Source organism: Sphingobium limneticum, assembly GCF_008710155.1.
In the GTDB taxonomy this organism is placed as follows: Bacteria; Pseudomonadota; Alphaproteobacteria; order Sphingomonadales; family Sphingomonadaceae; genus Sphingobium; species Sphingobium limneticum.
This window is the reverse complement of the sequence record NZ_VYPZ01000002.1, coordinates 225314-280820: the sequence shown is the minus strand read 5'-3', so window position 1 is coordinate 280820 and position 55507 is coordinate 225314. Positions and strand designations below refer to the sequence as shown.

Sequence of the window (55507 nt, the reverse complement as noted above, 5' to 3'; positions counted from 1 at the left end):
TCTTTCATGGGATGCCAGAAAAAGATCGTCTCGGCGGTGGCCCAATTGTACAGTTTCCGGAGCGCCTTGTGGGCTGCGATCCCAGCGGAGGGGCTTCGCTCGACAAGCTTGGCAAGCGCGATGCGTATCTCTTCGCGCTTCAGCTCGTCGACACGACGATTGTTGAACAACCGACCGATGTCGCGCAGCGCCCTTGCGGTTCCTTCCCAACTGCGCGGCTGGTGCGGTTTCGCATATTCCTCGATAAATCGCTCTGAGAACGAATTGTAGGCCCGATCGTTTGCGATGTTCCTAGCGATGGCGGCATCATCATGGGCCTGTTGCTCCGCCATCCGGCGCCGGGCACGTTCCTCGAATGGGTCTATGCCCTTGCGGCGCATCCGAAGGATTTCAGCCGCCTCTTCGCGCGCCGCTTTTGGTTGCCACTCTGGGCCATGCCTTCCAATTGTGACCCGTCTCGTTTTGGCGCTACCACCTGGACGATACTGGACTATATATGACTTCACCCCGCCGCCTCGGACGCCGGGTGGAGTTACGGTGACACCGAAGCCAGCGAGCTCGGTATCCCAAACGGTGAGGCGCTTCTTGGGGTCTGGATCGGGCTCCAGCCGATCAACGAATTCCTTGGTCAACTTCGCTTTCATCACACCTTCCAGATAAGCACTGGATAAGCACGCCATGGCCTATACCGTCATTTCCGTTCCAACCATAAGCGGCGAAGGCATGTTAAAACAAACGGATTTCTCAAGTTTGTAGAATTATGGACAACTATGCGCGGGGAATATTCCAAACCTTCCAAGCTTGTGATGCGGGTTCGATCCCCGCTACCCGCTCCAGCCTTAACCGACATCCCCCGCAGGCGGTCCCGAACTCCCCCGCTCGACCAGCGTGAACAGGAATTCCGGTGCGTCGCTCGGGCCGTTGGCCAGCGCGTCGATGACGGATCGGCCCATATCCTCCAACGGTTGGCGTACGGTGGTCAGCGGCGGCCAGGATGTCAGGCTCGCCGTCGTGTCGTCGAAACCCGTCACCGACAGATCCTCCGGCACGCGCAGGCCGACGCGATGCGCCAGCGTCAGCACGCCCAGCGCCATTTCGTCATTGGTGGCAAAGACTGCACTGGGCGGCCGGGGCAGGGCCAGCAACGCTTCGCCCGCCTCGATGCCCGACGCGAAATCGAACCGCCCCTCCACGAACAGGCTCTCATCCACCGCGATGCCCGCCGCCGCCAGCCCGTCGCGAAATCCCTCGACCCGGCGCAGCGCGGCGCGGTGGCTGGGGGGCGGGGTGATGACGCCGATGCGGCGATGGCCCAGGCCAATCAGATGGTCGGCCACCATCCGCCCCGCCGCGCGCTCGGGCGTGTGGATGGTGAAGCTGGCCGCTGTCACCGACCCCGCGATCCGGGCGCATGGCAGCTTCATCTCCGCCAGTCGCGCCAGCAGCCCCTCATCGTCCGACAGCGGCGGGACCAGCAGCACGCCGTCCGGACGCAGCGCCCCGACCAGCCGCTCCAGCACCTCATAGCGCTCCTCGCCACCGATCGAGATCGGCTCCACCACCAGATGATAGCCCAGCTCGCGGCAGCGCCAGGCCGCGCCGATCTGGATGCGGCTGACATAGCCGGGGGCGGGGTTGTTGTAGAGGAAGGCGATCATGAACGATTTGCCCCCGGCCAGCCGCCGCGCCGACTGGTTGGGGCGATAGCCCAGTTGCGCGATCGCCGCGTCCACCCGTTCCTGCAAGGCGGGGCTGACATTGGGCGCCTTGTTGACGACGCGCGATACCGTCTTGATCGAAACCTGGGCGAGCGCGGCGACGTCGTGAATGCTGGTCATGGATAAACCATGGCGACAGCCGATGGCGGTTGGCAAGAGGCGGGGCGGAAGTTTATGGTCGCGCCGCGATGGCCAAGGGATGGCACGCGACGAAGGACCAGCCATGACCAACATCGTCAACCTCCGCCAGGCGCGCAAGGCCAAGGCGCGTGTGGACAAGGCGAAGACCGCCGAGGAAAATCGCGCCCGCTTCGGCCGGACCAAGGCGCAGCGGCAGGCGGACAGCGCGGATGAACAACGACGCGCAGCTTTACTGGATGGCCTAAAGCTGGATCGAGACGGTGCTAAGTAAATATCCATCTATAGTATATGGGCGCAAAGTCATGATGCATGTCGTTCTGTAAATATGCCGTTCATATTGAAATGAACATCTGTTCATATGGATCGTCCTGACGCTGAACTATAACAATTCATCGCGATTCCGTTGGATGTCTTGTGTTGAATCGCGTGGTCGGTCGTTGACCTCCTGCTATGACTGGAAATATTCGCACCACCCGCCCCGCCAGGGCCGCGATTGCCGCTGTTCTGGCTTTGACTGCCACCCCGTTGCTGGCTCAGACCGTCGACATGCCTGCCACCCCGCCGGCCGCGCCGCTCGCGGTGCCGGAAGCGGCGCCTGCCGCCGCGCCTGCGATGACGGCGCCCGCCGCACCGGCCGCTGCGCCGGAATTTACGCCTAGCCAGCCGGTCGTGCAGGCTACTCCGCCGATCGACGAGCGCATCGCCGCCGCGACCGCCGCTGTCGAAGCGGAAAAGGCTGCGTCACCTGCCGTTGCGCCCCGCCCCGCACAACGTGCTGCCCCGGCCCGCGCCGTCGAACGCCAGGCTGCTGCCGCGCCGGCTACGCCAGCACCTGCCGTTACGCCTGAGCCAACTCCCGCGACGCCGCCAGTGACGCCGATGGCGCAGCAAGAGCCGCAGGCCACGCCGGCGCCGGCGGTTGCCCCGGCTGAGCCGACCACCGCGCGCACCGATCAGGCGCTGCTTTGGGCGCTCGGTGGCGGCGCGCTGCTCCTTCTGGGGCTGGGCGGTGCCGCGCTGGTCCGCCGTCGTCGCCCGGATGAGGAAGACGCGATCGCGCCGACCTATGCGCCGGAGCCTGTTCCCGTAGCCCCGATGCCGGCCACGGTCGCACCGGTCGCTTCGCGTCCCGCCATGGCCAGCCCGCGTCTTGCCGAAGACGCCACGCTGGAAGCGATGGTCGCTGCTGCGCCCAGTGCGGAAAACCCCTTCCGCACCCGCACCAAGCGTCTGCGTCGTGCGCAATATCTGATCGCGCAGCGTGAAGCCGCTTCGGTCACCGCGCCCGCGCCGCAGACGACGCACGCGGAACCCACGCCGGTTGCGGCTGCCGATCGCAGCCAGACGGTCTATCGTTTCGGCGGCCAGCAGGCCTCTTCGGGCTTCCTGCGTCCGCGCCCCGCCAAGTAAGGCATACCCCTATCTGAAAAAAGGGACGGAGGACCAATCGGTCTTCCGTCCCTTTTCCTGTGCGGCTTATGTTGCGCTTTTGGCGATCGGCTGTTACCGGCGCGCCGGTCTTTACCGCGCCTTTTTAACGGAAGAATCGCCAGCCCATGTCCGACAAGATCAACCGCATCGTCCTCGCCTTTTCCGGTGGTCTCGACACCAGCGTGATCCTGAAATGGCTGCAACAAACCTATCAGTGCGAAGTCGTCACCTTCACCGCCGACCTCGGCCAGGGCGAAGAGCTGGAACCGGCCCGCGCCAAGGCCCGCCTGATGGGCGTCAAGGAAGAGCATATCTTCATCGACGATCTGCGCGAGGAATTCGTGAAGGACTATGTCTTCCCGATGATGCGCTCCAACGCGCTCTATGAAGGCCTCTACCTGCTCGGCACCTCGATCGCCCGTCCGCTGATCGCAAAGCGCCAGATCGAAATCGCCAAGCAGCTTGGCGCCGACGCCGTCAGCCATGGCGCGACCGGCAAGGGCAACGACCAGGTCCGCTTCGAACTGGGCTATTATGGCCTGGCCCCCGACATCAAGGTGATCGCCCCCTGGCGCGAATGGGATCTGACCAGCCGCACCAAGCTGATCGAATTCGCCGAAAAGCATCAGATCCCGATCCCGCGCGACAAGCGTGGTGAAAGCCCCTTCTCGACCGACGCGAACATGCTGCACACCTCGTCGGAAGGTAAGGTTCTGGAAGATCCGTGGGAAGAAACCCCGGACTATGTCTATTCGCGCACGGTCAATCCGGAAGACGCGCCCGATGCGCCCGAATATATCACCATCGATTTCGAACGGGGCGACGGTGTCGCGATCAACGGCGTGGGCATGTCGCCCGCGACCCTGCTCGAAACGCTCAATGAATATGGCCGCAAGCATGGCATCGGCCGTCTCGACCTGGTCGAAAACCGCTTCGTCGGCATGAAGTCGCGCGGCATGTACGAAACGCCGGGCGGCACCATCTATCACCTCGCCCATCGCGGCATCGAGCAGCTGACGCTCGACCGTGGCGCCGCGCATCTGAAGGATGAACTTGCGCCCAAATATGCCGAGCTGATCTATAACGGCTTCTGGTTCTCGCCTGAGCGCGAAATGCTGCAGGCCGCAATCGACTACAGCCAGGAAAAGGTGACGGGCACCGTCCGCCTCAAGCTCTACAAGGGCGGCGTCTATGTCGTGGGCCGCAAGTCGCCTTATTCGCTCTACAGCGAAAAGGTCGTGACGTTCGAGGATGATGCGGGCGCCTATGACCAGCGCGACGCGGCCGGCTTCATCAAGCTGAACGCCCTGCGTTTGCGTCTGCTGGGTCGCCGCGACCGCTGATTGCTATCGGCGTTGCTGGCCATTGGGTTAGCAACGCCTTAACCTTTGCACGGCATATGGTTCAGAATGGAGATATGCTGTGCACGGGCTTGATCTTGAAGCCGCTTCTGTCTGGCGCGCGATCGATCGCTCGACGGCGATCATAACCTTCGATCGCGATTGCCGGGTCACTGGTGCCAACGACAATTTTCTCGCACTGTTCGGCTATCGCTTCGATCAGGTGGAGGGGCGGCATCACAGCATCTTCTGCGATGCCGACTATGCCCGGTCGCGCGACTATGCGCTCTTCTGGCAGCATCTTCTGTCCGGCCATTTCGACACCGGCGCCTATTGCCGCCTCGATGCGCGCGGCCAGCATGTCTGGATTCGTGGTAGCTACAACCCCATCATCGGCCCGGACGGCACCCAGACCGGCGTCATCAAATTCGCCAACGACATCAGCGCCGAACATCGCGCCATCGCCGCACGCGAAGAGGCGGAACAGCGGATGCGCCAGCAGGAAAGCGATCGCCGCAGCGTGGTCGAACATGTGCTGGGCGAAGTCAGCAGCATCGTCGATGCGATCGACGGCATCGCCCGCCAGACCAATCTTCTCGCCCTCAACGCCTCGATCGAGGCGGCCCGCGCCGGTGACGCAGGCCGTGGCTTCTCCGTCGTCGCGTCGGAAGTGAAGAAACTCGCGGTCGATACCCAGGCCGCAACCGGCCGTGCCCGCGCGATTATCGCGGGCTAAAACGATACAAATTGCGACACTTCACCCGCTGACCTGACATATCTTCGGGACAACTGGCCTTCATAAACGGTTTCAAGGACGGCGAACCGCCGTTCAGCAAGACCCTTTAAGAAGGAAGACACAGATGCTTCGCAAATTCTTCACCACGGTCGCGGTCGGATCGCTGTTCGTCGGCGGCCTTGCGGCTACCCATGTCGTCTACGCCCAGCCCGGTGCCGATGGTGGCCCCGGTCCGCGCGGCGGCCTGATGGCGATGGCCGACACCAACAAGGACGGCAAAATCAGCAAGGCGGAACTGACCGCCGCGCTCGAAGCCCGCTTCGCGAAAATGGACGTCGACCGTGACGGCCAGCTGACGCAGAAGGATCGCGATCTGCGCCGCCAGCAGCGTACGGACGAACGCTTCGCCGCGCTCGACACCGACAAGAATGGCCAGATCAGCAAGGCCGAATTTACCGCCGGTCATCAGGCCCGCGCCGACAAGCGGGAAGATCGCCGTGAGCAAGCCGGCAAGCCCGACGGACGCGGCTGGGGCAAGGGCGGGCATCGCGGCCCGGGCCGTCGCGGTCCGCACGGCTTTGGCCCCGGTGGCCCCGGCTTCGGCGACGCGAACAAGGACGGCACCGTAACCAAGGCGGAATTCATGGCTGGCCCGCTCGCCATGTTCGACAAGGCTGACACTAACAAGGACGGCTTCGTCACCGCCGACGAACTGAAGGCAGCCCGTCCGCAGATGCGCGGTCCCATGGGGCACCGTGGTCCGGGTCAGGGTGGTCCGGGTCATGACGCCCCGCCGCCGCCGCCGGCCAACTGACATGCTGCATATCGGTACGGCGTTCCTCCCCTGGCGCCGTGCCGATGACCGGGAAGGGCGGGGGCTTTTTCCCCTGCCTTCGCCCTTCCAACCATCCTCCACCCATGACAGACAGGCAAGATGAGCGAACGACCCCATCTCCTGCTCGTCGATGACGAGCGTTCGATCCGCGAACCGCTGGCGCAATATCTGTCGCGCAACGGCTTTCGCGTCACCGCCGTGGAAAGCGCGTCCGAGGCGCGCGTGCGGCTCAACGCCAACGCCATCGACCTCGTCATCCTCGACATCATGATGCCAGGGGAGGACGGCCTGTCGCTCTGCCGCCATATCCGCGAGACGAGCGAGATCCCCGTCATCCTGCTGACCGCCCGGACCGAAGAGACGGACCGCATCGTCGGCCTGGAAATGGGCGCCGACGATTATGTGCTAAAGCCCTTCTCGCCGCGCGAACTGGTCGCCCGTATCAAGGTGATCTTCCGCCGCGTCGCCACCGGTGGTCAGCGCGTCACCGCGCCCGATGGCGCCAATTACAGCTTCGCCGGCTGGTTGCTGAAAACGCAGGAACGCACGCTGGTCGACAGTGAAGGCGTGTCGCTGCCGCTTTCCACCGCAGAATATAATCTGATGCTGGCTTTCGCCACGCGTCCCAACAGCGTGCTGAGCCGCGACCAGTTGCTCGACATCACCCAGGGCCGCGAAGCCAATGCCTTCGACCGGGCGATCGACAATCAGATCAGCCGCCTGCGCAAGAAGATCGAGCCGGACCCCAAAAACCCTACGCTGATCAAGACCGTATGGGGCGGGGGCTACACCCTCTCGGCGGAGGTCCGCAAACTGTGAAGCGGCTTCGTTTGTGGCCGCAAAGCCTGGTCGGCCAGATCATCATCCTGGTGGCGATCGCGCTGTTCGTGGCGCAGGCGATCAATTTTGGCCTGCTGCTGCGCGAACGCAACCGCGTCGATCTGACCAGCCAGACCGCGCCGGTCGTCTATCGCGTCATCAACGCGCTGGATGTGCGGCCGGATCGTCGCCCCGATCGCCCGGATCTGCCGCCCAACCCGGACCGGCGCGAGGAGGGTCGCGAGCGCCCAGACCGGCGCAACGTCGAATTTTCCACGACCCGCCCCGTGCTGGAGGGCAGACCGCGCCCGGATGTGCAGGCTCGGGCGGAGGCGATGTTCGACGATATCGGCCTTACCGTGCACTCGGTCGTCGCGGCGGAGGACAGCCGCATCATGCCGATGCGCCGTTGGGAACAGATACGCAGCCGCGCCACCGGTGAAACGCCGCGCGACCGGCGCGTCGGCCGGCTGCGCCTGGCGGTCGAATATGAACCTGGCAAATGGGTGACGACCGAAGCGCGCATCGGCAATCGCCCGGCGCGCTTTGGCGGCTGGCTGATCGGCCAGACGCTGATCCTCTACGTCATCGTCCTGCTGCCTCTGCTCTGGATCGGCAGCCGTCTCGCCCGGCCGCTCAAGCAACTCACCGGCTCCGCGCAGCAATTCGCCCGCACCGGCCTCGCCGATGCGGTGGACGAGCGCGGCCCCGGCGACGTGCGCGACCTTACCATGGCGTTCAACGCCATGCGGTCGCGCATCATCGCCATGCTGGATGAAAAGGACCGGATGCTGGGCGCGATCGGCCATGATCTGCGCACGCCGCTGGCATCGTTACGGGTTCGTACCGAGTCGGTGGAGGATGAAGGCGAGCGCGCCCGCATGTCCGAAACGATCGATGAAATGAACCGCATGCTGGAAGATATTCTGTCCCTTGCCCGCGCCGGCCGCAGTACGGAGGCCGCGCAGAAGGTCGATCTTGCCGCACTGGCCGACGCCGTGGTGGAGGATTTCATCGAACTGGGATCGCCCGTCGACATGGCCGACAGCGACCGCGCCGTCGCCTTCGTGCGCCCGCAGCAGATCCGCCGCGCGGTGCGCAACCTCATCGAAAATGCGATCGTCTATGGCGACCGCGCCCATGTGACGGTGATGCACGAAGCAGGCACGATCCGCATCGCCGTCGCCGACGAAGGGCCGGGCATCGCGCAGGACCGCATGGCCGAAATGCTGGAGCCGTTCACCCGTCTTGAAGGATCGCGCAACCGCGAAACCGGCGGCGCCGGCCTCGGCCTCGCCCTCGTCCGCGCGATCATGGCCGAACATCAGGGCGAACTGCGCCTGGAGAACAGGCCGGAAGGCGGTCTGGAAGCAAGTTTGGTGCTGCCGGCCTGAAGGCCGGGTTTCGAACGGAAATGGACTCTCGCTCACGAGCCGCCGTAGGCCAAAATGTTCACGCGGAGACGCAGAGACGCGGAGACTGTGCATGTTTCCTCTGCGTCTCCGTGTCTCCGCGTGAACAAATATAAGCGCCCCCGGCGCGAAACCTGACCGCTCGCTCTCCACTAACCGTGTCCTATCCACCCACCCTCAGTTATGCTTGACCACGCCCATCGTAACATAATGTCCGTCTCACGACCGGAAATTACGGACTCAGCGGGAAAAGTGCGAAGTTAAGGCGGCGATGTCGCCATCGCCGCCTTGGTAGGATCAATGCTTGCCCGGCTTGGTCGACGTCCCCGGCGCAGCGGGGTTGATCAGCGCCGCACCACTGGGCAGGCCGGTGCCGCCCATGTCCAGCTTCTGCGCCTGTTCCTTCGCCACGCGCATCGGATTGTCGCGTTCCTTGATCGCCGCCTGGGTTTCGGGATCCTGCGTGTCGGCATCGTCGTCCTTGCCGCCGCCACGGGTCCACCCCAGGATGATCGACATGCGCCGATTGCGCGGGTCATAGGCATCATTCTTGATGAACGGCTCGCGGTCGGCCACGCCTTCGATCCGGGCGAAGCGGTCGTTGCCGATGCCCGACTGGTTGAGCACCTGACGCGTGGATTCCGCGCGGCTGGACGACAGCATCCAATTGTTCATGGTCCGGCCCGACGCATAGGGCAGGCCATCGGTATGGCCGCGCACGATCACCGGGTTGGGCATGGTCTTCAATACGCTCGCCACTTCGCCGATCAGCGTACGGGCCTGCGGCACCAGCCGGTCGGTCCCCATGGCGAACATCGCAAAATCGGCCTCGTCGATCAGGTCGATGCGCAACCCTTCGCGCGTTTCAGTGAAACGCACATTCTTGCGCAGCTTGCCCAGCCCGTTGCGCATCATGCGCTCTTCCAGGCTCTTCTTGATCGATTCGAATTTCTGCCGGTCCTGCGCGCGCGTCGCCTTGCCGCCCTGATCCTTGGTGCCGCTGGCGTCGCGCGGGATGGTGATGGCCAGATTGCCCTGACCACCGGTGGTCGGGTAATTTTCCTTCGCCATCATGCTGTCGCCGCCGAACAGGCCGTTCGATCCGGCCGAATTTTCCTTCATCTGTACCAAAGTCGGCGTGAAATAGTCGGCCAGCCCCTTGCGCTGCTTTTCGGTGGTCGCACCCAGCAGCCACATCAGCAGGAAGAAGGCCATCATCGCCGTCACGAAGTCGGCATAGGCCACTTTCCAGGCGCCGCCATGATGGCCGCCATGTCCTTCGACGATGATTTTCTTGACGATGATTGGCCGGGGTTCCGGCTCGTTCGCCCCGCGCTTCTTTTCCGCCATGGCTTATTTGCCCCGCATACCGTCGAACACCTCGGCAAAGCCGGGCTGGTTGGCATGGGTCAGGCCCGAACGGGCGGCTTCGATCACCAGCGGCTGGGGATGACCATGGAGCGATGCGATGATGATCTGCTTGACGACATGGTAAATGGCGCCGTCCGCTTCGATCACGCTGCGGCAGCGGTTGGCGAACGGATTGACCATGCCATAGGCGAGCAAAATACCCAGGAACGTGCCGACCAGCGCCGAACCGATCATCGCACCCAGGATGGCGGGCGGCTGGTCGATCGAACCCATGGTCTTCACGACGCCCAGAACCGCCGCGACGATGCCGAGCGCCGGCAGGGCGTCGGCCAGACCTTGCAGATTGTCGGCAGGCTTGATCGCTTCATGATGATGGGTCTTGAGCGCGTTGTCCATCACGTCCTCGACCGCATGGGGGTCGAGCGTGCCGGACGAGATGACGACCAGACGCAGCGTGTCGCTGATCAGGTGGACCAGCGCCTTGTCCTTCATCAACTTGGGATATTCGGTGAAGATGGTGGAACTGGACGGATCTTCGATATGCGGTTCCAGCGCGACAGGCCCTTCGACGCGCAGCGTCTTCATCAGCTTGCTGACCAGGAAGATGCAGTCGAGAAAATCCTGCTTCTTGTATTTGGCGCCCTTGAACACCTTGGCCAGACCGCCGCCCAGCGCTTTCAAATCCGCGCCGCTATTGCCGATGACGAGCGCGCCGACGGCCGCGCCGCCGATGATCAGCATTTCGTGGGGCAGGGCATGAAGCACCGGGCCAAGGTCGCCACCGGTGAAGGCGAATCCGCCGAACACCATGACGAGCAGAATGACAAGGCCGATGGCTGCGAACATGATTATCCCCGATTGAAACGCCCCACAGGCGGTCGTCCGATGGCGCCTTTGGTGGTGACGCCGTTCTTAAGGTTAATACGGACTGGTTATCATCCGGTTTAGGACCATCGCGCCTTTTTGCGGCGGATCACTTGATCAGGTCGAACAGCGTCTGCTGGTTGATCCGCGCAAAGGTCGTTTGCGCCGCATCGAGCTGCAACAGGCCTGCCTTCACCCTGGCGATGACATCCTCCAATTTGGTCGATTCCAGGTTGGTACGCTTCTCGGTGAGGCTCAGATCCACGTCGGTCAGGCGCGTGCCCACCACTTCCAATCGGTCGCTGCGCACACCCTGTTTGGCTTGCTCGACCGTGATATGGCCTTGCGCGGACTGAACGGCCGTGACCGAAGACGCCATGGCCGTATCGTCGCCGCTCTGCACGGCGGCGATACCCTGCGCCAATATGTCGTCGATCGACATGGACGTGCCACCGACATTGACCGTCGATACGTCCTGCCTCGTCCCCACCACCTCCAGATTGAGGCCACGGCTGACGGGCACCAGCACGCTCTGCCCATCGTCGAAGACGGATATGCCCTGATAATCCTTCTGGTTCAGCAGTTCACTGATGGTGGTGCGGATGGTCGACATCTGCTCCACGATCGCGGTGCGGTTAGTTTCGCTCAGCGATCCGTTCCGGGCCGACGTCACCAATTCCTGCGCCCGCGTCAGCAGATTGTCGATTTCCGACAGATTGGCTTCGGCGCTGCCGGAACGGGCCGTGCCATAGCTGACATTGGTTTTCCAGGCGGCTTGCTGCGCCTGTGCGCGGCCGACGTCCGATACCTGTACCCAGGCCAGCGCGTCGTCCGACGGCTTGTTCAGCGTGATTCCGGTGGAGATCGCAGTTTGCCCGTCGACCAGTTCCTGGGACAGTTTCTGTTGCCGGCGGACCTCGGCCAGCATGATTTTGTTGGTGATGCCTACCATGACTCAGTCCTTCCGCGTCAGATGATGTTCATGATGGAATCGAGCGTTTCCTTGGCGACCTGCAAAATCTTCGCGGACGCCGAATAGGCTTGCTGGATGCGCAACAGGTCGGCAGCTTCCAGGTCCAGGTCGACGCCGCTAACCGCTTCGCGCGCGGCGACCGCCTGGTCGTTGCGGCTGGTGGCGGTGTCGAACTCGGCCTTGGTGGACGACAGCAATGTCGCCTGCTGCGCGATGATCGACGTCCAATTCTGTTCGACGCTGCCATTGCCGCGCAGGACGGAACTGACCGTCAACAGATTGCCGTTGAGCGTGCCGTCCGAAGATCGGGTTGCCAATTGTGCCGGATCGGTCACCAGCGCGGCCAGGCTGGCCGCCGTCGTGCCGGACAACAATGCCGTGCCGGCGGTGCCGCCATCGGTCACGCCCTGCGCATGCCAGGCATTGACGTCGGTGGTGAATTGTGCGGCCAGCGTGTCCAGGCTGGTGCGCCGCTGCGTCACGGTGTTCGCGGCGGAAAATAATCCGCCCAGCGTCCCGTTCGCCGGCGCGCCCAGCGCCGTACCATCGGCCAGCCCGAAAGAGAGCGTGCCATTGCTGTTGGCGGTCAGCGCCACATTGGTCGCCGCGTTGCCGCTCACCAGCGTCTGGTCGCCGAAGCTGACGATGGCGCTGTCATTGGCGCCAAAGCTGACGGTGATGTTCATATTCTGCGACAGCGTCTGCAACGCGGAATCGCGGCTGTCGAGCAGCTGTGCATAAGCGGACGTGCCCGGCTGCGCACGCAGCAGGCTATTGTTGATGTCGGCCAGCGCGTCGAGCGACTGGTTGATGGTCGCGACCGATGCCTTGGCTTCGGTGGCGATCCCTTCGGACACGGTCTTGAGGTCGGTGGCGGTCTGGTTGAACGCCTGCGCAACCCGGCTGATGCTGTCCAGCGTGGTGACGCGCAGCGACGTGTCGGTCGGGCTGGCCGCCAGCTTTTCCATATTCTGGAACATGCCGATCATCAGCTGGCCGACGCCGGTGCTGCTGTCGTTCATGGCATTTTCGGCATCGGACAGCCAGCGCAGCCGCGATGTCGCGCTGCCCAGCGCCATGCCGGTATTGCGGACCGATGCGTCCAGATAGGGATCGGATGCGCGATTGACGCCGGCCACCTGCGTGCCGCCGAAATTGGCGCGTGAAATATAGAGCGACATGGTCGCGGTCGATGCGCCGGATTCGATGGTCGTCACCGACCGACGGGCATAGCCTTCGGTACTGGCGTTGGAGATATTTTCCGCGATCGCGGCCATCGCCGACCGATAGGCACGGGTGCCCGATGCGCCGATGATGAACAGATCGCTCATGCGCCGGTCGCCTTGCCGGCGGCCGTTGCATCAGGCGCGACCGGGGTATCGCTTACGCGGGCGCCAAATTGCTTCATCAGCAATTCGGCGATGCCCATCGCGCCTTTGCCCGCCATCGCGTCTGCGGTGCGGGCATCGGCCATGTCCTGAAACTGCTGGGTCGCGCTGGAATCGCTGATGCCCTCGGCCAGGCTGGCCGATCGCATCGCGCCGATCATCTGGCGCAGGAAAACCGCCTCGAACTGCTGGGCAGCCTTTTGCAGCTGCGCCTTTTGCGAAGGTGTTGCGCCGGTCGCGGCGGTACTGTTCGTCGTCGTTACCTGCATCACAGCACCACCAGTTCCGCTTTCATCGCGCCCGCCTGTTTCAAGGCTTCGAGGATCGCGACCATATCCGCCGGGGAAGCCCCGATCGCATTGACCGCCTTCACTATATCGGCCAGCGACGCTCCACCTTTAAAATTAATCATCGGTTTCTTTTCCTGGTCGATGCTGATGCTGCTCGATTGCTCGACCGCGGTCTGGCCCTGGCTGAAGGGCGCGGGCTGCGAAATGCGGGGGCTTTCATTGACGCTGACGGTCAATTTGCCATGCGCCACGGCGGCCGGATGGATCTTCACCGCGCCGTTGATGACGACCGTGCCGGTGCGGGCGTTGACGATCACCTTGGCCGGCGCATCGGCAGGCGAAATCTCGATATTCTCGATCATGCCCATCATCAGGATGCGGTCTTCGGCGCCCGGCGTGGCGTCGATCGACACCGACACGGCATCGGTCGCGCGGGCGCGGCGATCGCCAAAGGCATGGTTGATGCCGTCCGCCACGCGCAGCGCCGTGGTCAGGTCGGCTTCGGCCAGGTTGAACGTCAGGGAAGGCGCGGTGTCGAACCCGGTCGCGACCGCTCGTTCCACCGTCGCACCGCCGGGAATGCGGCCGGCCGACGGTACGTTGACCGACACCTGGCTGCCATCCGCGCCGGTCACGCCCAGGCCGCCGACGGCCAGATTGCCCTGCGCCATGCCGTAAATTTCGTTATCCGCACCACGCAGGGGCGTCATGATCAGTGTGCCGCCGCGCAGCGACTTGGCCTTGCCCAGCGCGGACACGGTCACGTCCAGCCGCTGGCCGGGCTTGGCGAAAGCGGGCAGGTCGGCAGTCACCAGCACGGCCGCCGCATTCTTCAGCGCGGGGTTCACACCCTGCGGCAAAGTCAGGCCAAAGCGCGAGACGACGCCCTTCATGCCCTCGGTCGCATACTGGATGCTGTCGTCGCCGGTGCCGGCCAGACCCACCACGATGCCATATCCGGTCAGCTGGTTGGGACGGACGCCCTGGAACGTGCCCAGATCCTTGATTCGTTCGGCATGGGCCGGCACGGCAAGGAGCGCGAAGATCGGCAGGATCAGGCGAAGCAGGCGGATCATGGCTGTTCCGGTTTCCATCAGAAGGGGCTGATCGCGGAGAAGAAGCGCTGGAACCAGCCCTGACGGCTGGCATTGGCGATCTCGCCCTTGCCCTTGTAAATGATCTTTGCGTCGGCGACGCGGGTCGATGCGATGCGATTGTCCGGCGCGATATCGGCCTGGCGGACGAGGCCGCTGATCTGGATGAACTCGTCGCCGCGATTGAGCGTCAGCGCCTTCTCACCCTTCACCAGCATCGTGCCGTTGGGGTAGACCGCCGCGATCGTCACGGTGATTTCGCCGGTCAGCGCGTTCGACTGGCTGGCATTGCCCTTGCCGGTGAAGGTGTTCTGGCCGCTGGCGCCGATGTCGCTGGGCGAAATCAGCTTGGACAGGATGCCGGTGGTCGGCGGCGTCAGCCCGACATTGCCGTTGCGGGCGGTGTCCGCGCTGGTCGTCTTGCTCGCCTGCGTCCGTTCGACCAGTACGATGGTGATGATGTCGCCCACCGTGGTGGCGCGCGCGCCGCTGGTCAGTGGGGTATAGCCCACCGACGCCTGGAATATGGAGCCGTTCGCCGCCGGTGCGACCGGCTGGGCGATGGTCGGCGTGTAATAGTCGCGCTCGACCTCGCGCTTCTTCTTGGCGGCTTCCAGCGGGGAAGCGGTCAGAGCGATCAGCGAGACGGCTGCGATGGCGGCGTAGGACAGGCGCATCATTCAGCCTTAGATATTCTGGTTGACGTACTGGAGCATCTCGTCGGTCGCCTTGATCATCTTGCTGTTGACCTCATAGGCGCGCTGCGTCTCGATCATGTCGACCAGCTCCTCGACGATGTTGACGTTCGACGTTTCCAGATAGCCCGACCGCATCAGGCCACGGCCTTCAAGGCCCGCAACGCCGACCTGCGGCACGCCGCTGGCGGCGCTTTCGGTCAGCAAATTGCCGCCGATCGACGTCAGGCCCGACGGGTTCATGAAGCTGGCGATTTCGATCTGGCCAAGGTTGCTCGGTTCGCTTTCACCCTGCAACGTGGCGGTGACGGTACCGTCATTGCCGATCGCGACCGACGTCGCGCCCTGTGGCACGGTGATCTGCGGGATCAGGGGCAGGCCGTCGCTGGTGACGACGGTGCCTTCGGCGGTAACGCTGAAATTGCCGGCGCGGGTATAGGCGATGGAACCGTCAGGCTGCTGCACCTGGAAATAGCCCGAACCCTCGATTGCGATGTCCAGCACATTATTGGTCTGGTTCAGCGTGCCCTGGGTGTTGATCTTGCTGGTGCCCTGAAGCGCCACACCGGAGCCGAGGTTCAACCCGTTGGCGAATTTGTTCTCGCTGTCCGAATTGGAACCGGCCTGAATGATCTGCTGATAGGCCAGCGTCTCGAAATCGGCGCGGTCCTTCTTGAAACCGGTCGTGTTGACGTTCGCCAGGTTGTTGGCGATCACGCGCATCTTCGTGTTCTGCGCGTCAAGGCCGGTGCGGGCGACATGAAGGGCTGCGTTCGTCATCGTTGTATCTCCGTGGCGGCATCCCAAAGGATGCTCATGCGTTCATCACAGCAAGATGCGTGCCAATATTAACCAACTATTTTAGCTGTCGAGGCGCATCAGCGAAGCGCCGCCATCGTCCAGCTGTTTGGCGGTATCGATCATCTTCACCTGGGTTTCCCAGGCACGGCTGGCCTCGATCATCTGAATAAGGGCCTGGGTCGCATTCACGTTGGACCCTTCCAGCGCGCCCGATGTCACGCTCGCCAGCGGATCGCCGGGCAGGGTGCCGCCATTCACTTCGCGGAACAGCCCGTCGGTGCCCTTGGCGATGCTGGATCCGGCGGCATTGACCAGTTTCAGCTTGTCGACCTGCGCCGGGTTGGCGGGATCGCCGCCCTGCGGCACGCCCCAGATGCTGCCATCCTTGGCGATCGACACGCTGTCCATCTGGGGCAGGGTGATCGGACCGCCTTCTCCCATGACGGCCAGGCCGTCGCCGGTGGTCAGCAGGCCGCTGTCCGTGACTTTCAGGTCGCCGCGGCGCGTATAGGCCTCACTACCGTCCGCGGCCTGAACGGCGAGCAAGGCATCGCCGTTCATGGCCACGTCCAGGTTGTTGCCGGTTTCGGTCATCGCGCCTTGCGCCATGTCGGCGGCGACGACCTGTTCCGACGCCTGGGCACGGGTGTCGAACGTGTCGCCCTTGATCCAGCGTGTCTCGGCATTGGCGATTTCGGCACGAAAGCCGACGGTGTTGACGTTCGCGAGGTTGTTCGCGACCGACGCCTGCCGCGCCATCGCGCCGCGCATCGCCGTAAGTGCCGTGTTGACGAGCCGATCCATGGGCTAAACCTTCTATCCCGTGCCTTTAAGCGTCTTAGGTGCGCAGGTTGACGATGGTGGTGGTCAGCGTGTTCGCCGCCTCGATCGCCTTGCTGTTCGCCTGGAAGTTGCGCTGCGCCGCGATCAGGTTGACCAGCTCGTCGGTGATGTCGACGTTGGAGCGTTCCAGAAAGCCCGAGTTGACGGCGCCGAACAGGCCCTGATTGGCGGTGCCCAGCGTGGGCTGGCCGCTGGCGACGGTCGACGTCCAGTGGGCATCGCCCTCCTGACGCAGGCCTTCCTGGCTGTTGAACGAAGCCATGGCGACCTGACCCAGATAGACGGTGGTGCCATCGGCATAGACGGCCGAAACCAGGCCTTCCTTCGACACGCCGACGCTGTTGAGCTGCGCGCCGTTGGCGTCGCCGTTCAGGGTCGTGGGGATTTGCAGGTCGCTCAGGTCGGCCGGGGTGGCATTGGCGGTCGCACCCGTGCGATTGCCGGTCTGGGGATCGACGGCGAACACCTGGATGCGCGATCCGGTGGTGTCGACGGCAAAGCGGTCCTCATTGACCGAGAAAGCGCCGTTGCGGGTATAGCTGACGGTGCCGTCCTCGCCCTTCACGGTGAAGAAGCCTTCGCCGGTGATGGCAAGGTCCAGCGTCTTGTCGGTGCCTTCGATCGTGCCCTGCGTGAACTGCTGGGCCACGTCCTGCACGCGCACGCCCTGGCCGGCGACCTGGTTGGTGGTCTGCATCGGCGCGGCGGCGAAGATGTCGCCAAATTGCGCCTTGCTCTTCTTGAACGCGGTCGAGCTGACGTTTGCGACGTTGTTGGACGTGGTGGCGAGGTCGATCTGGGCCGCTTTCAGGCCCGACAGGGAGATGTAGAAGGACATGGCGTTGCTCCTTGGGTGAAAAGGATGTGGGGAGTGAGGGTGAGAAAGATTACATCAGGCTGATCGCGTCCGACGGGCTGTAGCTGCCGAGCGCGGTGATGAGTTTGGAGGATGATCCGTCGGCGGGCGATTGAACGGCGGCGATGGTGGCCCAGGTCGCGACCTTGCTGGTGGTCGCGCCGCTGACCTTCACCTGAAGGGCGGAGGTGGACACCGTCTCGCCCGCGTCATTCTTGCCGTCCCAATAGAAGGTCAGGTCGCCGGCCGGCTGCGCGCCGGTTTCGATCGTCTTGACCACATTGCCGGCGGAATCGACCAGATTGATGGTGGCGCCTTCGGTGGCGGCGGACAGGGTGACCTGCCCCGCATAGGTGCCGGTCGCGTCGGGCGCGGCGATATTGCTCTGCACCAGCATCGACTTGCCGATCCAGCTGGCCGCATCGCCCAGCCGCGTGCCGGTCAGCTCGCTCGCCAGATTTTTCAGCGTCTGGTTCATTTCGGCAATGCCGGACGAATTGGTGATGGTCGCCATCTGCGACACCATCTGCGCGTTATCGACCGGTTCGAACGGATCCTGATACTGCATCTGCGCGGTCAGCAGCGTCAGAAAGCTGGCCTGACCCATCTCCGCGCTGCCGGTGCCGACATTCTTGGTCGGGTTATAGACCGAAAGGCCCGCGCTATCGGTGACCGTGGATGTGGTCGTCATTTGCCGATCCTTATGGTTTCCATCATCAGGGACTTGGCCGTGTTCAAGACCTGGACGTTGTTCTGATACATGCGGGCCGTCTCGATCATGTCGATCAGCTCGGCGTTGCCGTCCACGGCGGCTTCCCACACATCGCCATTGGCATCGGCCAGCGGATGATTGGGATCGTGGCGCTTGGTCGGCTCCGCATTGGTGGTGACGACATTCTTGACCTTCACCGTCGACACGCCGGGCGTATCGGTGACGCTTTCGAACACCGGCTTGATCGCGCGATACGCTTCGCCCGCGCTGCCGGTGACGTTGCCGGCATTGGCCATGTTGGACGCGGTGGCGTTCAGGCGCACCAGCTGGGCGCTCATGGCGCGGCCGGCAATGTCGAAGATGTTCATGGGCGCATTGTTGCTCATGCTCATTCTCCCTTCAGGGCGCGGTTGATGGTGTTGATGCGGCCCTCAAGGAAGGAGAGGGTCGTGCGATATTTCACCGCATTTTCGGCGAACAGCGTCTGTTCGGTGCTCAGTTCGACCGTATTGCCGTCCAGGCTGGGTTGCAGCGGGACGCGATAGCCCATGCTGTCATCGACGGCCTTGGACACGTCGGTCGCGCTGTTGCCGGCCTGCGTCGTGGCTTCCTTCAGCGCGGACTCGAAATCGATGTCGCGCGCCTTGTAACCGGGCGTGGAGGCATTGGCGATGTTGGACGCGAGCAGGGACAGGCGCTGCGAACGAAGCGCCAGCGCCTTTCCGTGTATCCCGAACAGATTGTCATCCACCGACATGGTCAAATTCGCTCTAAAAGTTTTGCGTCTCCCGTCGTTCTGACACCTGATGGCGTCTCCTTACGGGTGATCCTGTCGGAGATCAGCAAGAGCCGTGCCAATTTGCGTGGGTGACGCATCGGCAGCACGATAATCCCCGGCAAACGGGGGACTTGCTGGGGGAGGCGGCAAGGGCGGCAATTTTTTGCCGGCCAGCGGCAGGGCGTTGCCGTTGGTCGATAGGATGATGGGAAGCAGGCGTTCATGATCGCGATAATCAGCCATTTGTTCGATCCGCTGACGCTGGCAGTGATGCTGGTCGGGATCGCGGCGGTGGCGCTGTTTCAAAATGGCGTGAGTGCCATGGGCGGAGCGATGGCGGCGCTGCGGCTGTTGCTGACCGCCGATCCGGCCCGCGACCGGGATGCCGCCCGCGCGGCCATGCTCAAGATCGATCAGGTGGCGCAGCTGCGCGGCCTGTCCTGCACCGACCGGGTCAAGACCGCCAATATCTTCCTGACCGAAGCCGCCCGCAAGCTCGCCAATAGCGAGCGGACCGACATGTTCGAATTGTGGGCGGCGCAGTCGCTTGCCGACCGGGCGCAACGCCATGGCGCGGTGCACAAGGCCTGGCTGTCGATCGCCGACGCCGCGCCGGCACTCGGCATGGCGGGTACGATCATCGGCCTGGTCGGCATGTTCGCCGCCATGGACGATCCGGCAAAGCTTGGCCCGTCCATGGCCTTGGCCCTGCTCACCACCTTCTACGGCGTCGTCATCGCCAACATCATCGCCGCGCCGGTCGCCGCCCGCCTTGCTGACCTGTCGGAGCGGGAACTGGCTTGGCAGCGTGAAGTGGCCGACCGGATGCTGGCGATCGCCCGGCGTGAAAATGCGCCGCTGCGCCGCGCCGCGATCCGCGAAGTCGCATGACCGCGCCTTACTCCACGACATCGGCCGCCACGGCATCGGCCTCCTCCGCCCGGCGCAATCGCTGGGCGGTCAGCTTTGCCGATCTGCTGCTCCTTCTGCTTGCCTTCTTCGTGCTGTTGCAGGCCAGCGGGTCGCGCCGCGACGCCCTGCTTTCGCAGGTCAGCCAGCAATTTGGCGGTCGGGCGATGCAGCAGGGCGTTGAACTGCGCGCTGCCGACCTTTTTCAGCCTGGCGAAGCGCTGCTCAGCGATGCTGGCCGCGCCCGCCTGTCCGCCGTGGCGAAGCGTTTCGAGCATAAGCCTGGCGGGCTGGAAATCCGCAGCGACGGGTCCGATCGGGGCCGTCAGCGTTTCGACGACTGGGATCTGGCGGCGGCCCGTTTGGGCGCCGTCGCCCGCGCCCTGCGGATGGACGGCATTGCGCAGGATCGCCTGCTGATCCGTGGACTGGATCAGGGCGACGGCAAAGGCGGGAAGGGGCAGGTCATCCACATCGCGCCGGGCCGTTAATCATATTTGGCACGGAAATTGCTGAAATCCTGACAAGACCGTTCTTCCGTCAGGAGACATGCCGTGTTTCGATTTTCCGCCCTTCTTGCCGCCGCCGCGCTGACCAGCATATTGCCCGCGTTGGCCCAGGCCCAAGGGAATCAGGCACAGGGAAACCAGAAATTCGAAAATCTCGATCGTATCGACGGGTTGGTGGCGATGACCGTCGGCGCCAATCTGGGTGAGCCGGGCGGCCCTGCCGCGCCGGTCGATCGCCGTTTGCGTTTGGCCGCCTGTCCCACCACACCCAGCGTCGAAGGTCCGATCTTCGGGGCCGCGATGGTGAAGTGCGAAGCTCTGGGCTGGCGCATTCGCGTGCCGCTGATGACCGGATCGGCCGCTGCCGCTTCGGGGCCGCTGCCGCGCACCGCATCGGCCTATGGCGCCGCCAATCGCTATGTTCGCCCGGCACCCGCCGCCGCGAAGGAGGCGGTTGTGCGCAAAGGCGATCCGGTGCAATTGATGGCCGGCAACTCGGTTTTCAGCGTATCGCGCATGATGGTCGCGGATGAAGATGGCGCCATGGGTGAAACGATCCGTGTGCGCGAAGACAAGAAAAGCGCACCGATTTTCGCCCAAGTCGTAGAAATGGGCGTAGTGCGCATTCCTGGATTTAATAATTTTTGAACTTGTCCGTTATAGTCAGTAGGGACGAGTGAAGGATTTTCCAATGATCAAGTCAGTGGGCCAGAATATCAGCGCCGCCATTGAGGCCTCCCGCCTGCGGGAAGGGGCCAAGACGCGCGCGACGGCCACCGCCGGATCGACCACGGCCGCCAGCGCCGCCACGTCGAGCAGCCCTGCCGCGCGCATGGCCGCCGAAGGTGCGCCGGTCGACATGGACCGAATCGCCGCCATCAAATCGGCCATCGCATCGGGCAATTACCCGGTGAACCCGTCCGCCATTGCCGAACGCATGATCGCGCTCGACCTGTCGGCCGCCTGATAGAGGATTGACGTCATGCCGCTGGGTCTTGCCGCGCTGGATGATCTGTTCGACGCGTTCGAGGATCTTCGTGCTGTGCTTGACGGCAATGATGCCGCCGCGATCGAACTCGCCAGCAATCGTGTCAGCCGCGCGGCCTCGTCCGTCCGCGCGATCGGCGCCTGGCGATCCGACCCCGCGGTGGTGGAACGGCTGAGCATCATGATGCCGCTGCTCGACAGCGCCCGGATCCGGGTGAAGCTGCTCGCCGATCACGCGCAACAGCGCCTTGCCATCCTGGCTGCCCATGGCGCGCAGACGGCCCCGCTCACCTACGGCCGCTGAAAGACTTCGTAAAAAATATTTCGACTTTCGACTAAAGCGGCGCCTTCGGGCGCCGTTTTTCGTTGTACGGCGCGAAATCCTTACCCGCGTTAACCAAATCTTGGCACAAACATTGCTCTAATGTCCTCGCTAGCTAGTGAGGATTTTAGTCGTGTCCGCTTTCGCAGACATATCAGCAACGGGGACTTCGACGGGTAATCGCGTGACCAACGCGATTGCCATGGCGAGCCGCCGTACTGGTGTCGACTTCTCCTACCTGCTGGGTCAGGCCAAGATCGAATCGAGCCTGAACCCCACGGCCCGCGCGGCGACATCGTCTGCCACTGGCCTCTATCAATTCATCGACCAGAGCTGGCTCGCCGTCATCGACAAGCATGGCAGCGAATATGGGCTGGGTTGGGCGTCGAACGCGATCCAGCAAAGCGGCGGCCGCTATTATGTGGCGGACCCCCAACTGCGCCAGCAGATCCTCGACCTGCGCAAGCATCCCGAAACCGCTTCGGTCATGGCGGCGGAACATGCCGCCGACAACAAGGCCTTTCTGGAATCGAAGCTGGGCCGCGAAGCCGAGCCGGTCGATCTCTACCTCGCCCATTTCCTGGGCGTCGGCGGGGCTTCCAAATTCCTGTCGGTTCACGATCGCGCGCCCGATGCGAGCGCCGCGTCGCTCTTCCCGTCCGCTGCGCGCGCGAACCGCTCGATCTTCTACGACAAGCAGGGCAATGCCCGCAGCTTCGCCGAAATCCGGGATCGCTTCGTGTCCAAGCTGCAAAAGGGCGTCGATAGCCTGGGCGGCGACATCCAATATGCCTCCGCCGCGCTGCCCACCGGCGCGAAGACGGTGCAGCCCGCCGATTATGTGCGGATCGAAACCCAGCGCCTGAGCGAACAGCCTGACATCATGGTCAAGCCGCAACCGCAGACGGCGCGCCTCGCCTATCTCATGCTTGCCACCCTCGGAAGGTAATCGGCCGCAATGTCCCCTGCCCAAGTCAAAGCGAAGATCTGGATGAGCGCTGCCAAGGGAGCCGTGCTTCCCTTTGCCACGCTGATGGTCGTGCTGTTCATGATGGTGCCGGTTCCGGCGGTCATGCTGGACATCGGCTTCATCACCAACATCATGATCAGCCTTGCCGTGCTGATGGTGGCATTGAACGCCGCCAAGCCGCTCGATTTCTCCAGCTTCCCGACCGTGCTGCTGTTCGCCACGCTGCTGCGCCTTGCGCTCAACGTCGCGTCGACCCGCGTTGTGCTGGTGTCGGGCCATGAAGGATCGGACGCGGCAGGCCAGGTGATCGAGGCTTTCGGTCACTTCCTGATCGGTGGCGACTATGTCGTGGGCATCTTCGTCTTCGCCATCCTGATGATCATCAACCTGGTCGTCATCACCAAGGGTGCGGGCCGCGTGTCCGAAGTGTCGGCCCGCTTCACCTTGGACGCCTTGCCGGGCAAGCAGATGGCGATCGACGCCGATTTGAACGCCGGCCTGATGACGCCCGAAGAAGCCAAGATCCGCCGCGCCGAAGTCGCGACAGAGGCCGACTTCTACGGTTCGATGGACGGTGCCAGCAAGTTCGTGAAGGGTGACGCGGTTGCGGGCATCCTGATCCTGGTCATCAACATCGTCGGCGGCATCATCCTGGGCGTCGTCAGCCACAAGCTGGCGATCGGCGAAGCCGCGCAAACCTATATCATCCTGGCCATCGGCGACGCGCTGGTCGCACAGATCCCCGCGCTGCTGCTCTCGATCGCCGCCGCCTCCATCGTGACCCGCGTGAAGAGCGAGCAGGATCTGGGCAGCCAGGTCGCCGGCCAGTTCGGTTCGGGCAAGTCCTGGGTGCCGGTCGCCGCGATCCTGGGTTTCCTCGGCATCCTGCCCGGCATGCCGCACATCATCATCCTGACCGCTGCGGCGATCGCCGGCGGTATCGCCTGGCAGTTGCGCAAGGCGAGCCAGAAGAAGGCGGCCGAACCTGCGCCGACACCACCCGCGCCCAACCCGGCCGTCATCGAATGGGACGATGTGTCGGATGGCGCGATCCTCGGCCTCGAAATCGGTTATGGCCTCATCGGCCTGGTCGACGAACGCAAGGGCGCGCCGCTCATGGCTCGCATCACCGGCATCCGTCGCCAGCTGTCGAAGGAACTGGGCTTCGTCGTGCCGATGGTCCGTGTGAAGGACAATCTGGCGCTGGAGCCGAACCAATATCGCATCACCATCGCCGGCGTTGTCGTGGGTGAGGATGAAATCTGGCCCGATGACCTGCTGGCGCTCGACAGCGGCGCACTGGAGGGCACAGTGGCCGGTCGCGCGGCGAAAGATCCGACCTTCGGCCTCGACGCCGTGTGGATTCCGCAGGGCAAGCGCAGCGAAGCCGTGGTCGCGGGCTATACCGTGGTCGATCCGCCGACGGTCGTCGCCACCCACCTCAATCAGCTCATCGCGATGAATGCCGCCGAAATGTTCGGCCTCGACGAAGCGCGCAAGCTGCTCGACAATCTGAAGGACGCTGCGCCGCAACTGGTCGATGGCCTGACCCCCGGCACGCTTACCCTCACGCAGATCAGCGCGCTGTGCCGTGCGCTCCTGTCCGAAGGCATCGCGCTCAAGGATTTCCGCCGCATCTGCGAAGCCATGGTCGATGCCGCACGGCCCGACATGAGCCACGAACAACTGGTCGAAGCGGTGCGCCAGCGTATCGGCGCGCTCATCATCCAGGGTCTGGTCCCGGTGAAGATGCCGCTGCCGGTCATCACGCTGGACGGCGATCTGGAAGGGCTGCTGGCCCAGGCCATGCGCGTCGCGGGCGATGCCAAACATCCGATCGAACCGGCGCTGGCCAACCGCATCGTCGAAGCGGTGATCCATGCCGCCCGTCCGCTGATGGGTCAGGCGCGCGCCTTCGCCATCGTCACATCGCCGGTGGCGCGCCGCGCGCTTGCCCGCCTGTTCAAGCCGCATCTGCCCGAAACGCCGGTGCTGTCCTTCCTCGAAATTCCCGACGGCAAGGGTGTCGAGGTGGTCGCCGTCGTCGGCAACGAACCGCGTCCCACGCCCCGCCACGACCCCGCGCCTCAGCGTGAACGGGTCGCCTGAAAGGAGGGTTGAGCCATGTATATGAACAAGATTTCGGCTGGCGCTCATACATATGCCAAGCCCGGTGAAAACAGCCCGGAGCGGCTCGCCCGCCAATATATGCCGCTGGTGCGCAAGATCGCCTGGCATGTCCATGGCCGCGTCTCGACCGCGATCGAGGTGGAGGATCTGCTTCAGATCGGCATGGTCGCGCTGGTGGAGGCCGCCAACAGTTTCGAGGATCGCGGCCTTGGCTTTGCCGCCTATGCCCAGTTGCGCGTACGCGGCGCGATGATCGACCATCTGCGGCGGCAGGCAACAATTTGCCGGTCGGCAATGGCCAAGCGGAAAGAACTTGCCAAGGTACGCAACCGGCTGGAGCAGAAGCTTGGCCGCCTGCCGACCGAAGCGGAAATGTCCACCGACATGGGGCTGGAACCGGCCGCCTATCGCGAGATCGCCGACAGCGTCGAGATGGTCCAGCACACCAGCATGGACGAAGTCTATTCGGACCAGTCCATGTGGTTCGCCGATGTGGAGGACCGTGCCGACGACATCATGGAGCGAGAGTCGCTCAAAAAGGCGCTGGCCGGCTGCATCGGCGAATTGCCCCAGCGTGAGGCGATGGTCCTGCAACTCTATTTCGTCGAGGAAATGAACCTGGAGGAAATCGGTCATACGCTGGACATCGGCGCCGCGCGCGTCTGCCAGATCAAGAAGGCCGCGCTCGACAAGCTGCGTGAGAAACTGCGCGACTGGGACGACTGATCCAACATCTTTCTGTTCCCCGGCGAAGGCCGGGGCCCAGTCCAACCCTATCGATCGAACCGTCCTACGCCGCGAAACGCGATTTTATTCGTCGTTCGCCGGCAGCGGCCCGACCGGCCGGCCATCGGTGGTCGGCCAGCGAAAGCGGAGCGGGCGATAGCTTTGCGTCCGCCACCATGGATCGGCGACTTCGAACAGGCCGCTTTCTTCCGCCCGTCGGCCCAGATCCTTGCGCGCCGTCACCGCCGCCAGCACCGGCGCAGCGAACAGGCCGGCGACCACCGGCGACATCCAGCCCAGGCTGCCGGCCTTCACCGCCATCGCGGTCAGTACCGCGCCCAGCAACAAATGCCATTTGAACAGCCAGATCGCGCTGGTGATGGCCATGCCGTCGCGGTCGCGGGTCTGCCCGTTCCAGCTCGCCTTCTTGCCCATCAATATGCCGAACAGGTTGATCGTCTGGGTCAGCATCGCCACCGGCGCCATCAGGATCGACAGGATGATGTCGACGATCACGCCGCGCGTCATCCGCGCTGCGCCGCCAAAACCGATGCGCCGGGCCGGATCGGCCATGGCCCACAATATCGCCAATATCTTTGGCCCGAATAGCAGCACCACGGTCAGTGCCAGCAACCCGCCCGAAGGCAGCACGGCCGTCGGCGGCCACAGCCCGCTGATCGCGCCACCCAGCACGACCAGCATCAGCAACAGCCATAATGGCGACGTGCAATAGGCCGATGCGCCGACCAGCAGCTGGAATCGGCTGACCGGGTGCAACCCCTTGATCTTCACCAGCAACGGCACATGCTGGATATTGCCCTGGCACCAGCGCCGGTCGCGGGTGAACAGGTCGGGCATGGACGGCGGGAATTCTTCGAAACTGTCGTCGGCCGTGACCATATGCACGTCCCAGCCGCGCCGACGCAGCAGTGCGGCCTCCAGCATATCGTGGCTCAAAATATGCCCGCCAAACGGCGCGCGGCCCGGCAATTCCGGCAGGCCGCAACTCTCGGCAAAGGCGCTCACGCGCACGATGGCATTATGGCCCCAGAACATGCCTTCGGAACCGGCCCACCAGATCATGCCGGCGGCCGATGTCGGGCCGAACAGGCGGCTGGCAAATTGCTGCCAGCGCGCGAACAAAGTGGCCGCGCCCATCACCGTAGGAACTGTCTGGATCAGGCCGACATGCGGATGCCGCTCCATGTCAGCGGCCAGGCGCGCCATCGTCTGGCCGCTGACCACGCTGTCCGCGTCCAGCACGACCATATAATCATAGCCGCCGCCGAAGCGTTGCACCCACTCGGCGATATTGCCGGGCTTGCGGCCGATATTCAGCGCCCGGCGACGATAATGAACCGGTCGGGAGAAGGAGTCGCGCATTTCCTGATAGGCGCGCCGTTCCACTTCGCCGCTTTCCACGTTGGAATCGGACAGGATGAAAAATTCGAACCGCTCGCCGCCCATCACCTGCGCCAAGGACCGTTCCATGATCGACAGCCGGCCCAGCACGCCCAGAAAATCCTCGTTGCACACCGGCAGCAGGATGGCGGTCTTGCCCTTGAGCGGGGTTGCGGGATTGAGCGGGCGCGGCGTGACGCTGCGCCCTTTGCCCACGGTCAGCAACAGGAAGCCGATCATCGCCGTCGCAAAGCCGAAGGCGATCCAGGCGAAGAGGGGGATGAACAGGGCAAGATAGAGGCCCTCCATCCAATCGATGCCGTCCAGACCGATCGACTGGCGCATCTCATGTCCGGCCATCGCGGCGGGGAGCAATGCCAGCAGTACGACCAGCAATCGCCGCGCCCAGATGTCGATATTGAGCGGCCGGCGCATGGTCATCGCCGGCTTCGTGCCGAAATCCTGCTCGGGCATCGCCAGCGGAGTTTCCGCCGGCACATGTTCAAAGGCGCGCGCCAACGGCTCGCCTTCCGCATCGCCGTGCGGCGCTTGAACGCCTCCGTTCCCCGTCATTCAAAAGACCCGTCCCGTTTGACCCAAGGTGATGGAACCGCTGGGCAGGCCGACGGTTCCCTTTACGCACCCATCGGATAATGGACATATTCGCTGAGCGCGCGATCGCCCGATCGCAATTGCAGCCGGACATCGACCGCTTTACCCTGTGGACGCACGACATCAAGCACCGTGCGGAACAGACGATCCTGCCCCAGCACCGGATAGCCCGCCTGCTTGGCGATCGTGCCGCCGCTCACATCGACCCAGATGTCGGGCTTGGGATCGGCAGCCACGCCGGCAAAATCGATCACCAGCTTTTCCGCGCCCTTCTGCTCGCTATGGCCGCGCCACACATTCTGGACGATGGCCAGGCCCGCCGACGCCGGCGCGCGCGCAGCCGACCAGTCTAGATGATAGCTGGCGTCGATCCGGCTGCCCGGCCGCGCCGCGCCGTCCGGCGTCCAATAGGCGCAGACATTGTCGGTATATTCGCTGTCGGTGGGGAAGGCGTAGAGCCGCACCTGCCCCTTGCCCCATGGCGTATTCGGCGTGGCCCAGAGCGAAGGGCGACGATCGTAGAAGACGCCGTCATCCTGATAATGGCTAAAATCGCGATCGCGCTGCAACAGGCCGAACCCCTTGGGGCTGACTTCGGTAAAGGCGCTGAAATGCGGGGCGGACGGGTTCACGATCGGGCGGACATGCGCCGTCCCGTCGGCACCGGCGATCGACAGCATGTCATTGTCATGCACGGCCGGGCGCCAATCGGTGCCCTGCGTCCGGTTCGCCTGATTATACCAGAACATGCTGGTCATCGGCATCAGCCCTAGTTCCTGGATCGGGCGACGGGGGAAGAGCGCGGCGGTGATATCCTGCTTCACCCCGTCCGGCCCCAGGCTGCTGACGAAACGATAGGCGCCGGTGATCGATGCGCCGTCCAGCAGCGCATAGATGGTCACGCTGCTATTGCCGGTGCGCTCCAGCCAGAAATGGGTGAAGGCGGGAAATTCCTCCTTGCCCGGCAGGCTGGTGTTGATCGCGATCCCGCGCGCGGACATGCCGAACTGCTTCTGCGGACTGGGCGCGCGGAAATAGCTGGCGCCCAGGAAGGACAGCCAGTCGCCGTCGCGCTTGGCGTTCATGATGCGGAAACCGGCAAAGCCCGCATCCGGCCCCAGCTTGGCGACGGCATTGTCGGCTGGCATGTCGAACACCGTCGGATCGTAGCGAAGGGGCGTAGCGCGCCCATTCTCGACGGTCGAGATCTGCACCGGCTGGGTCGAATATTGCGACAAGGGAAAGAAGCGTATGCCGGTATCGCCCGGCAGGTCGTTCCACAAGGTGCGCTCGTCGCGGAACCGCGCTTCATGCTGCGCTATATAATCGACCTTCGCCGCACCGGGATGACGCGGCACTTCTTTATAGGGCGTGCGCGACAGGCGCTGTGCCGACGCGATCAGCTTGTCCCAGGAGAAAGCGGCACCTCTGGTCTGCGCCAATAGCGTGTCGGGCAAAAGCAGGGCGGCGGCGGAGGCGGCGATCATCGCGCGCCGGTCGATCTGTGTCATGGCGTTCATCATGGACCCGGAAAACGACCGAGCCAAGACTTGTATCCGGGGTTCGTCTGGAAATGCGCGTGACCGCGCCTTTCGAAGGCGGCACCGGCCCTCTCCCCCACCCGGCCACCCATATGATACTGCCGTTGGGTGGCCGGGTGGGGGAGAGGGCCGGTGCGGTTCTGCGCCGACAGGCGCTATAATGAAGAAGCCTCCGCCCGGGGGGACGGAGGCTTCTAAAAGCTGGTCGTTCGATCGAAGGTGTGACCCCGGCACGGTGGGGACTGTTGATGTGCCGGGGGCACCATGGTCGGCTGGCGGTGACCAATACCTCAGCCGACCAATTTTGTGTCGGGTTTAGCCGATCAGCTTCAGCACGCCCTGCTGGCTCTGGTTGGCCTGGGCCAGCATCGCGGTGGAGGCCTGGCTCAGGATCTGCTGCTTGGCGAGCGCGGTCGTTTCGGCCGAGAAGTCGGCGTCTTCGATGCGGCTGCGGGCGTCCGTCAGGTTGGTGATGTTGTTCGTCAGGTTGCTGACCGCCGATTCCAGGCGGTTCTGGACGGCACCCAGGTCGGCGCGGGTCGTCGAGATGGTGTTCAGCGCGGTGTCGAACTTGGCAAGGTCGGCGTCGGTCGCGGTGGTCACGTCCACGGCGGCGGCGGTGGCGCCGGCGATGGCGGTGATGTCGGCGCTGGCGGACAGGTTGCTCGCCTTGATCGTCACCGAGTCGCCTGCATTGGCGCCGGCCTGGATCTTCGTGTCGGTGGTGCCGACGAACAGTGCCGTACCGTTGAACTTGGTGTTGGCCAGCGTGTCGGTGATCTGCGTGGACAGCTGATCCATTTCCGCCTTGATGTTGGTCTTGGCGTCGGTGTCGTTGGTGCCGTTGATCGCCTGGACGGTCAATTCACGCATACGCTGAACCATGTTGGCGACTTCGCCGAGCGCGCCTTCCGCCGTCTGGGCGAGGCTGATGCCGTCATTGGCGTTGCGGACGCCCTGGGTCATGCCGCGGATCTGGGCGGTCATGCTGGATGCGATGGCCAGGCCAGCGGCGTCGTCCTTGGCGCTGTTGATGCGCTTGCCGGTCGACAGGCGTTCCATTGCGGTGCCCAGAGCCTTGGTGGCGGCGGTCGAAGCGTTGGCGGAGCGCAGCGCTGCGGTGTTGGTTGCGATAACAGTCATGGTGTTCCCTTTCCAATTCAATATCAGGTCGCTGCCATCAGTCAGAGCGCTTGCGGCCTCGAAAGGGGATAACGGCGGGGTGCGGGAAGCTTTTAGTCGCGACGTCGATTTTTTTCGAAACAGGTGCGAATCATGGGGTTCGCAAAGGCCCTTACGCGGGCGCACCGTGCGTGCGACGCGCGCGGATTAGACTAAGGTGGAAAAAATTGCCGCTTTTGCCGGAAAAAACCTGCCGCACTGCGGCAAGCTGCCGTGTCGCGTTAACTATCTGATAACCACAGAACGGGTATTTATTAACCATCGAAGGGGGTTGGGGCGTGCGGGGGCACAAACCGCCCAAAACATGGGGTCTGTTCATGTCTATGCTTGACGTGAGCCGTGGGGTCTGCGCGCTTCTTCCGGGCTTGCAGCACTGGCTTGAGAATGCCTACTACACCGTTCGTATCGTCGACGCCGCCAGCCCCCGTGAACGGGACGACCGGCGCATATTGCTGGCCACCGAAATCGGTCATGCCACGCATCGCGACATACTCATCAATGTCATCGATGGCGCGCCGTCGCTGATCGCTGCCGCCAACGGCCTGCCGGCCCGCGTCGCATTCGGCATCGCGGACATGGGTTTTGCCTTTGCCCTGATCGCTGAACTCGTTCGCCCGGCATCGGTTCCCGCGGTCGGCGACAGCGGCAGCGCGCGTCTGATGACGCTGGCCGGCCGCGTCGCTCGCAGCGATGCGACCGTCCTCATTCAGGGCGACACCGGCACCGGCAAGGAAGGCATGGCGCGCTTCCTCCACGCCCAATCGGGTCGCACCGCTCACGACTTTATCGCCGTCAACTGCGCCGCGCTGCCCGAAACCATGATGGAAGCGATGCTGTTCGGTCATAAGAAGGGCAGCTTCACCGGCGCGTCCAACGCCTCGGAAGGTCTGTTCCTGGCCGCCGACGGCGGTACGCTCTTCCTCGACGAAATCGCCGAACTGCCGCTCTCGCTCCAGTCCAAGCTGCTGCGCGCCCTGCAGGAAGGCGAAGTCCTCCCCGTCGGCGCGACCCATCCGGTGCCGGTCAATGTCCGCATCATCGCGGCCTGCAACCGCGATCTGGCAGGTGAAGTCGCTGCCGGCCGCTTCCGCGAAGACCTCTACTGGCGCCTCAACGTCATGCCGCTGGAACTGCGCCCGCTGGCCGAACGTCCCGGCGACGTCGCCGCGATCGCCGCCGCCATGCTGCTGCGTCATCAGGATATGGGCAAGGCGCCGTTCGTATGGCCGACCGCCGCCGCCATGGACAAGCTCAGCGCCCACAACTGGCGCGGCAACGCCCGCGAACTGGGCAATGTGCTTCAGCGCGCGCTGGTGTTGCGCGACGGCATGATGATCGAGGCGGACGACCTGCACCTGACCGGCGCGCCACAGCCGCTGCGCGTCGTCGCGCCGATCATCGCGCCGGCGTCCATCCCGGTCGAGCCGGTCCGCCTGCGCGACGTCGCCCATCACAGCAAACTCGAAGCCATCCGGATCGCCCTGCGCGAAACCGATGGTCATCGCGCCGCCGCCGCCCGCAAGCTGGGCATTTCCGAACGCACGCTTCGCTATCGGCTCGCCGAAATGCGTGAGCTGGCCGCAGCATAAAGGGAGGGTTGAACCATGGCTATCAACGGCGTTTCCCCGACCGACAGCGTGATGGCGATCCGCAACGCCATCCTGCAGAAAAATGCGGCCCTGCGCGACGTCGCCTCGACCGGCACGGTCGGCGCGCCCGGCGTCGGCGGACCGCAGGGCACCGCGCCCGGCGGCTTTACCGATGCGCTCAACAGCGCGCTGCAACAGGTCAACGGCCTGCAAAATCAGGCGGGTGAGGCAGCGGCCTCGTTCGAGCGTGGCGAAACCACCGACATCGCCGCCGTCATGCTGGCCAAACAGCAGGCGTCGGTCAGCTTCGAAGCGACCCTTCAGGTCCGCAACAAACTCCTGTCCGCCTATAAGGACATTATGAGCATGCCGGTTTAAACCATGAGCGAGAACGCACTCAGCACCAATGTCGGCGCATCCGCGCCTGCTCTCCCCTCCAGCGCCGCCTTCGGGAACGGAGCCAAGGGCATGGACGCGCTCAAGGCGCGCTTCACCGGCTTCATCAAGCAACCCGCCGTGGCAAAGAGCCTGCCGCTGCTCGGCCTGATCGGCACCGTCGCGGTGGCCGGCGCGGCCTGGCTCGCGCTGCGCGAACCGCCGCAGCGCGATCTGTTCCGCGCCCTGCCCGATACCGACAAGTCGGCCGTCGCGCAGGTGCTGGACCAGAATGGCATCAAGTATGACTTCGACAATAGCGGCGGCATGACCGTGGGCGAAGGCGACTATTTCAAGGCGAAGATGATGCTCGCCGCCCAGGGCCTGCCCAAGAGCGCGCCCGACGGTAACAGCATGATCGACAGCCTGCCAATGGGCGCTTCGCGCGCCGTGGAAGGCGAAAAGCTGCGCTCGGCCCGTGAAATGGACCTGGCCCGCACGATCGAGGCGATCGACAGCGTCGAAACCGCCAAGGTGCATCTGGCCGTCGAACCGCCCAGCGTCTTCCTGCGCGAACGGTCCAAGCCCTCGGCCTCGGTCATGCTGCGTCTCGCCAACGGTCGCACGCTCACCGATCAGCAGGTCAGCGCGATCGTCCATCTCGTCGCTTCGTCGATCCCGGAACTCAATCCGGACGATATCTCGGTGGTCGACCAGAATGGCCGGCTCTTGAGCGACAATGACAGCAACGCCGGCGACGATCGCCAACTGGCGGTGCAGGGCAAGATCGAGGATCGCTATCGCCAGTCGGTGATCGCGCTGCTGACCCCAATCCTGGGTCAGGGCAATTTCTCGACCGAAGTTCATGCCGAACTGAACTTCGCGGAGCGTCAGGCCACCCGCGAAACCTATCCGCAGGACGAAGCGCGCCTGCGCAACGAAACCGGCACCTGGGCTTCCGACCCGCGCGGTCAGGGTACGGGCGAAGCATCGGGCATCCCCGGCGCGCTCAGCAACCAGGCGCCGGTCAACCCCACCGTCACCCAGACCAATCCCAATGGTCAGGCCGTGTCGCAGGGGCAGACGGCGCAGGGCGCACAGGCTGGCCAGCCCGGCACGCCGCCCAACCCGCTGATGAAGACCGAGGAAACCTTCAACCGCAGCTTCGAGCTGGGCCGTGAAGTGTCCGTCACCCGCGATGCCATCGGCACCGTCAAGCGTCTGTCGGTCGCTGTCGCGCTCGACACCGCGCCCGACGGAAAGGCGCGCACGCCGCAGGAAATCGCCGCACTGGAAGCATTGGTGAAGGGCGCGGTCGGCTTCGACCAGACCCGTGGCGACGTGGTGGCCTTGTCTTCGCGCAGCTTCCTCAAGACGCAAGACGCGGTCGCCCCCTGGTATGAAGCCGATTGGGTGTCGCCGCTGGTGCGCAACGTGTCGGCTCTGCTGGTCGCGCTGCTGGTCATCTTCGGCATCGGCCGCCCGCTGCTCAAGCGTCGCGCCGCGCCGCAGGACGCTCTGGCCGCGCCGGCCCCCGAGGAAGGTCAGCGCATCGGCCGCGAGATTTCGACCGAAATCACCAAGCAGGCCGCCGTCATCACGCCGGAAGGCGGGGAGCCCAAGGTCACGCTCGACATGATTTCCTCCACCTATGACTATGCCCAGCGCGCCGACCTGATCCGCAACTTCGTGAAGCAGGATCCCGATCGTGCCGCCCTGGTCGTCCGCGACCTGCTGAAGGAGGCTAAGAAGGAAAATGCCTGAGATCGTCCCCGGTCGCCCCGAGGCGCTGAAAGGCAGCGCCGCCGCCGCCGTCCTCCTGATGCTGTTCGATGAGGATGAAGCCGCCCAGATCCTGTCCCGCCTGGAACCCGAAGAAGTACGCCAGCTCGGCTATGCCATGTATGACGTGCAGGATGTCGATCCGGAGGAAGTGAACGAAGCGCTCGACCATTTCGTCACCAAGGCCAAGAAGCGCACCACCATCGGCTATGGCGCCACCCGCCATATCCGCGGCGCGATGACCAAGGCTCTGGGCGAGGAGCGCGCGGAAACCATCCTGGCCCGCATCACCCCGCCGACCCGCTCCACCCAGCTGGAAATGCTGAAGTGGATGGACGCCAAGGAAATCGGCACCCTGATCGAGGCGGAACATCCGCAGATCATGGCGATCGTGCTGGCCCATCTGGAGGCGCCCGTCGCCGCCGACGTGCTGCAATTGCTGCCGGTCGAATATCAGGAAGAGATCGTCTACCGCATCGCCACGCTCGGACCGGTGTCGAACGAGGCGCTGGAGGATCTGGAGCAGTTGCTGCTGCGCGGTCCGGTCAACAAGCAGGGCGCGGCGTCGCAGCGCGGCGGCACGGTCGAAGCGGCCGCGATCATGAACAATGTCCGCAAGGACAATGAACAGCGGATCATGAAGGCCGTCGCCAAGCGCGACAAGATGATCGCCCAGACGATCGAGGAGGAAATGTTCGTCTTCGACAACCTCATCGACATGGACGACAAGAATCTGGGCACGCTGATGCGTACCGTCGACAGCCAGGTGCTGGTCGTGGCGCTCAAGGGTGCGAACGACATGCTCAAGGCCAAGATCTTCAGCTGCATGTCCGCCCGCGCGGCGCAGGCGATCGCCGACGAGATCGAGGAACGCGGTCCGATCCGCCTCGCCGAAGTGATCGACGCGCAGAAACTCATCATCGCCACCGCGCGCCGCATGGCCGACGCTGGCACCATCATGCTCGGCGGGAAGGGCAACGATTTTGTCTAAGATTTGGGGGGCTCAGGCCGTTCAGGACGCTGCGCCCGTCGCGGTCGCGGGCTTCCGCCCCGCAGGCGGCGGCTTCCGCACGCTCTATGCCTCGCCCGAAACCCCGATTGCCGCGACGATGCGCAACGGCGTGTTCGAACCCGAACCGGAAATCGACCTGTTGGAAGAAGCCCGGATGGAGGCCTTTACCCAAGGCTTCGATGAAGGCTGCCGCGTCACCGCCGAAGCCCATGGCGAGGAAGCCGATGCCCGTGCTCGCCTGACCGAAGCGCTGGAGATGCTCGCCCCCGCGCCCAGCGGCATGCTCTCCACCATGTTGTCCGCTACCGTCGTCCGTCTGGTCGAACAGATTGTGGGGGAGGTGGAGATCGACATCGAACGCCTCGTCCAGCGCTGCGACACCGTCGCCGCCTTTATCGAGGATAATGAAGGCAAGAACGCGCTTCACCTTCATCCCGAAGACATCAACCTGTTGGAAGGCGAAGCGATCGGCGTCAAGCTGGTGGGCGACAGGAACATGCACCGTGGGTGCGTACGCCTCGAAACCAGCGAAGGCTGGGTCGAGGATGGCCCGGACGTCCGCCTGTCGCGCCTGCGCGCGCTGATGGACGATATGGAGGGCAAGGCGTGATCCGTGCCCAGATCGCCCAGGCCGAAACCCTGTTCGACCATTTGCAGGTCCAGAACCGTGCGCCCCGTCATGTCGGCCGTCTGGTCAGCCATGATGCGGGCATGCTGGAAGTCACCGGTTTCCGCCGCCCGATCGGATCGGGCGCGCGCGTACTGGCCAGCGACGGTTCGGTCTGTCGCGCCGAAGTCGTCGGCTTTCGCGGCGACCGCGCGCTGCTGGTGCCGCTCGATGCCGACGCGCCGCTGGAAAACGGTATCCGCGTCGAACCGGACAGTCAGGCGAATATGGTGCAGGTGGGCGATGGCCTGATCGGTCGCGTCATCGACGCCATGGGCCAGCCGCTCGACCGCAAGGGGCCGATCATCGCGGGCGGCACATGGCCATTGAACGGCGTGAAGGGCAATGTCCTCGATCGCGGTCGCGTGACCGAAGCCTTCGATCTTGGCGTGCGCGCCGTCAACGCGTTGCTCACCGCCGGGCGCGGCCAGCGTATCGCGATCATCGCCGGCTCGGGCGTCGGTAAATCCGTCCTGATGGGCCAGATGATCGCCGGCGCCGAAGCCGATGTCGTCGTCGTCGGCCTGATCGGCGAGCGCGGTCGCGAAGTCAGCGACTTCCTCGAAACCAAGCTCAAGCACACGATGGGCAAGAGCGTCGTCGTCGCCGTACCGGCTGACCATCCTCCGGTGCTGCGCCTGCGCGCCGCCGCGCGCGCCACCGCCATCGCCGAATATTTCCGTGCCCGCGGCAAGAAGGTGCTGCTGCTGATCGACAGCCTCACGCGCTGCGCCCATGCCCAGCGCGAAATCGGCCTGGCACTGGGCGAACCGCCCGCGATGAAGGGCTATCCGCCCTCGGCCCTCGCCCTCATCCCCCGTCTGGTGGAGCGCGCCGGTGTGGACGCCCGCACCGGCGGCTCGATCACCGCGCTCTACACCGTGCTGGCCGATGGCGACGATACCGACGATCCGATCGTCGACGCCGCTCGTGCTATCGTCGACGGACATTTCGTCCTGTCGCGCCAATTGTCGGAACAGGCGATCTTCCCCGCGATCGACATCGGCAAATCGCTGTCCCGCGTCATGGCGGACGTCGTGTCGGACGAGCATCGCATGGCGGCTGCCGTCTATCGCCGCCTCTGGGCCGCCTATGAGGAAAATCGCGACCTCATCCTGATGGGCGCCTATCGCCCCGGCAACGACCCCGTCATCGACGAAGCCGTCCGCCGCCGGCAGGAAATCCTCGACTTCATCCGTCAGGACCAGAAAAGCCGCATCGACCTCGACACCAGCGCCAACGCGTTGATCACCGGGTTCGGCGCGTGAAGGGGCTGGTCGGCCGCCGCCAACGCGTGCTGCGCGTCCGGCATGTCCAGCATGCCATGGCCGTGGCCGAAACCGCCCGCGCCCGCGATGAAGCCAGTGCTCTGGCCAATAATATCGATCGCCTGAACAAGGTCCGCAGCGAATTGTTCGAGACGGAAGGCATGGCCAGCGGTGCCTCCTTCGCCGCGATGCAGGAACTCGCCACCCGCCTCGAACAGGCCGGTCGTCAGCTCGATGGCGCACTTTATGATGCCAAGCGCAATGTCGAGGCGAAAGAAGGCATGACTCTTGCAGCGAACCGCGAGAAGGAAATCGCCACCCGCCTCAAGGACCGCGCCCGCGCGAACCTCGAGGAGTGGCGAGAGAATAAGCTCGCGGCCTTGCCGCGCTATCGCCGCATGCAGCGGACGGGGGACGTTTGACGATGACGATGCTGACCAGTCTCAAGGCCATGTTGTTTCCGACGCCCGCGCAAACGGGCGTAAAGGGAACGACGGTGTCGGCCGAGGGCGGTGCAGACTTCGCGCAACTGCTCGGCAGCGTCGGCGCAGCGCCGGCCGCCGCGCTGCAGCCGATCGTGCCGGAAGTTGCCGTCGCAAATGACGTCGAAGTTCCAGATATCGATGCCGAACATATTGATGAAGGTGCGTGGCATCCGGCCCTTGCCAATGCGGCTCCCGCTTCGATCCCTGTAGTTCCGGCGGCGCAGGCTGAACAACCGCATTCACCTGTCCAACTCGCTGTATCGTCTCCCGAGCCTGAAGCGGCAATCGCCGCCGCAGACCTGCCCGGCTCGGTCGCGATCGCAGTTGTAAACATATCGGCCGACAGCCCACCCGCCCGCGATGTCGAGGCATTTGCTGACCGCGTTCCGGCGACTGAAGCCGAAACGCCGGCCGCCATCATACCCGTCGCCGATCCCGAAACGCCCCCTGCTGCCGAAACGGCGACCGCCGTACGTCTGCCCGAGCAGACGGACGTGAAGCCTGCGGTGCTGGCGCCGGCGGCCCCCCCGGCCATCGCGACGGCACCGACTGCCCCCGCCGCTGTCGAGCAGGAACCCAAGCCCGTCTCGGTCAAGGCCCATTCTGCCCATTGGCATGATGCTGTGTCGGCGAACATGGTCGCCCCGCAGCTGCCGACCGAATCGGCCGATACGCCAGCGGCAACCGAAGAACCGTTCAGCGACGATGCGACCTCCGTCGCACAGAATGATGGTCAACGCTCGGCAGAGCCGTCCATCACGATCATGGCACCGTCTGTGCAGCAGACCCCGCCCATCGTTACTCAAGCCGAACAGGTTGAGGTCGAACAAGCTCCGCTAGAAGCCGTTGGCGTCCGTCCGGCCGCCGTTGCCGCATCGACAACGCGACCGGCCACATCTGTCCCGGTCGATGGCGCCGGCGTTCCGACCGTGAACGTTCGGGAAGCTGCGACGCCACCAGCCCCCGCTATCATGTCGACTGACACGTCGCCCCTGCCGTCGGGCAAGGCTACGGCCCCGGCTGATCTACCAGTCGTCACGATTGTTCCGGACGCCACGCGCTCTGCCGACCAGCCCGCGCCGGCAATGCCCATACAGCTTGCCAATCCGGCCCCCAGCCCGGCACCGACCCCGGATGCGGCCTCGGCACCGGCCGTTGCAGTCCCAGTCGCCCAAAGCATCCCGACCGCGCAGGCGCTGCCCGCCGAACAGGAAGCTGCCGAAGTCTTGGAGCAACCCTCCGACCTTGCTCAGCCAAGCGCCCACATCGCAGCCGCAAAGCCGCGCGCAGAAGCCGTGTCCCTGCTCCAGCTGGTCCGCGATCATATGACTCTGCACGCGCCACGTCGGACCGAAACCATCGCGCCCGCCCGCGACGCGTCCCCCGACGCTGCGCTGCCGATCGTGCCGGCGGCATTGAACGATAGCGCCCCACCACCAGCCGCGCTCGCCCAGCCGACCGCGCAAACCGTCACCAACATCGCGCCTGCCATCCCGACCGTCGATCTCTCCGCCAGCCTTGGCGCGCAAGTCGTCGACATGGGCGTGTCGGGCCAGTGGATCGACGGGCTGGCCCGTGACATCGCCTCTCTCTCTGCCAACGGCGCGCAGGGCCGTTTCCAGATCAACGCGACGGAATTAGGCCCGGTCGAGGTCAATATTCGCCAGGGCGATGATGGCGCCGCCATCAGCCTGACCGTCGCGACCGAGGCGGCCGAGCAGGCGTTGCGGCAGGATGGCGACCGGCTGAAACTGGACGCCAGCCTGTCGGCCGTGCGCATCAGCGAGGTGAAGATCGAACGGGCGCCCCATGTCGCGGAAGTCACCCGCGCCGAAGGTTCGACCAACCAGAATACAGCGCAACAGCAGTCCGGCGGCAGCCACCAGAATCAGGGTCAGGCGGCCGGCCAGAATATGGGCCAGTCCTCCACCCAGTCGCATATGCAGGGCCGCGGGCAACAGCGAGAAAATATCGCCTTCGGGCATAAAGCAGGGAATGACGGAGCCGTTCTTAACCATATGGACGCCGGCGATACCGCAGGCGGAGCCGTGCGCGCGCGTTACGCGTGACCAGCTTTAATCCCAGGGGACGAGACAGATGAGCGACGAGCCAAAGGCCAAGAAGAAAAAAGGCGGGAGCATGAAAATGATCCTGCTGCTGGTCGTGGGCGTCGTCGTGGGTGGGGCAGGCGCGGCGGGCGGCCTCTATGCCGCCGGCTTCTTCAGCCCCAAGGCCGAAGGGCCGAAGGAAGATCCCAACAAGCCCGTGCTGGTGCTGGCCGGTGAAGATGCGCAGGCGATCGCGACCGCCCATGGCTGGGCGGGCGAGGGCGGCGGCGGCGGCGGTGAAGGCGGCGGACATGCCGGTGGCGGTGGTGGCGAAAGCCATGCCGTCTCGACCGGTCACGCGCCGGGCAAGGGCATCGATTTGCCTTCGCCGACCAATCCGACCGCCTATCAGACCACCTATTTCCAGCTGCAGGCGCCCTTCACGTCCAACATGTCGGACACCGATGCCTTCGCCCAGATCAGCGTCGCTGTGTCGACCTATTATGACTATCGCGTCATCGCGGCGGTCAAGCAGCATGAGACGCCGATCCGCAGCCAGGTGCTGATGATGCTGGCGGAACAGCCGCAGGAAGTGCTCGACACGCCCAAGGGCAAGCAGATGCTCCAGGGCAAGATCAAGGGCATTATCAACGACATATTGAAGCAGAAGACCGGCTATGGCGGCATCGACAATGTCTATTTCACGAACTTCGTGATCCAGTAGAATCGGCTTTGGAAACGTCCTGCGGCTGCGATCGGCGCGAGCGCCGGTCGCAGGCCCATTAACCCCAATTTTACCATTTTCGTTATTAATGGGCCTCGCACCAAAGGATCGGGATGGCCCCTGATCCGCTATGGGGCAGGGGACCAAGATGGACGACGTACAAACCTACGCCTTCGGGCGCGGGGATTCTCAGGCGCCGATCATGCTGTCGGGGCTGGACCGGCTGAGCGAGAAGCTCGGCCGGCGCATGCGCACGCTTATCGAGCCGATCGCGGGCGTGCGCCCCCTTGTCGAGGCGCAGGGGACCCGCGTGCTCGATTTCGGTGCCTGGACGGCCGAAGTCCCTGCCTTTTGCAGCCTTTCCATCTATCGCCTGCTGCCCCTGAAGGGCCAGATGCTGCTGCGCATGGACGCGGCGATGATTTCCACGATGGTGGATTGTTTCTACGGCGGCATCGGCAATCGCCCGCTGCCCGCGCGTGGCGAATTCACGCCCACCGAAGACCGGCTGATCGCTCGCCTTTCCGATGCTATCGTCACCCGGCTTGTCGAAACCTGGGCCGATATCCTGCCGCTCGAGCAGGGGCTGATCCTGCGTGAGAGCGCGGTCGGCTATGCCGCTGCGGCGCAGCCCGCCGACCAGATGGTGTTGCAGCGTTTCAAGATATCCATCACGCGCGAACAGGAATGGCCGATCGACCTGGTCTTTCCGCTATTGGCCCTGCGCGGCGTCGAAGCGCTGATGGGCAGCAACCTGCCCGCCGACGAAGAACATGCCGATCCCGTCTGGCAGACGCGGATCGCGCGGCGGATGCGCGATATCCGCCTGCCCGCGCGTACCGTATTGGCGCGCCCCAATCTCTCGCTGGCCGAGCTGATGCAGCTCAAGGTCGGCGACGTCATCCCCGTGACCATCGGCCGATCGCTGCCGTTGATCGTCGGAAACCGCATCGTCGCGCATGGCACGATCGGCGAACAGGAAGGCCGCGCCGCCTTCCAGATTGAAAAGCTTGCACAGGAACCCGATCAATGAGCGACATGAGCGAAGCCCCCCGCATGGAGCGTGGCGAAGATCCGCTGAGCCGCATGACCAACAATCGCCAGTTCAAGCTGCTGGCCGATATCCCGGTCCGCATGTCGGTGGAGGTCGGCTCCACCTCGCTGCGCCTCGCCGAAGTCATGGATCTGGCCGAAGGTAGTATCGTCGAACTGGACCGCCAGGCCGACGATCTGCTCGACATCATGGTCAATGGCGCGCTGATCGCCAAGGGCGAAGTCGTCACGGTGAACGGCCGCTATGGCATTCGCATCGTGGATATCGCCGCGACCGAAAACCGCCTCGCCGGTATCGAACGGCGCGGCTGATGCGGATCATCTGATTTTGCGCCATCGAATTTAAGCTTGCCTTCCGCCGCGAAACTGCGGATCGCAGGTGTGGTTAACCATAGCTGCGGGCAGGCCATTTCATGTTCTGGTATTTCGTCAAACTGCTGATCCTGCTGCCGCTGGTGGGCGGCATGGCCTTTGCCGCGCTATGGCTGTGGCGCAAATATCAGCCCGGCATGATCACGGGGCAGGGCGACCGCTCGTTGAAGCTGCTCGAAGCGCTGCCCATGGGCGCCTTCGGCAAGCTCGCTGTGGTCGAGTTCGAGGGCAAGAAAATCCTGCTGTCCGTCACCCGCAGCCGGATCGAAAAGATCGCGGAAGGCGATCATGCCCGTCTGCGCTGACTCCAATAGCATCGTCATTCCCGCGAAGGCGGGAATCCACTTGCGGACTGGGCGCCCGCGCAAGGCCTATGGGATGCTCGCGGTCTTCGCGATCCTATTTTTGGCTGCCCTCGTCTTCACCGTGCCGGCCTTCGCACAGGCCGCGCCTGCCGCAGCGCCGCCAGCGGACAATGGTGGCGCGCTAAGCCGCGCCATGGGCCAGATTTCGGGCGACGGCCGCTCGCTCTCGCTCAGCCTCCAGATCCTGGTCCTGATGAGCCTGCTGACGGTCCTGCCGTCGCTCGTACTCATGATGACCAGCTTCACCCGCATCATCATCGTCCTCTCGCTCCTGCGTCAGGCGCTGGGCCTGCAACAGACGCCGCCCAATCAGGTGCTGGTCGGCCTTACCCTGTTCCTGTCCCTGTTCGTGATGCGCCCTGCGATCGACGCGATCAACGCGCAGGCGTTCGATCCTTATGGCAAGGGACAGATCAGCATCGAGGAAGCGGTCGGCCGGTCGGGCAAGGTATTGCACGGCTTCATGGCCAAGCAGACGCGCGAAAGCGACCTCAAGCTGTTCCAGAATCTCGCCAAGGCGCCGGCCTTCAACACGCCGGACGACATTCCCTTCACGATCCTGCTGCCCGCCTTCGTCACCAGCGAATTGAAGACGGCGTTCCAGATCGGCTTCATGATCTTCCTCCCCTTCCTCATCATCGACCTCGTCGTCGCGTCGACGCTGATGGCGCTCGGCATGATGATGCTGTCGCCCACGATCATATCCATGCCGTTCAAGCTGTTGCTGTTCGTGCTTGTCGATGGCTGGGCGCTGACCATGGGGTCGCTCGCGGGGTCGTTCGCGACATGATTCAACCTCTCTGCCCACATCCGTTCAGTTCGAGCATGTCGAGAACCATCCACCAGGCTTCGTTCTCGACAAGCTCGAACCGAACGGAGAAAAGTAACCGATAATATGGAAAACGCCGATTTCTTCATGGGATTGGCCCAACAGGCGCTGTGGATCACGGCGCTTGCCGCCGCGCCCGTGCTGATCCCAGCGCTGATCGCGGGCGTCATCATCGGCATGGTGCAGGCCGCGACGTCGATCAACGAACAGACGCTCAGCTTCATTCCCAAGATCATCGTCGTGGGCGGCATGCTGGCGCTGTTCGGCGGGTCGATCATGGTGTTGATCGCCGACTTCACCCGCGAAATTTTCGAGCGTATCCCGGACCTGCTGCAATGATCGCGCCCGGCTTCACGGGCGTGGAAACGCAGCTGTGGATCTGGCTCATCGCCATGATCCGTCCGGGTGCGGCCTTCATCGCCGCACCGGTCTTTGGCGCGCCCGCGGTCCCGCTGCAACTGCGCCTGATCCTCAGCCTCGCCCTTGGCCTGGCCGCACTCAACAGTGTTACCATCACGCTGCCGCACGATGGCGTCGCCAGTTTCGAAGGCGTGATGATGGTCGCGGGCGAAGTGCTGGCGGGCCTCGCGCTCGGCTTCGCCGTCCAGATCGGCTATGCCGCCGCCTTCGTCGCGGGCGAAACCATCGGCAATGCCATGGGCCTCAACTTCGCGGCGATGATCGATCCGTCTTCGGGTCAGTCGACCCAGGTGCTGGGCACCTTTCTCTCGGTCCTTGCCACCTTCCTGTTACTCGGCATGGACGGCCATCTGCTGCTCGCCAGCTTCGTGGTGCAAAGCTATCAGGCGCTTCCGCCCGGCGCCGGGCTATTGTCCAACGACACGGTCTGGCGGCTCGTGACGTTCGGCGGATCGCTGCTGGGCGCGGGCGTCACGGTGGCGCTGCCCGTCGGCTTCGCGTTGGTGCTGGTTCAGATCATCATGGGCATGCTGGCGCGCGCCGCGCCCTCGCTCAACCTGTTCGCGGTCGGCATGCCGGTGGCGATGATGGCCGGCATCATCCTGCTGGCCATCGCCGCGCCGATCATGGCGGAAGGCATCACCGTATCGCTCAAGGCTGGCCTGGAAGAGGCCCAGTCGATCGCGGAAGGACGCTAGGGCCATGGCGGACAGTCCCGGCGGCGGCGAAAAGACCGAAAAACCGACCCAGAAAAAACTGAGTGACGCCGCCAAGAAGGGTGACATCCTCCAGTCGCGCGAACTGGGCACGGCGCTGGTCGTGATGGCCGGCATCGCCTGGCTGGCGATCACCGGCCCTTCGCTGATCGATGCGCTGTCGGACATGCTGGCCGATGCGCTGCGCTTCCGCAGGGAGGATATCGTCGATTTCTCGCCCGCCGCGCGCGGTGCGGCGCTGCTCGGCGCCATCGCCCTCCCGGCCGCAGGCGTGATGCTGGCCACTTTCATCGCCGCGATCGCCGCGCCGGCCCTGCTCGGATCGCTCGGCTTCCGCCCCGGCGCCTTCGCGCCCAAGGCGTCGCGGATGAACCCGGCCAGCGGCATCAAGAAGATTTTCGGGACGCAGGGCCTGATCGAACTGCTCAAGTCGATCGCCAAGGTCGGCCTGCTCGGCAGCATCGGTGTCTGGCTGATCTGGGATCGACTGACGGAAATCACCGCGCTCGGCAAGATGGGCGTCGCGCCGGCCATGGCGGACCTTGGCAACATCTTCATCCTGACCTGTCTCGTCATGGCGGGGGGGCTGTTCCTGATCGCCGGCATCGACGTGCCGGCGCAGATCATGCAGCGGGCCAAGCGACTGGGCATGAGCAAGCAGGAAGTGAAGGACGAGCATAAGGAGAGCGAAGGCTCGCCCGAACTGAAAGGCCAGATCCGTCGCCGCCAGTTCGAAGTATTGAGCGGTTCCACCCGCCAGGCCGTGGCCGAAGCCAGCGTCATCATCACCAATCCCACGCATTTCGCCGTAGCGCTACGCTATCGACCAGGTGTGGACGCCGCCCCGGTGGTGGTCGCGCGCGGTTGCGACGCCATCGCCGCGTCGATCCGCGAACTGGCGGACCAGAATAGCGTGCCTGTCCTGCAATATCCCGACCTGGCCCGTGCCGTCTATTTCACCTCGCGCGCCGGAGAGATCGTCAATGAAGGGCTCTTCATGGCGGTGGCGACCGTGCTGGCCTTCGTCTTTCGCGTGGAAAACAAGATGGCGACGGAAATGGACCGCCCCTTCATCACCGTCCCCGAAGATATGCGCTTCGACGCGAACGGGCAGAAGCAATAAGGGCGATCGTCCGGGCAATCCGCGCGAAAGTGCGACACCGAGTTGGACAGGGGTTTGCCATGTTCGGATCGAAGAAGGGCGTTGCTTTCCATCGGCCCCGTCCAATGGCGAAGGCATGTTGAATCCGGGCGCGCAGCTGTCTCTTTCGCTGTCTCAAGTCACATCGAAAAAAAATTGCGCCATCCATTAAAGTTTAACTGTGGCTGGTCGTAATAGCTGTTGTGGGGATGCATTCTGGTGGTGCGTCATGAACGACTATGTAACTAGGACCGAACTGCCGCCAGTGGACCGGGCGGTTTCGCGTGCGCCTTCGCCTGTCCAGACGGTCCAGTCTGTGGCAGCCAGTCGTTCCGCCCAGGCTTCCGTTCGCGATACGGCGCAACAGGCTGCGGCAGCGCAGAAGGATCAGGTCGTCGTGGACGATGATCTGGCCAGCGTCGCCGAATATGTGGAGGTTCACGCCCGCATCGCCGATATCCTGGCCGATCTTCAGTCGGGGTCCGGCAGCGTGGACGATGCGGCCGGCGCGATCCAGGCGATGATCCCGCGCCCGATGGTGCTGGTCCCGCTACCGCCCGCCAGCAAGGAGGCGGTCGAACATGCTGCGGTGCTGGCCAAGCGCATCGTGGAGCGGGCATCCTACTCCCATGCCGCCCATGCCCATGTTTCGCGCGGCACGGTAGAGCAGGTGGCGACCTCGGCCATCTGATATCCATCGCCATCAGGTGTTCGGGAAAGGCATGATCCGCCGGTGCGGATCGTGCCTTTCCGCGTTTTGGCGTTGTCGCCCGGCAATATGCCATCCCGAAAATCTTTCCTAAAGGTCTTGGCGCTACCGCCGTTCTATCCCCTTGAAAGGAAAACGGCATGACCGCGGTAGGCAGCAGCATTTTGACGGCACTCAATGCCGGATCGGGGATCGACACCTCGGCGCTGGTTTCCAGCCTGGTGAGCGCGACCCGCGAGCCCAAGCAGGCTGCGATCACCGGTCGTCAGTCGCTCAACAGCTCGCGCATTTCCGCCCTCGCTTCCGCGACCAGCTCGCTCAACACCTTTGCCAACGCCCTGACCGAAGTCCTGTCCGGCGCCGCCTATACCGGCGCGGCATCGTCCAACGACGCCAGCATCGCGTCGGTCACGCTGCTCAGCGGTGGCAGCCCCAGCGGCCTGCCCGCTCAGCTGACCGTCGAACAGCTTGCCAGCGCGCGCGTTTACTCCTCCGCCGCGACCAGTGGCGCAACCGGCAGCACGGTGATCGGCACCGGCAGCTTCACCCTGACCAATGCGGCGGGCGAAGCCACCACCATCACGCTGGATTCCACGAACAATACGTTCGCCGGTCTGGCATCGGCCATCAACGCCGCCAATACCGGCGTCACCGCCCGCGTCGTCACCGACACCCAGGGCACCCGCCTGGTATTCAAGGGCGAAACCGGTGCGGCCAATGATTTCACGATCAGCGCCAATGCCGACGATAGCGGCAGCATACTGGGCGGCATGAGCTTCACCAGCACGTCGAACGCCCAAAATGCCAAGATCACGCTCGACGGGGTTGCCTATGAATATGCCAGCAACACGGTCGACGATGCGATCCCCTATCTGCGGATCGACCTGAACAAGGCATCGCCGGGTACGAACGTGACCCTGTCGATGAGCCAGCCTACGGCCGGCCTGTCGGACCTGCTGAAGGAATTTGTCAGCGCATATAATACGCTGATGGGCGCGCTGAACACGGCGACGGCGACCGGCGCGGATTCGTCCAGCGCGGGTGTCCTGAACGGTGTGTCGGGTGTGCGCGACATGAAGCGGCAGCTGTCCGCCATTACCTCGACCCAATTGGCGTCGACCGGCACCTACAAGACGCTGGCCGACATCGGCGTGTCGACCAATCGCGACGGTACGCTCAAGCTGGACACGGTCCGCCTGGCGGCCGTGATGGAGGCCGATCCGGAAGCCATCACCAACATGGTCAATCCCAAGGTTGCGACTGACGGCAATCCGGGCCTGTCCAAGCTGATGTCGACGGTTCGCGACAATATCGAGAAGGAAGATGGTCCTCTCAAGACGGCGCAGAAGCAATATGACACGCTGGCCAAGGAATTTACCAAGCAGCTCGAAGACCTGGACGAAAAGATGGCCAATTATGAGGACCATCTGACCAAGGTCTACGCAGCGATGGAGACGCGGCTGTCCGCGCTCAAAGCGACACAAAGCTACCTCGAACAGCAGATCGAGGTTTGGAACAATAGCGGCAGCAATTAATCGGGGACGCAACAGACGATGTTTTACAATCAGGGTTATGCAGGCGCCAGCGCAGCACGCCGTTACGCAGCGGTCCATTCGGGCAGCCGTACCGAAGGCGCGACGCCGCACGCATTGGTCAAGATCCTGTTCGATGAGCTGCTGCTCGCGCTTGAAGCGGCGGCGCTGGCCGAACGCAATGGCGACCGGGTGAAGGTGTCGGACAAGCAGGCGCGCGCCATGTCGATCCTCTTTGCGCTCGAATCCAGCCTGGACTTCGACAAGGGCGGTGACATTTCGGTCGGCCTGGCTCAAATCTACCGCGAAGCCCGCCGGCTGTTGCTAGTCGGTGCCCAGGAACACTCGGCCGAGCCGGTCGAGCAGGCCCGCGACATCGTCGCCGAAATTGCCGAAGCCTGGACCCAGATCGGCCGCTGATCTACGGCGCGAGCGCCCGTCCGGGCGGGGTTGCGCCCCCAACATGCCGCTTGTATAGGCGGTGCTCGCGAAGGGCGGCCCGGCGGGGGCCGCCTTTTTGCGTTCTACCTAATGCGCACAGGACGCGCAGCATCACCCAGAAAGGGAAGGCCCATGTCGATTACGCCGCTCATGCCCGTTTACCCCCGGTGCGATGTTCGTCCGGTGCGAGGCGAGGGCTGCTATCTGATCGGGGAGCGCGGTGAGCGCTATCTCGACTTCGCCAGCGGCATCGCGGTCAATCTGCTTGGCCATGGTCATCCGAAACTGGTCCAGGCGATTGCCGATCAGGCCGCGACCCTGATGCATACATCGAACCTCTACGGCTCGCCGTTGGGGGAGCAGTTCGCGCAGAAGCTGGTCGATAACAGCTTTGCCGACACCGTCTTCTTCACCAATTCGGGTGCGGAAGCGGTCGAGTGCGCGATCAAGACGGCGCGCCGCTATCATTTCGCCAATGGCGAGGCGCATCGGCACAAGATCATCAGCTTCGACAACGCCTTCCACGGCCGCACGCTGGGGACCATTTCGGCCACCAGCCAGCCCAAGATGCGCGATGGTTTCGAACCGCTGCTGCCCGGCTTCCAGGTCGTGCCCTTCAACGATCTCGACGCGGCGCTGGCGGCGATCGACGACAACACCGCCGGCTTCCTGCTGGAACCGGTGCAGGGCGAAGGCGGCGTGACCCCGGCAACCCAGGCCTTCCTCAAGGGCCTGCGCCAGGCCTGCGACGAACATGGCCTGCTGCTGATCCTGGACGAAGTGCAGTGCGGCTATGCCCGGACCGGCACCTTCTTCGCCCATGAGCAATATGGCATCACGCCGGACGTCATGGCCGTGGCCAAGGGCATCGGCGCGGGCTTCCCGCTCGGCGCCTGCCTCGCCACCGAAGAAGCGGCCAAGGGCATGGTGTTCGGCACCCATGGGTCGACCTATGGCGGCAACCCGCTCGCCATGGCGGTCGGCATCACCGTGCTGGAAGAAGTGCTGGCCGACGGTTTCCTGGACAAGGTGACGGCCATGGGCGCGCGTCTGCGTTCGGCGCTGGAGCAGCTCATCCCCAATCATGACGACATGTTCGAGGATGTGCGCGGCATGGGTCTGATGCTGGGCGTCAAGATGAAGGACGCCTATGATGCGCGAACCTTCGTTGCCCATCTGCGCGACCATCATGGCCTGCTGGCCGTGTCGGCCGGCCAGAATGTGCTGCGCATCCTGCCGCCCCTCGTCATCGAGGAAAGCCACATCGCCGAATGTATCGAGAAGATTTCCGCCGGCGCGCGGACCTTCGCGAACGCCAAGGCGGCTTAAAACCAACCTCCGTTCGCCCTGAGCTTGTCGAAGGGCCGTTCTCTTCAAACGAAGAAGCGGGCTTCGACAGGCTCAGCCCGAACGGCTGTGGGGGTAATGATATGACCAAGCATTTCCTGAATCTCACCGATGCAGGCGGCGACGCCATCGCTGCGATGATCGCCGACGCCATCGACCGGAAGACCGCACGGCAAGGCAAGCCCAAGGGCTGGGTGGACGCCGACGCGCCGCTGGCCGGCCATACACTGGCGATGATCTTCGAAAAGAACAGCACGCGTACCCGCGTCAGCTTCGACATGGCGATCCGCCAACTGGGTGGCACGTCGCTGATCCTGGAAGGGGCGACCAGCCAGATCGGTCGCGGCGAAACCATTGCGGATACGGCCCGCGTGCTCAGCCGCATGTGCGACGCCATCATGATCCGCACCGACGATCATGCCAAGATCGAGGAAATGGCCGAATATGCCAGCGTCCCGGTCGTCAACGGCCTGACCGACCTGTCGCACCCGTGCCAGATCGTTGCCGACCTGCTGACCGTGGTGGAACATGGTGTGGCGCTGCCCGGCAGCCAGTGGGCGTGGCTGGGCGATGGCAATAATGTCCTCCATTCGATCGTCGAGGCGGCCGGGTTGCTCAAGTTCGACGTGCGCATGGGCATTCCCGAAGGCTATGATCCCGATCCGTCCTTCGCCGACGCGGCGCGGGCGGCTGGATCGACCATCATGCTCACCCGCGATGCGGCGGAGGCGGTGCGCGGCGCCGATGTCGTCGTTACCGACACCTGGATTTCCATGGGGCAGGCCCATGCCGAAGCCAAGCTGGCGGCGATGATGCCCTATCAGGTGACGCCGGAATTGATGGCAGGCGCCAAGGCCGACGCCAAGTTCCTGCACTGCCTGCCCGCCCATCGCGGCGAGGAAGTGACAGAAGCGGTGATCGACGGCCCGCAGTCGCTGATCTGGGACGAAGCGGAAAATCGCATCCATGCCCAGAAGTCGGTTCTGCTCTGGGCGCTTGGAAAGCTGTAAGCGGACCTTATATTCGGGCGAAATTTCCCGTTCGCCCTCGAAATCGTCGGGGCCTGTCCTGCGCTGAACAGCGAAGGGCGGGCCTTCGCGGCTTTCGGGGGCGGGGGGATCGGAAGGAAATAGCGTGACCAGTCCCCATCTCGACCAGGCCCTTGGCTTCACCATTCCCTCGCGCCATGCGCGCGGCCGCCTCGTGCGACTGGGTCCGGTGCTCGACCAGGTGCTTGCCGCCCATGCCTATCCACCCGCGATCGAGCGGTTGCTTGCCTCTGCGCTGGTGCTGGCGGCCTTGCTCGGCAGCACGCTCAAGCAGGCCAACGGCCAACTGACGCTTCAGGCGCAGACCGAAAATGGCGTCGTCAGCCTGCTGGTGGCCGATTACAAGGATGGCGCCCTGCGCGGTTATGTGAAGTTCGACGCGGATCGTCTGGCGGAACAGGGCGCCGACCCGACCCTCTTCGGCCTGTTCGGCAAGGGCTATCTGGCCATCACCTTCGACCAGTCCGTCAGTGGCGAGCGCTATCAGGGCATCGTCCCGCTGGAGGGCCAGTCGTTGGCGCAGGCCGCCGAGCATTATTTCTTCCAGTCCGAACAGATCCCCAGCATCATCCAGATCGACACGCGGCATGATGCCGGCGCCGGCTGCATCGCTGCGGGCCTGCTGCTCCAGCATCTGCCGGAGGGGGAGGTCGGGCGCGAGCGTCTGCATGTGCGCCACGATCATCCGGAATGGGAGCATGTCCAGGCGCTGGCCCAGACACTCAAGGGAGAGGAGCTGACCGACGACGCGCTGCCGCTGACGGACATATTGTGGCGCCTGTTCCATGAGGAAGAGGAAGTGCGCGTGTCGGAAGCGGCGCCGCTGGCGAAGGGTTGCCGCTGCGACCTTGGCCATATTCGCGACGTGATCGGCCGTTTCCCGGCCAGCGAGCGGGCGGAAATGGCGGATGAAAAGGGCATTATCGGCGTGGATTGCGCCTTCTGCTCGCGCCTCTTCCCGCTCGCGCTGGACAGTTTCGTCGCCCATTGAAAATAATCGTTTCGCTACCGATATTCGCAATTAGGGCAGCCGCCGCCACCCACGTTATGAAAATGCCGCAATTGGACGGCATGGGTCAGGCGAGCGATTGTTGCTCCGGACGGCAGTGAAGTCGGTAACGGGATCGGGCGATATCATGATGAGGGCGGGATGGTACGCGCTCGGCGCGCTGGCGATGGCCATGGCGGCGGCGACCGCATCGGCGGCCGGGGCCGGCGCTATACCGGCAGCCGTGCCAGCGCCTCAGGCGTTGCAAGGGCTGGAAACCGGCGAGTGGGAATTGCGCGACCGGGGTGAAGGCGCGCAGACGCGTAAATTGTGCGTCAGCGACCTGCGGCAACTGCTTCAGGTCCAGCATGGCCGGACATTGTGCCGCAGCTTCACGATCAGCGACAGCGATCATGCCGTCACCGTCACTTATGATTGCGCGGCGGCGGGCAATGGCCGCACCGATTTGCGCGTCGAAACGACCCGGCTGGTGCAGATCCGCTCGCAAGGCGTGGCCGATGGCGCGCCCTTCGCTTTCGCGGCCGAAGGCCGGCGGATCGGCGCCTGTTCATGACCTGCGCCACCAGCCGCCTCATACTTGCACTGCGGCGCAACGAGGCGTAGCGCGGGGCCTATGGTTGCCAATGAAGGAAAATTCGCCGTCGTCCTGCTCTCTGGCGGGCTCGACTCCATGGTCGCGGGCGGACTCGCGCGTGAGGCCGGCTATCGCATCTTCGCGCTGTCGATCGATTATAATCAGCGTCATCGCGTCGAATTGCGCGCCGCGGCGCGCATCGCCGAATCGCTCAATGCCATCCGCCATATCGTCCTGCCGCTGGATCTGACCGCCTTTGGCGGATCGGCCCTGACCGCCGACATCGCCGTGCCCAAGAGCGGCGTGGGGGAAGAAATCCCGGTCACCTACGTGCCGGCGCGCAACACCATCTTCCTGTCGTTGACGCTGGGCCTGGCCGAGGTGGCGGGCGCGAGCGACATCTTCATCGGCGTCAACGCGCTCGACTATTCGGGCTATCCCGATTGCCGCCCGGAGTTCATCGACGCGTTCCAGACGATGGCGACGCTGGCGACCAAGGCGGGGGTGGAGGGCCATCCGATCCGCATCCAGACGCCGCTCCAATATATGAGCAAGGCGGATATCGCCCGCGAAGCCGATCGACTGGGGCTGGACGCGGGCCTCAGCTGGTCCTGCTACGATCCCACGCCCGACAACAAACATTGCGGCCTGTGCGACAGCTGCCGCCTGCGGTCGAAGGGCTATGAGGAAGCGGGCCTGCCCGATCCCACCATCTACGCCGCGCGGCCCTGAAAGGCGGACGGCGATGACATATGCGGTCAAGGAAATGTTCCTCACCCTGCAAGGGGAAGGGGTTCAGGCGGGCCGGCGCGCGGTATTCCTGCGCTTTGCCGGCTGCAATCTGTGGAGCGGGCGGGAACAGGATCGGCGCGCCGCCGTCTGCAAATTCTGCGACACCGATTTCGTGGGCACCGATGGGCTTGGCGGCGGGAAGTTCGCCGATGCCGATGCGCTGGCGGACGCGGCGCTGGCTTTCTGGGGTGAGGGCGTTGCCGGGCACTATATCGTCCTGACCGGCGGAGAGCCTATGCTGCAAGTCGATGATGCGTTGGTCGATGCGCTCCATGCCCGCGGCTTCACGATCGCGATCGAGAGCAATGGCACCATCGCCGCGCACCCCGGCATCGACTGGATCTGTATCAGTCCCAAGGCGGGCAGCGATGTGGTGCAGCGATCCGGCAATGAATTGAAGCTGGTCTGGCCGCAGCCCGATGGCGGCCATAGCCTGGCCGATGTCGCGGTGATGGAGGGATGGGCGTTCGACCATCATCTGCTTCAGCCGCTGGACGATCCCCATGCGGCCGACAATGCCCGCGCCGCCATCGCTATGGTCATGGACCGGCCGCAATGGCGGCTGACGGTGCAGGCCCATAAATATCTGGGCCTGCGCTAATATCGTCAGTTGATCAGGGTTTTACGCCGGTCTTGTCGTTCCAGGCCTGATGACAGACCGGCAGCAGCACGCCCTTCTTCCAGCATTTGGGGTCGAAGGACGGCAGAGCGACGGCATAGTCATAGCCCGGCGTGCCATAAAATTGCTCGCCGGCCGCGACGAGCGACTTCTTGATGGAGGCCAGGCCCGTGCGGCCGACTTCGTTGAGCGCGCCGCGATCGGCGAAGATGGCCTGCCGGCCCACTTCCGCCGTCGCCTGGCAAAAGCCCTTCTGCGCCTGCACGGTGGAATAGCCGGAATAGATGCGGGTATTATACATGTCCGACGCCGACTGGCCCGGCTTGCCCTTGCCTACGGTGCGCTGGAAATAGCCCAGCAGAGCGGCCTGCGCCGTGTCCAGCTCCGCGTCATGATGCGCGATCATGGCATTGTAATTGCTGGTCGACAGCAGGGTCGGTTCGAACTGGCATTGCAGCGCGGCGACGTTCAGCGCAGCGCGCAGATTCCAGGCCAGGCCAGCCTTGATCTCCGCCGGCGTGGCGCCGGGCAGGCCAAGTGCGGTGGCAGCGGCGGCATCGGTCAGCGGCGGGGCGCTCATGTCGAGCGGGGACCAGAAGAATTGAGCCGAAGCCGGCTGCGCCATCATCGGCGCGATCGCCAGGGTCAGACCGGCGAGCGCGCGGCGCAACGGGAAACGCGAAATCATGAATTCTTGCCTCTCTGGAAGGACGCCAACACCGGCGCCCTCATTCTATCGGGCCTCTTGTACCAATACTGAACGATCGCGCCAGCCCTACTGATCCGACAGGACTTCCGCTTCTTCGGCCGGGGCCTTTTCCGGGGCGGGCTTGGCGGGGGCGCTGCTGTTGCCCGCGCTGTTGTTGTCGGGCAGCGCCACGGCGGTGCCTTCGCTCCGCACGCCGTCCAGATCGGTCATGGCGTCGGTGGCGGTGCCGTCCACGACTTCCATATCCTTCATCTGCACCTTGTTGCCGCCCTCTTCCTTGCCGCCACAGGCGGCCAGCGGCAGGGTTGCCGCGATCAGGGTCAGGGTAAAGACTGTCTTCGCGCCAAAACGCATCCGGATCTCCTTATATGATGGGTGCCCGGCAATTCCCCCGCCCGGCGAAAGCCACAAACCTAACGGCCTGTGTTACATTCCTCAACCCCCGCGCCGCAGCGTTTGAGGTTGCCCAGAAAGGCGGGAAAATGCGCCTTGAGCGCGACATCGAGGGCCGCCATCGACGCGTTGCCATTGAGCGCCGCGATGCTGGTCACCGGAAATTCGCTGATGCCGCACGGCACGATGCCCCCGAAATGGGACAGGTCGGGATCGACATTGATCGCAAAGCCGTGGAGCGTCACCCAGCGCCGCACGCGGATGCCCAATGCGCCGATCTTGGCCTCTCGCCCCTGCGGGTCGTCGGTCCAGATGCCGATCCGCCCCTCCGCGCGCCGGGCGGTGATGCCCAGGTCGCCCAGCGCCGCGATCATCCACCCTTCCAGATGGTGCACGAAATTGCGGACATCCTTGCCCCGTTCGCGCAGGTCGATGTTCAGATAGCCGATCCGCTGCCCCGGCCCATGATAGGTATATCGCCCGCCACGCCCGGCATCATGCACCGGAAAGCGCGGGTCGAGCAGTTCGGCCGGATCGGCGCTGGTCCCGGCGGTATAGAGCGGCGGATGTTCCAGCAGCCACACCCGTTCCTGCGCCGCCCCTTCATATATGGCGGTGGTCCGCGCCTCCATCTCGGTCAGCGCGGTGGGATAATCGACCAGCCCCGGATCGGCCCGCCATTCGACGGATTCGGGAAACGGCAGGATAGGTGTATCGGAAGGAACATCGGACATGGGCACTTCCTTGACTTGGGCGGGCCGAGCGATCAAGTCTCGCGCCGCATTTCCAGCATGATAGGGCAGGCAGCATAGATATGGCGACAATGTCGATCGGCAAGGCGTGGGAGGAGGCCGTGGCCTTCGTCGCGCGCGAAGCGACCCTGCTTTTTCCGGTGGCGTTGCTGTTCGTCGCGCTGCCCGGCCTCATCCTGCAGGAAATGATGCCGCCCGAATTGCAGGCCTGGTTCGCGCAGCCCAAGGCGGATGCGATTCCGGCCATGCCGCCCGGCTTCGGGTTGGCGATGTTGCTGACGATCATCCTCATTTGGTTCGGCTCGCTCACCCTGTTCGCGCTGGCGTTGCGCCCCGGCATCAGCGTGGG

63 protein-coding genes (2 of these 63 cut by a window edge) are annotated in these 55507 nt (G+C 64.2%); 41 read left to right on the top strand and 22 right to left on the bottom strand.

The features are described from left to right. Both F4U94_RS03865 and F4U94_RS03860 read right to left on the bottom strand, forming a co-directional pair. On the bottom strand, window positions 1-644 hold the 5' portion of the coding sequence (locus tag F4U94_RS03865) for a tyrosine-type recombinase/integrase (protein WP_170271899.1). Its footprint begins 712 nt before the window's first position; only the first 644 of its 1356 coding nucleotides appear in the window; the start codon lies at window positions 642-644; the stop codon falls past the left edge of the window. Between the two features lie 195 nt (window positions 645-839). Then, window positions 840-1838 (bottom strand): LacI family DNA-binding transcriptional regulator, encoded by a 999-nt coding sequence (locus tag F4U94_RS03860; RefSeq protein ID WP_120251827.1) that lies wholly within the window; start codon window positions 1836-1838, stop codon window positions 840-842. A gap of 103 nt (window positions 1839-1941) precedes the next feature. Between F4U94_RS03860 and F4U94_RS03855 the strand changes: the two genes are divergently transcribed. The 7 genes from F4U94_RS03855 to F4U94_RS03825 all read left to right on the top strand — a co-directional run bounded on the left by F4U94_RS03855 (window position 1942) and on the right by F4U94_RS03825 (window position 8414). Further along, on the top strand, window positions 1942-2130 hold the full coding sequence (locus tag F4U94_RS03855; RefSeq protein ID WP_120252317.1) for a DUF4169 family protein: 189 nt from the start codon (window positions 1942-1944) through the stop codon (window positions 2128-2130). A gap of 179 nt (window positions 2131-2309) precedes the next feature. Continuing rightward, a complete protein-coding gene (locus F4U94_RS03850; RefSeq protein ID WP_249042024.1) occupies window positions 2310-3269 on the top strand; it encodes a hypothetical protein in 960 nt (319 codons plus the stop codon). Window positions 3270-3415: 146 nt separating this feature from the next. Further along, a complete protein-coding gene (locus F4U94_RS03845) occupies window positions 3416-4633 on the top strand; it encodes an argininosuccinate synthase (protein WP_093086307.1) in 1218 nt (405 codons plus the stop codon). Between the two features lie 79 nt (window positions 4634-4712). Further along, window positions 4713-5366, top strand: a complete 654-nt coding sequence (locus tag F4U94_RS25315) for a methyl-accepting chemotaxis protein (RefSeq protein WP_120251828.1) — start codon at window positions 4713-4715, stop codon at window positions 5364-5366. Between the two features lie 124 nt (window positions 5367-5490). Further along, a complete protein-coding gene (locus F4U94_RS03835; protein WP_120251829.1) occupies window positions 5491-6180 on the top strand; it encodes an EF-hand domain-containing protein in 690 nt (229 codons plus the stop codon). A gap of 120 nt (window positions 6181-6300) precedes the next feature. Then, window positions 6301-7020, top strand: coding sequence for a response regulator (locus F4U94_RS03830; protein ID WP_120251830.1), 720 nt, complete (start codon window positions 6301-6303; stop codon window positions 7018-7020). Next, window positions 7017-8414, top strand: a complete 1398-nt coding sequence (locus tag F4U94_RS03825) for a sensor histidine kinase (protein WP_120251831.1) — start codon at window positions 7017-7019, stop codon at window positions 8412-8414. Before F4U94_RS03830 ends, F4U94_RS03825 begins: the two co-directional genes overlap by 4 nt. Before the next feature lie 315 nt (window positions 8415-8729). Here the strand turns inward: F4U94_RS03825 and F4U94_RS03820 are convergent, their stop codons facing one another. From F4U94_RS03820 to F4U94_RS03755, 14 genes are all read right to left on the bottom strand, one after another. Further along, a complete protein-coding gene (locus F4U94_RS03820; RefSeq protein ID WP_120251832.1) occupies window positions 8730-9782 on the bottom strand; it encodes a flagellar motor protein MotB in 1053 nt (350 codons plus the stop codon). Between the two features lie 3 nt (window positions 9783-9785). Further along, the gene (motA, locus tag F4U94_RS03815; RefSeq protein ID WP_120251833.1) at window positions 9786-10649 is read right to left on the bottom strand and encodes a flagellar motor stator protein MotA; all 864 of its coding nucleotides are present in this window, start codon (window positions 10647-10649) and stop codon (window positions 9786-9788) included. A gap of 127 nt (window positions 10650-10776) precedes the next feature. Next, window positions 10777-11619 (bottom strand): flagellin, encoded by an 843-nt coding sequence (locus F4U94_RS03810; protein WP_120251834.1) that lies wholly within the window; start codon window positions 11617-11619, stop codon window positions 10777-10779. Window positions 11620-11636: 17 nt separating this feature from the next. Beyond that, entirely contained in the window at window positions 11637-12971 is a 1335-nt protein-coding gene (gene flgK / locus F4U94_RS03805) for a flagellar hook-associated protein FlgK (protein ID WP_120251835.1), read from the bottom strand. Further along, the gene (locus F4U94_RS03800) at window positions 12968-13297 is read right to left on the bottom strand and encodes a rod-binding protein (protein ID WP_120251836.1); all 330 of its coding nucleotides are present in this window, start codon (window positions 13295-13297) and stop codon (window positions 12968-12970) included. The genes flgK and F4U94_RS03800 overlap by 4 nt, the downstream gene beginning before the upstream one ends. Next, window positions 13297-14412 (bottom strand): flagellar basal body P-ring protein FlgI, encoded by a 1116-nt coding sequence (locus F4U94_RS03795; RefSeq protein ID WP_120251837.1) that lies wholly within the window; start codon window positions 14410-14412, stop codon window positions 13297-13299. The genes F4U94_RS03800 and F4U94_RS03795 overlap by 1 nt, the downstream gene beginning before the upstream one ends. After that, a complete protein-coding gene (locus F4U94_RS03790) occupies window positions 14412-15089 on the bottom strand; it encodes a flagellar basal body L-ring protein FlgH (protein WP_427772462.1) in 678 nt (225 codons plus the stop codon). Before F4U94_RS03790 ends, F4U94_RS03795 begins: the two co-directional genes overlap by 1 nt. Window positions 15090-15098: 9 nt before the next feature. Continuing rightward, complete coding sequence (flgG, locus tag F4U94_RS03785) at window positions 15099-15887, bottom strand: flagellar basal-body rod protein FlgG (RefSeq protein WP_120251839.1); 789 nt, start codon at window positions 15885-15887, stop codon at window positions 15099-15101. A gap of 81 nt (window positions 15888-15968) precedes the next feature. Next, window positions 15969-16712, bottom strand: coding sequence for a flagellar basal body rod protein FlgF (locus tag F4U94_RS03780; RefSeq protein WP_120251840.1), 744 nt, complete (start codon window positions 16710-16712; stop codon window positions 15969-15971). A gap of 34 nt (window positions 16713-16746) precedes the next feature. Continuing rightward, on the bottom strand, window positions 16747-17589 hold the full coding sequence (locus tag F4U94_RS03775) for a flagellar hook-basal body complex protein (protein ID WP_120251841.1): 843 nt from the start codon (window positions 17587-17589) through the stop codon (window positions 16747-16749). Window positions 17590-17638: 49 nt separating this feature from the next. Next, window positions 17639-18298 carry a flagellar hook assembly protein FlgD gene (locus F4U94_RS03770; protein ID WP_120251842.1) on the bottom strand — a complete coding sequence of 220 codons (660 nt, stop codon included), beginning with the start codon at window positions 18296-18298 and terminating at the stop codon, window positions 17639-17641. Continuing rightward, window positions 18295-18705 carry a flagellar basal body rod protein FlgC gene (gene flgC / locus F4U94_RS03765; protein ID WP_120251843.1) on the bottom strand — a complete coding sequence of 137 codons (411 nt, stop codon included), beginning with the start codon at window positions 18703-18705 and terminating at the stop codon, window positions 18295-18297. Before flgC ends, F4U94_RS03770 begins: the two co-directional genes overlap by 4 nt. 2 nt (window positions 18706-18707) lie before the next feature. After that, window positions 18708-19076 (bottom strand): flagellar basal body rod protein FlgB, encoded by a 369-nt coding sequence (flgB, locus tag F4U94_RS03760; RefSeq protein WP_120251844.1) that lies wholly within the window; start codon window positions 19074-19076, stop codon window positions 18708-18710. A 60-nt stretch (window positions 19077-19136) separates the two neighbouring features. After that, window positions 19137-19340 carry a hypothetical protein gene (locus F4U94_RS03755; RefSeq protein WP_150411841.1) on the bottom strand — a complete coding sequence of 68 codons (204 nt, stop codon included), beginning with the start codon at window positions 19338-19340 and terminating at the stop codon, window positions 19137-19139. Between F4U94_RS03755 and F4U94_RS03750 the strand changes: the two genes are divergently transcribed. From F4U94_RS03750 to F4U94_RS03715, 8 genes are all read left to right on the top strand, one after another. Further along, window positions 19320-19988, top strand: coding sequence for a MotA/TolQ/ExbB proton channel family protein (locus tag F4U94_RS03750; RefSeq protein ID WP_120251845.1), 669 nt, complete (start codon window positions 19320-19322; stop codon window positions 19986-19988). The two genes, F4U94_RS03755 and F4U94_RS03750, sit on opposite strands and share 21 nt — an antisense overlap. Then, the gene (locus F4U94_RS03745) at window positions 19985-20497 is read left to right on the top strand and encodes a flagellar motor protein MotB (RefSeq protein WP_120251846.1); all 513 of its coding nucleotides are present in this window, start codon (window positions 19985-19987) and stop codon (window positions 20495-20497) included. Before F4U94_RS03750 ends, F4U94_RS03745 begins: the two co-directional genes overlap by 4 nt. Window positions 20498-20560: 63 nt before the next feature. After that, window positions 20561-21163 (top strand): flagella basal body P-ring formation protein FlgA, encoded by a 603-nt coding sequence (locus tag F4U94_RS03740; protein WP_120251847.1) that lies wholly within the window; start codon window positions 20561-20563, stop codon window positions 21161-21163. A gap of 43 nt (window positions 21164-21206) precedes the next feature. Beyond that, window positions 21207-21482 carry a flagellar biosynthesis anti-sigma factor FlgM gene (gene flgM / locus F4U94_RS03735; protein WP_120251848.1) on the top strand — a complete coding sequence of 92 codons (276 nt, stop codon included), beginning with the start codon at window positions 21207-21209 and terminating at the stop codon, window positions 21480-21482. A gap of 15 nt (window positions 21483-21497) precedes the next feature. Next, complete coding sequence (locus F4U94_RS03730; protein WP_120251849.1) at window positions 21498-21806, top strand: hypothetical protein; 309 nt, start codon at window positions 21498-21500, stop codon at window positions 21804-21806. Between the two features lie 151 nt (window positions 21807-21957). Beyond that, window positions 21958-22773, top strand: coding sequence for a lysozyme family protein (locus F4U94_RS03725; protein ID WP_120251850.1), 816 nt, complete (start codon window positions 21958-21960; stop codon window positions 22771-22773). Between the two features lie 9 nt (window positions 22774-22782). Further along, window positions 22783-24903, top strand: coding sequence for a flagellar biosynthesis protein FlhA (flhA, locus tag F4U94_RS03720; RefSeq protein ID WP_120251851.1), 2121 nt, complete (start codon window positions 22783-22785; stop codon window positions 24901-24903). Between the two features lie 15 nt (window positions 24904-24918). Then, window positions 24919-25650 carry a sigma-70 family RNA polymerase sigma factor gene (locus tag F4U94_RS03715; protein ID WP_120251852.1) on the top strand — a complete coding sequence of 244 codons (732 nt, stop codon included), beginning with the start codon at window positions 24919-24921 and terminating at the stop codon, window positions 25648-25650. Window positions 25651-25734: 84 nt separating this feature from the next. Here the strand turns inward: F4U94_RS03715 and mdoH are convergent, their stop codons facing one another. The 3 genes from mdoH to F4U94_RS03700 form a co-directional block, all read right to left on the bottom strand. Next, window positions 25735-27624, bottom strand: coding sequence for a glucans biosynthesis glucosyltransferase MdoH (gene mdoH / locus F4U94_RS03710; protein ID WP_120251853.1), 1890 nt, complete (start codon window positions 27622-27624; stop codon window positions 25735-25737). A gap of 62 nt (window positions 27625-27686) precedes the next feature. Next, the gene (locus F4U94_RS03705) at window positions 27687-29174 is read right to left on the bottom strand and encodes an OpgD/OpgG family glucan biosynthesis protein (protein ID WP_120252318.1); all 1488 of its coding nucleotides are present in this window, start codon (window positions 29172-29174) and stop codon (window positions 27687-27689) included. Between the two features lie 345 nt (window positions 29175-29519). Beyond that, window positions 29520-30347: a flagellin N-terminal helical domain-containing protein gene (locus F4U94_RS03700; RefSeq protein WP_120251854.1), complete on the bottom strand. Its 828-nt coding sequence runs from the start codon at window positions 30345-30347 to the stop codon at window positions 29520-29522. Between the two features lie 356 nt (window positions 30348-30703). Between F4U94_RS03700 and F4U94_RS03695 the strand changes: the two genes are divergently transcribed. The 25 genes from F4U94_RS03695 (at window position 30704) to queE (ending at window position 53286) form a co-directional block, all read left to right on the top strand. Next, entirely contained in the window at window positions 30704-31975 is a 1272-nt protein-coding gene (locus F4U94_RS03695; protein ID WP_120251855.1) for a sigma-54 interaction domain-containing protein, read from the top strand. Window positions 31976-31996: 21 nt separating this feature from the next. Then, the gene (gene fliE, locus F4U94_RS03690) at window positions 31997-32353 is read left to right on the top strand and encodes a flagellar hook-basal body complex protein FliE (RefSeq protein WP_120252319.1); all 357 of its coding nucleotides are present in this window, start codon (window positions 31997-31999) and stop codon (window positions 32351-32353) included. Between the two features lie 3 nt (window positions 32354-32356). Next, a complete protein-coding gene (gene fliF / locus F4U94_RS03685) occupies window positions 32357-34114 on the top strand; it encodes a flagellar basal-body MS-ring/collar protein FliF (RefSeq protein WP_120251856.1) in 1758 nt (585 codons plus the stop codon). Further along, the gene (fliG, locus tag F4U94_RS03680) at window positions 34107-35123 is read left to right on the top strand and encodes a flagellar motor switch protein FliG (RefSeq protein ID WP_120251857.1); all 1017 of its coding nucleotides are present in this window, start codon (window positions 34107-34109) and stop codon (window positions 35121-35123) included. The genes fliF and fliG overlap by 8 nt, the downstream gene beginning before the upstream one ends. Further along, window positions 35116-35754 (top strand): FliH/SctL family protein, encoded by a 639-nt coding sequence (locus tag F4U94_RS03675; RefSeq protein WP_232015795.1) that lies wholly within the window; start codon window positions 35116-35118, stop codon window positions 35752-35754. Before fliG ends, F4U94_RS03675 begins: the two co-directional genes overlap by 8 nt. After that, on the top strand, window positions 35751-37079 hold the full coding sequence (locus F4U94_RS03670; RefSeq protein WP_120251858.1) for a FliI/YscN family ATPase: 1329 nt from the start codon (window positions 35751-35753) through the stop codon (window positions 37077-37079). The genes F4U94_RS03675 and F4U94_RS03670 overlap by 4 nt, the downstream gene beginning before the upstream one ends. Beyond that, a complete protein-coding gene (locus F4U94_RS03665) occupies window positions 37076-37501 on the top strand; it encodes a hypothetical protein (RefSeq protein WP_120251859.1) in 426 nt (141 codons plus the stop codon). The genes F4U94_RS03670 and F4U94_RS03665 overlap by 4 nt, the downstream gene beginning before the upstream one ends. An 8-nt stretch (window positions 37502-37509) precedes the next feature. Next, window positions 37510-39633 carry a flagellar hook-length control protein FliK gene (locus F4U94_RS24740; protein ID WP_249042023.1) on the top strand — a complete coding sequence of 708 codons (2124 nt, stop codon included), beginning with the start codon at window positions 37510-37512 and terminating at the stop codon, window positions 39631-39633. Between the two features lie 28 nt (window positions 39634-39661). Continuing rightward, complete coding sequence (locus tag F4U94_RS03645) at window positions 39662-40336, top strand: flagellar basal body-associated FliL family protein (protein WP_120251862.1); 675 nt, start codon at window positions 39662-39664, stop codon at window positions 40334-40336. 148 nt (window positions 40337-40484) lie between these two features. Beyond that, on the top strand, window positions 40485-41369 hold the full coding sequence (locus F4U94_RS03640; protein ID WP_120252322.1) for a flagellar motor switch protein FliM: 885 nt from the start codon (window positions 40485-40487) through the stop codon (window positions 41367-41369). Next, window positions 41366-41701: a flagellar motor switch protein FliN gene (gene fliN / locus F4U94_RS03635; RefSeq protein WP_056691458.1), complete on the top strand. Its 336-nt coding sequence runs from the start codon at window positions 41366-41368 to the stop codon at window positions 41699-41701. The genes F4U94_RS03640 and fliN overlap by 4 nt, the downstream gene beginning before the upstream one ends. A 101-nt stretch (window positions 41702-41802) precedes the next feature. Further along, entirely contained in the window at window positions 41803-42066 is a 264-nt protein-coding gene (locus tag F4U94_RS03630) for a FliO/MopB family protein (protein ID WP_120251863.1), read from the top strand. A gap of 73 nt (window positions 42067-42139) precedes the next feature. Next, window positions 42140-42916, top strand: a complete 777-nt coding sequence (gene fliP / locus F4U94_RS03625) for a flagellar type III secretion system pore protein FliP (protein WP_120252323.1) — start codon at window positions 42140-42142, stop codon at window positions 42914-42916. Window positions 42917-43021: 105 nt separating this feature from the next. After that, window positions 43022-43294 (top strand): flagellar biosynthesis protein FliQ, encoded by a 273-nt coding sequence (gene fliQ, locus F4U94_RS03620; RefSeq protein ID WP_056691450.1) that lies wholly within the window; start codon window positions 43022-43024, stop codon window positions 43292-43294. Continuing rightward, window positions 43291-44073, top strand: coding sequence for a flagellar biosynthetic protein FliR (gene fliR, locus F4U94_RS03615; RefSeq protein ID WP_120251864.1), 783 nt, complete (start codon window positions 43291-43293; stop codon window positions 44071-44073). Before fliQ ends, fliR begins: the two co-directional genes overlap by 4 nt. Window positions 44074-44077: 4 nt before the next feature. Next, window positions 44078-45214 carry a flagellar type III secretion system protein FlhB gene (flhB, locus tag F4U94_RS03610; protein WP_120251865.1) on the top strand — a complete coding sequence of 379 codons (1137 nt, stop codon included), beginning with the start codon at window positions 44078-44080 and terminating at the stop codon, window positions 45212-45214. A gap of 247 nt (window positions 45215-45461) precedes the next feature. Continuing rightward, a complete protein-coding gene (locus F4U94_RS03605) occupies window positions 45462-45923 on the top strand; it encodes a hypothetical protein (RefSeq protein WP_120251866.1) in 462 nt (153 codons plus the stop codon). Between the two features lie 158 nt (window positions 45924-46081). Further along, window positions 46082-47476, top strand: a complete 1395-nt coding sequence (gene fliD, locus F4U94_RS03600; RefSeq protein WP_120251867.1) for a flagellar filament capping protein FliD — start codon at window positions 46082-46084, stop codon at window positions 47474-47476. Between the two features lie 18 nt (window positions 47477-47494). Next, a complete protein-coding gene (locus F4U94_RS03595) occupies window positions 47495-47893 on the top strand; it encodes a flagellar export chaperone FliS (protein WP_120251868.1) in 399 nt (132 codons plus the stop codon). Between the two features lie 153 nt (window positions 47894-48046). Next, the gene (locus tag F4U94_RS03590) at window positions 48047-49243 is read left to right on the top strand and encodes an aspartate aminotransferase family protein (protein ID WP_120251869.1); all 1197 of its coding nucleotides are present in this window, start codon (window positions 48047-48049) and stop codon (window positions 49241-49243) included. A gap of 101 nt (window positions 49244-49344) precedes the next feature. Then, the gene (gene argF, locus F4U94_RS03585; protein WP_120251870.1) at window positions 49345-50271 is read left to right on the top strand and encodes an ornithine carbamoyltransferase; all 927 of its coding nucleotides are present in this window, start codon (window positions 49345-49347) and stop codon (window positions 50269-50271) included. Window positions 50272-50395: 124 nt separating this feature from the next. Then, window positions 50396-51301: an Hsp33 family molecular chaperone HslO gene (gene hslO / locus F4U94_RS03580; RefSeq protein WP_120251871.1), complete on the top strand. Its 906-nt coding sequence runs from the start codon at window positions 50396-50398 to the stop codon at window positions 51299-51301. A gap of 145 nt (window positions 51302-51446) precedes the next feature. Further along, window positions 51447-51872 carry a DUF3617 domain-containing protein gene (locus F4U94_RS03575; protein WP_425505038.1) on the top strand — a complete coding sequence of 142 codons (426 nt, stop codon included), beginning with the start codon at window positions 51447-51449 and terminating at the stop codon, window positions 51870-51872. 60 nt (window positions 51873-51932) lie between these two features. Continuing rightward, entirely contained in the window at window positions 51933-52625 is a 693-nt protein-coding gene (gene queC, locus F4U94_RS03570) for a 7-cyano-7-deazaguanine synthase QueC (protein ID WP_120251872.1), read from the top strand. 13 nt (window positions 52626-52638) lie between these two features. Further along, window positions 52639-53286, top strand: a complete 648-nt coding sequence (queE, locus tag F4U94_RS03565) for a 7-carboxy-7-deazaguanine synthase (protein WP_120251873.1) — start codon at window positions 52639-52641, stop codon at window positions 53284-53286. Window positions 53287-53299: 13 nt separating this feature from the next. Here the strand turns inward: queE and F4U94_RS03560 are convergent, their stop codons facing one another. The 3 genes from F4U94_RS03560 to lipB form a co-directional block, all read right to left on the bottom strand. Beyond that, complete coding sequence (locus F4U94_RS03560) at window positions 53300-53992, bottom strand: hypothetical protein (protein WP_120251874.1); 693 nt, start codon at window positions 53990-53992, stop codon at window positions 53300-53302. Between the two features lie 87 nt (window positions 53993-54079). Then, on the bottom strand, window positions 54080-54367 hold the full coding sequence (locus F4U94_RS03555) for a hypothetical protein (RefSeq protein ID WP_120251875.1): 288 nt from the start codon (window positions 54365-54367) through the stop codon (window positions 54080-54082). A gap of 59 nt (window positions 54368-54426) precedes the next feature. Beyond that, entirely contained in the window at window positions 54427-55140 is a 714-nt protein-coding gene (lipB, locus tag F4U94_RS03550) for a lipoyl(octanoyl) transferase LipB (RefSeq protein ID WP_120252325.1), read from the bottom strand. Window positions 55141-55220: 80 nt separating this feature from the next. Here lipB and F4U94_RS03545 point away from each other — a divergent pair, with 80 nt between their 5' ends. Then, window positions 55221-55507, top strand: partial view of a DUF7847 domain-containing protein gene (locus tag F4U94_RS03545; RefSeq protein ID WP_120251876.1) — the beginning only. 529 nt of this gene lie beyond the right edge of the window; 287 of the gene's 816 nt are visible here — the first part of the coding sequence; its start codon is at window positions 55221-55223; the stop codon falls past the right edge of the window.

Coding starts and splice junctions, on each gene's coding strand:
- mdoH (WP_120251853.1), bottom strand. CDS start 27,624: ATGACGGGGAACGGAGGCGTTCAAGCGCCGCACGGCGATGCGGAAGGC.
- F4U94_RS03855 (WP_120252317.1), top strand. CDS start 1,942: ATGACCAACATCGTCAACCTCCGCCAGGCGCGCAAGGCCAAGGCGCGT.
- fliG (WP_120251857.1), top strand. CDS start 34,107: ATGCCTGAGATCGTCCCCGGTCGCCCCGAGGCGCTGAAAGGCAGCGCC.
- F4U94_RS03560 (WP_120251874.1), bottom strand. CDS start 53,992: ATGATTTCGCGTTTCCCGTTGCGCCGCGCGCTCGCCGGTCTGACCCTG.
- lipB (WP_120252325.1), bottom strand. CDS start 55,140: ATGTCCGATGTTCCTTCCGATACACCTATCCTGCCGTTTCCCGAATCC.
- flhB (WP_120251865.1), top strand. CDS start 44,078: ATGGCGGACAGTCCCGGCGGCGGCGAAAAGACCGAAAAACCGACCCAG.
- fliP (WP_120252323.1), top strand. CDS start 42,140: ATGCTCGCGGTCTTCGCGATCCTATTTTTGGCTGCCCTCGTCTTCACC.
- F4U94_RS03795 (WP_120251837.1), bottom strand. CDS start 14,412: ATGGAAACCGGAACAGCCATGATCCGCCTGCTTCGCCTGATCCTGCCG.
- queC (WP_120251872.1), top strand. CDS start 51,933: ATGGTTGCCAATGAAGGAAAATTCGCCGTCGTCCTGCTCTCTGGCGGG.
- fliF (WP_120251856.1), top strand. CDS start 32,357: ATGAGCGAGAACGCACTCAGCACCAATGTCGGCGCATCCGCGCCTGCT.
- fliQ (WP_056691450.1), top strand. CDS start 43,022: ATGGAAAACGCCGATTTCTTCATGGGATTGGCCCAACAGGCGCTGTGG.
- flgB (WP_120251844.1), bottom strand. CDS start 19,076: ATGTCGGTGGATGACAATCTGTTCGGGATACACGGAAAGGCGCTGGCG.
- F4U94_RS03715 (WP_120251852.1), top strand. CDS start 24,919: ATGTATATGAACAAGATTTCGGCTGGCGCTCATACATATGCCAAGCCC.
- F4U94_RS03745 (WP_120251846.1), top strand. CDS start 19,985: ATGACCGCGCCTTACTCCACGACATCGGCCGCCACGGCATCGGCCTCC.
- fliR (WP_120251864.1), top strand. CDS start 43,291: ATGATCGCGCCCGGCTTCACGGGCGTGGAAACGCAGCTGTGGATCTGG.
- F4U94_RS03705 (WP_120252318.1), bottom strand. CDS start 29,174: ATGACACAGATCGACCGGCGCGCGATGATCGCCGCCTCCGCCGCCGCC.
- flgK (WP_120251835.1), bottom strand. CDS start 12,971: ATGAGCGATCTGTTCATCATCGGCGCATCGGGCACCCGTGCCTATCGG.
- F4U94_RS03630 (WP_120251863.1), top strand. CDS start 41,803: ATGTTCTGGTATTTCGTCAAACTGCTGATCCTGCTGCCGCTGGTGGGC.
- F4U94_RS03790 (WP_427772462.1), bottom strand. CDS start 15,089: ATGCGCCTGTCCTACGCCGCCATCGCAGCCGTCTCGCTGATCGCTCTG.
- F4U94_RS03835 (WP_120251829.1), top strand. CDS start 5,491: ATGCTTCGCAAATTCTTCACCACGGTCGCGGTCGGATCGCTGTTCGTC.
- F4U94_RS03640 (WP_120252322.1), top strand. CDS start 40,485: ATGGACGACGTACAAACCTACGCCTTCGGGCGCGGGGATTCTCAGGCG.
- F4U94_RS03810 (WP_120251834.1), bottom strand. CDS start 11,619: ATGGTAGGCATCACCAACAAAATCATGCTGGCCGAGGTCCGCCGGCAA.
- F4U94_RS03830 (WP_120251830.1), top strand. CDS start 6,301: ATGAGCGAACGACCCCATCTCCTGCTCGTCGATGACGAGCGTTCGATC.
- F4U94_RS03590 (WP_120251869.1), top strand. CDS start 48,047: ATGTCGATTACGCCGCTCATGCCCGTTTACCCCCGGTGCGATGTTCGT.
- F4U94_RS03845 (WP_093086307.1), top strand. CDS start 3,416: ATGTCCGACAAGATCAACCGCATCGTCCTCGCCTTTTCCGGTGGTCTC.
- flgM (WP_120251848.1), top strand. CDS start 21,207: ATGATCAAGTCAGTGGGCCAGAATATCAGCGCCGCCATTGAGGCCTCC.
- motA (WP_120251833.1), bottom strand. CDS start 10,649: ATGTTCGCAGCCATCGGCCTTGTCATTCTGCTCGTCATGGTGTTCGGC.
- F4U94_RS03800 (WP_120251836.1), bottom strand. CDS start 13,297: ATGCAGGTAACGACGACGAACAGTACCGCCGCGACCGGCGCAACACCT.
- flgC (WP_120251843.1), bottom strand. CDS start 18,705: ATGAGCAACAATGCGCCCATGAACATCTTCGACATTGCCGGCCGCGCC.
- F4U94_RS03605 (WP_120251866.1), top strand. CDS start 45,462: ATGAACGACTATGTAACTAGGACCGAACTGCCGCCAGTGGACCGGGCG.
- F4U94_RS03780 (WP_120251840.1), bottom strand. CDS start 16,712: ATGGATCGGCTCGTCAACACGGCACTTACGGCGATGCGCGGCGCGATG.
- F4U94_RS24740 (WP_249042023.1), top strand. CDS start 37,510: ATGCTGACCAGTCTCAAGGCCATGTTGTTTCCGACGCCCGCGCAAACG.
- F4U94_RS03595 (WP_120251868.1), top strand. CDS start 47,495: ATGTTTTACAATCAGGGTTATGCAGGCGCCAGCGCAGCACGCCGTTAC.
- F4U94_RS03700 (WP_120251854.1), bottom strand. CDS start 30,347: ATGACTGTTATCGCAACCAACACCGCAGCGCTGCGCTCCGCCAACGCT.
- F4U94_RS03860 (WP_120251827.1), bottom strand. CDS start 1,838: ATGACCAGCATTCACGACGTCGCCGCGCTCGCCCAGGTTTCGATCAAG.
- F4U94_RS03575 (WP_425505038.1), top strand. CDS start 51,447: ATGATGAGGGCGGGATGGTACGCGCTCGGCGCGCTGGCGATGGCCATG.
- F4U94_RS03730 (WP_120251849.1), top strand. CDS start 21,498: ATGCCGCTGGGTCTTGCCGCGCTGGATGATCTGTTCGACGCGTTCGAG.
- F4U94_RS03555 (WP_120251875.1), bottom strand. CDS start 54,367: ATGCGTTTTGGCGCGAAGACAGTCTTTACCCTGACCCTGATCGCGGCA.
- F4U94_RS03750 (WP_120251845.1), top strand. CDS start 19,320: ATGATCGCGATAATCAGCCATTTGTTCGATCCGCTGACGCTGGCAGTG.
- argF (WP_120251870.1), top strand. CDS start 49,345: ATGACCAAGCATTTCCTGAATCTCACCGATGCAGGCGGCGACGCCATC.
- F4U94_RS03755 (WP_150411841.1), bottom strand. CDS start 19,340: ATGGCTGATTATCGCGATCATGAACGCCTGCTTCCCATCATCCTATCG.
- F4U94_RS03770 (WP_120251842.1), bottom strand. CDS start 18,298: ATGACGACCACATCCACGGTCACCGATAGCGCGGGCCTTTCGGTCTAT.
- F4U94_RS03850 (WP_249042024.1), top strand. CDS start 2,310: ATGACTGGAAATATTCGCACCACCCGCCCCGCCAGGGCCGCGATTGCC.
- flhA (WP_120251851.1), top strand. CDS start 22,783: ATGTCCCCTGCCCAAGTCAAAGCGAAGATCTGGATGAGCGCTGCCAAG.
- F4U94_RS03820 (WP_120251832.1), bottom strand. CDS start 9,782: ATGGCGGAAAAGAAGCGCGGGGCGAACGAGCCGGAACCCCGGCCAATC.
- F4U94_RS03695 (WP_120251855.1), top strand. CDS start 30,704: ATGTCTATGCTTGACGTGAGCCGTGGGGTCTGCGCGCTTCTTCCGGGC.
- queE (WP_120251873.1), top strand. CDS start 52,639: ATGACATATGCGGTCAAGGAAATGTTCCTCACCCTGCAAGGGGAAGGG.
- fliD (WP_120251867.1), top strand. CDS start 46,082: ATGACCGCGGTAGGCAGCAGCATTTTGACGGCACTCAATGCCGGATCG.
- flgG (WP_120251839.1), bottom strand. CDS start 15,887: ATGACGAACGCAGCCCTTCATGTCGCCCGCACCGGCCTTGACGCGCAG.
- fliN (WP_056691458.1), top strand. CDS start 41,366: ATGAGCGACATGAGCGAAGCCCCCCGCATGGAGCGTGGCGAAGATCCG.
- F4U94_RS03775 (WP_120251841.1), bottom strand. CDS start 17,589: ATGTCCTTCTACATCTCCCTGTCGGGCCTGAAAGCGGCCCAGATCGAC.
- F4U94_RS03645 (WP_120251862.1), top strand. CDS start 39,662: ATGAGCGACGAGCCAAAGGCCAAGAAGAAAAAAGGCGGGAGCATGAAA.